This is a genomic window from Paenibacillus sp. GCM10027628, from assembly GCF_042676385.1.
GTDB lineage: Bacteria > Bacillota > Bacilli > Paenibacillales > NBRC-103111 > Paenibacillus_E.
Map to the genome: position 1 here is coordinate 1 of NZ_JBHTHA010000051.1, position 57671 is coordinate 57671.

The following is a 57671-nucleotide window of genomic DNA, read 5'->3' on the forward strand; positions in this document are numbered from 1 at the left end:
TTCTTTTATTCAACCGTTCGGCTTCCGAAGCGACAAAGAGTAATATACCAAAATCAAAAACAGAATGCAAGCTTTTTTTGATAGTTTTTAATAATGAGATAAACCTTTATCGAAGTCATTCGAAGATGAGCGACCGCGTTAATAGGTAAGTTTATTCGCCAATCAGAAAGTATTCACTACTCTTAGCGCTTTAGTGAACTTATACTTTGCTGATGTGGTAAATAAAAACCCCTTCTAAAAGAAGGAGTTTGGCTTCTTACCTATATTTAAATCACACCGAGTACATCCTGGATAAATAGACTTCTCTCAATAGCAAGATTAACAATAGTTCCATTAACACTGACCCAAGGACGAGTAGGGTGAGCTCGATCCGAGAATACGATCTCTCCGATTCGGTTATCACTTAGCTTTACAAGAGTCCCATTACTAATCTGTGTGGACTTGTTAATGAACACTTGAACGAGGGTAGGATCAACTTTACCGAATGACTCTGTAAACAATTGCTCAAGCACTAAATAAGGGGACATTCCTGTCCGGTAGAAACGGTCGTTTGTCATGGCATGATAGATGTCGGCAATGGCCACAATTTTTGCATACAAATGTATCTTATCGCCTTTCACACCGAGCGGGTAACCGGAGCCATCTTCACGTTCATGATGCTGAAGGGCACTTAGTTTCACTCCCTCATTAATGGCCGTGATATTTTTCAATATTTGATATCCGATTAAAGTGTGTTGTTTAACTTCGTCCATTTCTGAAGCTGTTAACGGCTTCTTTTTCTCCAAGATCGTATAATCGACCTTAGCTGTACCAATGTCATGTAGAAGACCAGCTAGAGCGATCTGCATCAAATCTTTTTGAGGGAGGCCGTGCCATCTAGCTAATGAATAGGAGGTCAAACTTACCATGATGCTTTTGTGATAGATGTAATCTTGGAGAATTGTATTTTTGGGTATAAAAGTGAGTACTTTATAAGTATCAATATGTTGAATGAGTGCTTCCAGTCTTGTCCGAATGTCTAAGATTGGGATTGTCTGCCCTCCATTAGCCAGACGAAAAATCCGTTTAAGTAGGGTTAACATGTTCTGGTATTCGACATAAAAGGGAAGAGGGGCCGCGTTTTCAACTGGCTTCGGCTCTTCGACAGCAGCCTCGGGCTCTGAACCGGCTCTGGATTCTATAAAAACGGATGTAATCAAAAAGGCTTTTAGAATTTCAATATCTTTCTCCGTTAATATTTTCCCCTTGTTAAAAAGTGTATTTCCAAGCTTCGTTAGCACATTGTCGCCAAGCTTTTCCCCATATTTCAGTTGAGTAACGGCTACTGTCGGCACAAATTTTCACTCACCTTACTTGTTCTTATACTACTTATTGTAAAGTAAAAGGGATGGGTTTGTAAGCCCCATCCCAACATTTTATCATTCGGCGCTATCGGTCTCTTCCCATTCGCCGTCTTCATCACCGTTTTCGCCTTGCTCTTCGTTCTTCTGCACGCGCGCGAGCGTACCTACTTCATCATCTTCACGAATATTGATCAATTTAACGCCTTGCGTATTCCGACCCATCATCGAGATACCGCCCATGCTGGTCCGGATAACGGTACCGGATGCCGTAATAATCATCAGATCCTCGTCTTCCTGTACCACTTTAAGTCCGACGATTGGACCGTTCTTTTCGGTCACATTCAAGGTTTTGATTCCTTTACCGCCGCGGGATTGAATCCGATATTCGGAAACAGGCGTTCGTTTACCGAAACCTTTAGATGTTACGATCAGAACGCTGTTGTCTTCATGAACAACGTCCATATCGATCACAGAGTCCTCTTCATCGAGGTGAATACCTTTCACACCGGTTGCCGATCTGCCCATCGAGCGCACATCCTGCTCGGGGAAGTGAATGGACATACCGAGCTTAGTCCCCATGATGATACCTTGATTGCCGTCTGTCAGTTTGACACCGATTAGATCATCGTCCTCACGCAGGTTGATGGCAATTAAGCCACCTTTGCGAATGTTGGAGTAATCGTCGATTGGCGTTTTCTTCACAATCCCCTGCTTCGTAGCGAAGAAGAGGTATTGTTCCGTTTCAAAACTTTCGACTGGAATCACCGCGTTGATCGTTTCACCTTGCTCGATTTGAATCAAGTTAATGATTGGCGTACCACGAGCTGTTCGGCTAAGATCCGGAATTTCGTAAGCTTTTAGACGATATACTTTTCCTTTGTTCGTAAAGAACATCAGGTAATGATGCGTATTCGTCACGAACAAATGTTCTACGAAATCATTATCCTTCGTGTCCATACCTACAACACCGCGTCCGCCGCGCTTTTGGCTGCGATACGTTGTGACAGGCAGACGTTTGATATAGCCTGTATGCGTAATAGTGATCACTACGTCTTCACGAGGGATAAGGTCTTCATCTTCGATGCTTTCCTCACCAATCGTGATCTCAGAACGTCGATCATCTCCAAATTTCTCTTTGATTTCTTTCAGTTCTTCGCTAATGATTGCGAGAATTAATTGCTCATCAGCCAAGATTGCTTTGTATTCGGCGATTTTCTTCATCAGTTCCGCATACTCGGCTTCGATCTTCTCACGCTCTAAACCCGTCAAACGCTGTAAGCGCATGTCGAGAATGGCTTGGGCTTGATCAAGACTGAGGTTGAAGGTACTCATGAGTCCTTCTCTAGCCTCGTCTGTCGTCTGTGATGCGCGAATCAAAGCGATGACTTGATCCAAATGATCAAGCGCGATGCGCAAGCCTTCCAAGATATGAGCGCGTGCTTCCGCTTTACGCAGATCATACTCGGTTCTACGGCGAATCACTTCTTGCTGATGCTTGAGATAGTAATGCAGCATCTCACGCAGATTAAGAACTCTTGGCTCGCCGTTCACCAATGCCAGCATAATAATACCGAAATTGGATTGCATCGCTGTTTGCTTGAACAAGTTATTAAGAACAACGTTTGGATTCACGTCACGTCGAAGCTCAATAACGATGCGCATCCCGTTGCGGTCGGATTCGTCACGGAGGTCTGTAATACCTTCGATCTTCTTCTCGCGAACGAGTTCGGCTATTTTCTCAATCAATCTAGCTTTATTAACCTGATAGGGAAGCTCATTAACAATAATTCTAGCTTTATTGTTATTTTCCTCAATCATGGTTCTGGCACGCATGGTCACAGAGCCTCTGCCTGTTGAATACGCTTGTCTAATCCCTTCACGGCCCAGAATATAGCCGGCTGTTGGGAAGTCAGGACCTTTAATGGCTTGCATCAGTTCCAGCGGCGTCACATCCGGATTATCGATAAGCATTTGAATACCGTCGATAACTTCACGCAGGTTATGCGGAGGAATGTTTGTCGCCATACCTACTGCAATACCGGAGCTTCCGTTCACCAGCAAATTCGGAAAACGGGAAGGGAGGACGACTGGCTCTTGCTCTTCACCATCATAGTTAGGCGCATAATCAATCGTCTCTTTATTGATATCACGAAGGAGTTCCATCGCAATTTTGGATAGACGAGCTTCTGTATAACGCATTGCCGCAGCCATATCACCATCAATGGATCCAAAGTTACCATGTCCATCTACGAGCATATAACGTAATGAGAAATCCTGCGCCATCCGGACCATCGTCTCATAAACGGCGCTATCTCCGTGCGGATGGTATTTACCTATAACTTCGCCGACGATTCTTGCCGACTTCTTGTAGGGTTTATCCGGTGACATGCCCAGCTCGGACATCGCAAACAAGATACGTCGATGAACCGGCTTCAGACCGTCTCTTACATCGGGCAGTGCGCGACTGACGATGATACTCATCGCATAATCCAAGAAGGATGTGCGCATTTCCGTACCAATATCAATCTCTTTGACTTGCGAATGTAATTCTTCGCTCATGGTTGTTCCTCCTGAAAGCTTGCATCGTAGGCAACGCCTAAAACGTCGAATTTAGAAATCCAAGTTTTTCACGTATTTCGCATGTTCTTCGATAAAATCTCTTCGCGGTTCCACGTTGTCGCCCATTAACGCATCAAATATGGAATCCGCTTCAATCGCGTCCTCAATCGTTACTTGCAATAACGTACGGCTTTCCGGATCCATTGTGGTTTCCCATAACTGCTCCGGATTCATTTCGCCCAAACCTTTGTAACGTTGTACGTTAACTTTAGCGCTATCGCCAAATTCTTGCATGATGGCTTCTCTTTGTTTTTCGTTATAGGCATAACGAACCGTTTTATTTCTCTCTAGCTTGAAAAGCGGCGGTTGGGCAATATAGACATAGCCAACTTCGATCAACTTTTTCATGTATCGGTAGAAGAAGGTAAGGAGCAGCGTACGAATATGGGCACCGTCGACGTCCGCATCGGTCATGATGATAATTTTATGATAACGCGCTTTCGCAATATCAAAATCATCACTAATCCCCGTACCAAAAGCCGTAATCATGGCGCGAATCTCCGTATTGGACAAAATACGATCCAATCTCGCTTTCTCCACGTTCAAAATTTTACCACGAAGGGGAAGAATGGCCTGGAAATGGCGATCCCGTCCTTGCTTCGCCGATCCGCCGGCAGAGTCACCCTCGACGATATAAATTTCACTGATGGAAGCATCCTTAGAGGAACAGTCAGCCAATTTACCTGGTAAGGAGCTTACTTCCAGAGCACTCTTACGGCGTGTAAGCTCTCTGGCTTTGCGCGCAGCTTCCCGTGCTCTAGCCGCTTGAACCCCTTTTTCAATAATTTTTTTGGCAACTGCAGGGTTCTCATCCATAAATTCCTGAAGCTTTTCGGCAAATAATGATTCAACGATACCGCGAACTTCACTGTTGCCGAGTTTTGTCTTCGTTTGACCTTCGAATTGCGGTTCCGGAATTTTCACGGAAATGATCGCTGCAAGTCCTTCACGTACATCATCGCCGGAAAGATTGGAATCGCTCTCTTTGATGGAGTTGGACTTACGTGCATACTCATTCAAGATCCGCGTCAACGCACTTTTAAAGCCGGACTCATGGGTACCGCCTTCATGTGTGTTGATATTGTTCGCAAACGAATAGATGTTCTCCGTATAACTATCGTTATATTGCAAGGCGATTTCGATCGATATATTGTCCTTCGAACCTTCGACATAGATTGGCGTCTGATTGACAGCTTCACGATTGCGGTTCAAATATTCCACAAATGAAATAATACCGCCCTCATACATGAAGGTGTTTGATGTATCTGTTCGCTCATCAATAAGATTGATTTCAATGCCTTTATTCAAGAAAGCAAGCTCCCGAATCCTCGCTTGAAGAATGTCGTAATCATATTCCGTCGTTTCTTTGAAAATTTCCGGATCCGGCTGAAACGTAACCGTCGTCCCGGTTTCCTCGGTCTCGCCGATGACTTTCACATCATACTGCGGCGTTCCGCGGCTGTACTCTTGTTGGTAAATTTTACCACCAAGCTTAACCTGAACGGTTACATGTTCGGATAGCGCATTCACAACAGAGATACCTACTCCGTGCAAACCTCCTGATACTTTATATCCGGATTCTTCGCCGCCAAACTTACCGCCTGCGTGAAGAACAGTAAGGACGACTTCAAGTGTAGATCTTTGCAGTTTCGCGTTCATCCCCACTGGAATACCCCGTCCGTTATCAATGACGGTGATGCTGTTGTTTTTGTGAATGATGACGTCGATCTTCGTACAAAATCCGGCCAATGCCTCGTCAATACTGTTATCGACGACCTCCCACACGAGATGATGAAGACCGCGGGAGCTGGTCGAACCAATATACATACCTGGCCGTTTACGAACAGCCTCTAATCCTTCCAGTACCTGAATCTGACTTTCATCATACGAATTTTGATTCACAGACATGTTATGCTTCACCTGCTTTTTTATAGTCAAAACCGGTTAGTTCGTTAACAATTGATGCGCTCTTTTCTTCAGCGTCGCAGAAGAGATCGGGGAATAATACACCTTGTTCTGAGTAACAACGAGCGACTTGCACTCTTCTTCTCCGATTTGCTCTATCTTTTTATCTTTTGTAGCTTGCTGTATAAACTGTTTCGATATTTTGGAAGATTTCTCAATCGAGATATCAAAAATAGCAATCAGTTCGGAAGCCCTAATAATTTTCTCGCCGCCCAAATGGATAAACATGATCATCAGCTCCTACCGCTTACATTTCCTTTCAAAACATGGAACACGGAAGCATGATCCAGCTGGTCCAAATGGACGCTCTCTAGACCTGTAGTTGTAATAAAGGTTTGCACTTTTTGTTGAAACGTACGAATCAGTTGCGTCTGCCTGTATTCATCGAGTTCAGAAAGTACATCGTCCAGGAGCAGGAGAGGATACTCCCCAACTTCTTCTTGAATCAGCTCTATCTCTGCGAGCTTCAGCGATAGCGCCGTCGTCCGCTGCTGTCCTTGCGAACCAAACGTTTGCACTTCTTTCTCGTTGATGTAAAAGAGAAGATCGTCGCGATGAGGACCAACCAAAGTAACGCCTCTTCGAAATTCTTGATCCTTAACCTGTGTTAACTTTATCATAAATTTCTCTAATAAAACAGATTCATCTTCAAACTGCTCTACGTCAAAGGAGGGAGCATAGCGAATCCGGAGCTCCTCACTATCGTTTGTGATCCCTCTATGGATCGTTTCCGCCCATTGTTGGAGTTTCTTAATAAAGTTTTGACGTTTTTTCATAATTTTAACACCATACAGGGCTAATTGTTCGTTCCAAATGTCCAGCATAGCGTCCGGGGAAGCTTTTCCCGGGAACGATTGCTTTAAATAATTGTTCCGCTGCAGCAATATTTTTTGATATTGGGACAAATCATAGAGATAGGAGGGCTGAACCTGGCCGATCTCCATATCAAGAAACCGTCTTCTGATTCCTGGCGTTCCTTTGACAATTTCGAGATCTTCCGGAGCAAACATAACCACGTTTAGTGCACCGATAAAATTGCTTAGTTTCTTTTGCTCAAGGCCATTGATTTTCGCCTTTTTCCCTTTGGTGGAGATTGCGAGATCCAGCTTGCAGTTCCCGTAACGTTTATTAATCTCTGCATGGAGCTGCGTCTGCTCACCGTCCCAGCCGATCAATTCCTTGTCCTGATGCGTTCGATGCGACTTGGTCATAGCAAGTACGTAGATCGATTCCAGCAAATTCGTTTTGCCTTGCGCATTGGGCCCCACAAAGATGTTCACATTACTGTCCGTCGTCAACTCAATCTGCTCGTAATTCCTATAGTGACTGAGCGCTAGCTTCGTTAAAAACATGGGCCATCCTCCTGGGGGCTTGATCCTGTCAGGAGCTTACCACTTCAAATTGTCCGAAACCCTCTACGCTTACCACATCGCGCGGTACCAGTTTCCGTCCTCTGCGGTTTTCAGCTTGCCCGTTGACTTCAATTTTCTCTTCTTTCACAAAAAATTTAGCTTGTCCACCTGTGGATATACAGTCCGCCAGCTTTAAAAACTGCCCTAGCGTAATGTATTCGGTGTTGATCGCGATTTGCTTCATCGTCGTTAACTCCTATACGTTTTTCGCCAGAAAACTGGCTTCTTAAAAATATTAGTTGGTCGTACGGTAAGGCAGAATGAGTTGAATAATGTTGGAAGTATCTTCCGGTTTCATGATGATCGGCTGCATAGCACCCGTAAATCCGATGTGGATAAAGTCAGAATCCAGCACTTTAAGAGCGTCGAGCATATATTTGGAGTTAAAAGAAATCCGCAGCAGCTCGCCTTTAATACTTTGCAAATTGATTTGCTCTGTGACTTTTCCTAACTCTGAAGAGCTGGAGGAAATTTCAATTGTTTGATCCTCGCGCATAATCATTTTGACAATGTTCGTTTTGTCTTCTCTGGATAGGAGGTAGGCGCGGTCGATCGCTTCCGCAAGCTCTTTGGTCGGAACGACCATTTCCGTTTGATAGGACTGCGGAATAAGCTTCGACGTATCCGGATAAGTCCCGTCCAAGATACGGGAATAGAAAAGAATCGAATGAATTTTGAATAAAACCTGGTTGTCCGAAATAACTATATCAATAAGGGAATTTTGATCCGGCAAAATTTTGCTCAGTTCGTTTAGTGTGCGGCCGGCAATAACGATATTTTGCAAGTTTTGGGCTGCATCGTTATCGATGGTTATCTCTCTGCTAGCCAGCCGATGGCGATCACAGCCAATAAATTTCAGCTTATTTCCTGAAATGCTCCACAGAACGCCTGTCAAAATGGGCGTCGATTCATTCGTGGAAACGGCATACGAAGTCTGTTTGATCATCGTTTTAAGCAGATCGCTTGGAATACGAATCATTTTGTTTTCTTCGATTTCAGGGAGTAGCGGGTATTCATCTGGATCTAGGCCCATGATTTGAATTTCGGAAGATCCTGAACGTATCATCGTTTGAAAATGCTGTCCGACTTCAATCTCAATATTTTGAGAAGGAAGTTTTCGAATGATTTCTACAAAGAATTTAGCAGGAAGAACAACGCTGCCCGCTTGGATAAGATCGATAATTTTAATGTTTCCATTTTCGGTAGGTGTAAAACTTTGAATGGAAATATCGGTGTCGCTGGCTGTGAGCGTTACACCGCTTAACGTAGCATCTATTTTGATCCCGGTGAGAATAGGTATGGTTGTACGACTGGATATCGCTTTAGAAACGTGACCAATGGATTCGATCAAATGGTCCTTAAGAATGGTTAATTTCATGATTTCACTCCTGCAGTTCTTTTTTAAGGGTGCGTTAGCATATTCATTTTATAATACCATTTTTTATTAGTAATAGCAGTAGGGGCGCTGGATATGTGGATATGTGGATGAAACCTTCAAAAATCAAGCCTATCCACATGTGAATAGATTGTGCATAGGCTTATCATTATTAAGAAGTTATCAAGATGGGTTTTTGATGCGTTCCGTCAGGTTATGAATAATCTTATATAGGTCCTGATCGTTTTTTAACGACTCGGTTATTTTCTCATGAGCGTGAATGACCGTCGTATGGTCGCGTCCGCCGAAATTTTCACCAATCTTGGGCAGTGAGAAGTCGGTAAGTTCACGCGCCAGGTACATCGCGACTTGTCTTGGGAATGCAACGGCTTTCGTGCGTTTTCGCGCTTTGAAATCTTCTAGCTTTAATCCATAAAATTCACCCACGCGCTGCTGGATATCTTGAATCGTAATCACTCTAGGCCTGCTTGAAGGAATAATGTCTTTTAGTGCTTCAGCCGTTAAATGAACGCTAATATCTTGGTTGATAAGCGACGAATAAGCGACGACACGGATGAGTGCGCCTTCTAATTCACGGATGTTGGTATCGATTTGGTTGGCTATGTAAATCATAGCTTCATTCGGGATTTCGAGATTCTCGGCTTTCGCTTTTTTGCGTAAAATGGCGATTCTCGTCTCCAGATCCGGCGGCTGGATATCGGTAATTAACCCCCATTCAAACCTTGAGCGCAAACGATCCTCCAACGTAGGAATTTCTTTAGGAGGGCGGTCACTGGAAATAATAATTTGTTTGCCCTCTTCATGGAGTGCGTTAAATGTATGGAAAAATTCCTCCTGCGTACCTTCTTTACCAGCGAGGAACTGAATATCGTCAATTAAAAGTACATCAATCGTTCTATATTTATTTCGAAATCCCTCACCGCGGTTATCACGAACCGCATTAATGAATTCATTCGTGAATTTCTCGGACGAAATATATAAAACACGCGCCTCCGGGTTGTGCTCCAGCACATAATGACCGATCGCATGCATTAAATGGGTTTTGCCTAATCCGACTCCTCCATAGAGAAATAGGGGATTATAAGCTTTAGCTGGTGCTTCCGCAACCGCAAGTGATGCGGCGTGAGCAAACCTGTTGCCTGAACCGATGACAAACGTGTCGAAGGTATACCTTGCGTTCATCATATTTGTGAAATTTTCTTCACCTGCAACGATCGCCGGGCCTTTTGGCGGGATGACCGGTTGCGCAGCGGCAGCTGATTGGGATTTTTGTTCTTCGGTTTCAATCGTGAACTTTACTTCGACATGTTTGCCGGTAAAGTCATAGATCGTGCCTTCAATAAGCTTGGTGTAGCGACTTTCAAGCCACTCCCTAGCGAAATTGTTGGGCGCACAAATAACGACCGTAGAATCATTAAATACCGTCGCTTTGGTTGATTTCAGCCATGTATCGAAGCTGGGTTTGCTGAGTTTGGTTTGAATGATCGTTAAAACTTGCTGCCATAAGTCAGTAGAATGGCCATCCACAATAATTCACTCCTTTGAAATTTGAACATGTGGCGTAAGGCCAGCAAAGAAAGCTCTGTCTAATTAACACGGCTTTTGTCGATTTATCCACATTATTAAGGATCGGTTGAAATGACTTATTCTTAAAGAGGGAAAATTGTTCACAATGTTATCCACAGGTTGTTGATAAATCGGAGGATAGTTGGGGTATATCCACAACAGAAACATTATCATCTTATCAAAAGATGGCTTGTTAATCAACGAATTGTTTGATTTTATCCACAATCTCCATAAGTTGTGCATATGTTTTATTCACACCACAAGATATTGTTGATATTTTGTTAATTTTCGACAAGGTTCTCTTTTTTAGTGGTGAAAATTATTCACAGGTTGTTCTTTTGCAAATTCATTTCCAGAAATGCTTAGTTCCCCTGTACACTCGGATAGGTTGACTTTCGGGCGCGAAAATGCTTTAATGGTTAAAGAAATTTAGTAGGATGGATATCCTCATGCAGGGAGGTGCTATAGATGGGTCCGACGTTTAACCCGAATACGAGAAAGCGTAAGAAAAATCATGGTTTCCGTAAAAGAATGAGCACGAAGAACGGCCGTAAAGTGCTGAGCGCTCGTCGTCTTAAAGGAAGAAAAGTTCTTAGCGCATAAAGAGAGGCTCCGAAAGGGGCTTTTTTTTGTGCATATGGAAGCGGAAGTTTGAACCTTGATCTTTCTGTTAATGATATTAGGATGAACCCGTTCATTATATATACTTGGATGTAATCTGTCTGGAGCGTACATATTTGTGGAAAAAACTTATAGATTGGCCAAGAGGGAAGACTTCAATAAAATATACCGGTATGGAAAATCGATGGCGAATCATCAATTTGTTCTTTATTATTTGGCGCAGCCCAAATTAGAGCAATTTCGGCTTGGCATATCGGTCAGTAAAAAAGTTGGCAATGCAGTTGTTAGGAATCGGCTTCGCCGGATGATCAAGGAAATTGTTAGACTGAATAAAGACCATATGACCCTTCACTACGACTACATATTGATTGCAAGAAAACCTGCCGTAGATATGGATTATGCACAGATGGAGAAAAGCATTTTCCACGTTATTCGCAAAGCTTCTTTATATAAAAGAAGCGAGCCGGTAAAAAAGTAACGGATTATTTCCTTGCTGGGTAAAGTTGTGGTATAGTTTATGTTGGAAAAGATATTTAGGAGGACCTCATTTTGACTCGTCGACTCTATTTGCTCGCATCAGTATCTGCGCTGATTCTTTTGCTTTCCGGTTGTAGTACTGCAAAAAGCGCTACGGCGCCGATTGATCCGAATACCGCCGGTTTTTTTGTTAAATATTTTGTGTACCCGCTTTCGCAAACGCTTGACTGGTTCGCTGATCATTTATGGGGCCAATACGGGCTATCCATTCTGGTTGTTACGCTAATCATTCGTTTAATCATCTTGCCGCTTACGCTTAAGCAGTATAAGAGCTCCAAGCGCATGCAAGATTTGCAGCCAGAGATGAAGAAGCTCAAAGAAAAGTATAAAGATGATGCGAAAAAGCAACAGGAAGAGACGATGAAGCTTTTCCAACAAAATGGCGTTAATCCGCTCGCTGGTTGTTTCCCGATCATTGTACAAATGCCGATCTTGATTGCGCTTTATCAAGCGATTATGCGTAATGATCACATTCGTGAGCATACATTCTTATGGATGAATCTTGGTCAGCCGGATCACCTGTATATTCTTCCGCTGATTGCCGCGGCAACGACATTTATTCAACAGAAATTCATGTCTTCTCAAATGAATCAGCAAATGAAGAGCTTGCTGTTTATTTTCCCGGTTATGATTTTCGTGATGTCGATGAATTTTGCATCTGCACTGCCGCTGTATTGGATATACGGTAACATCTTTACGATCGTTCAGTCTTACTTTATTTATGGTTCTCCTGGATCTCAAGGTTCTAAAGGATCTCAAAATAATAAGGGTGGCCTGTCTAAATGAAAAAAATCGTGGTGACTGGAAAAACCATTGAGGACGCAGTAAAATCAGGGCTCTTTCAATGGCAGGTATCTGAGGATCGTGTTAAGATTCATATCTTGGAGCAGCCTTCTAGGGGGCTGTTCGGTTTCATTGGTTCGAAAGCAGCAAAAGTCGAGCTTGAATTGATCCCGGATGCGCTTGAGGAAGCGATACTTTTTTTACAAGATATTTTCAAGACGATGCAAATTTCCATCACCATAGATCAACATAAAGATCGCGAAGGCACCATCTTGAATTTAAGCGGATCGGAATTAGGGATGCTTATTGGAAAAAGAGGACAAACGCTGGATGCGCTGCAGTATTTGGTTAATATTGTAGCGAATCGCTACGCGACTTCTCATTTTCGCGTTATTTTAGATGCGGAGAATTTTCGGGAACGGCGGAGAAAGACGTTGGAGGAATTGGCTATTCGCTTAGCCAATCGGGTCCTTAAGTCGAAAAAAGAAGTCATTCTTGAACCGATGAATTCCCAGGAACGCAAAATTATTCATGCCGAGCTTCAAGGTCATCCAGTCGTAAAAACTTACAGTAAAGGCGAAGAACCGAACCGCAGAGTGGTTATCGCTTTAAAATAACGTCAAGCCGCAATGACTTGGTACATGTCATTGCTTTTTCTTTAAACCAACCTCTAACCGCGGTCGCTCATCATTGAATGGCCTCGATAGAGGTTTTCTCATTCATGAATGACTATGTTAGGGACTTCTCAGTATGAGGTACATTCGAGGTGTTATAACGATGTTAAAAGATACGATTGCCGCTATTTCGACTCCGCTTGGTGAAGGTGGAATAGCGGTTATACGGGTGAGTGGGGATGAAGCTGTTCCGCTCGTGGAGCGTGTTTTCCGCTCCAAAACAAAATTATCTGAGGCGCCGACACACACGGTGCATTACGGTTATATTGTTGAGCCTACTTCTTCCGAGAGGTTAGAGGAGGTACTCGTTACAGTTATGAAAGCCCCGCGATCCTTTACGATGGAGGATGTTGTGGAGGTCAGCTGCCATGGCGGTATTGTTTCGGTTAAAAAAGTGCTTGATTTGCTGCTGCAGCAAGGGATTCGGCTTGCAGAACCGGGCGAGTTCACGAAACGTGCATTTTTAAATGGTCGGATTGATTTGACGCAGGCTGAAGCTGTTATCGATCTGATCCGTGCGAAGTCGGATCGTGCTTTTAAGGTTGCACTTAAGCAGGTTGAAGGGAACTTGTCGAAGCAGATCAAATTGCTTCGTCATCAACTTGTTGAATTGATGGCGCACGTGGAAGTAAATATCGACTATCCGGAGCATGATGTCGAAGAGATGACGAATGCGTTCATCAAGACGAAATGTGAAACGGTGATGGGTGAGATTAACCGCTTGCTGCATACGGCGCAGCAAGGAAAGATACTGCGCGAGGGAATCGAAACTGCCATTGTGGGGAAACCCAATGTCGGCAAATCCTCGCTGCTCAATGAATTGGCACAGGAGAACCGTGCGATTGTGACGGATATTCCGGGAACGACGAGGGATGTGATCGAGGAGTTCGTCAATGTTGGCGGGATCCCGCTGAAGCTGCTGGATACAGCGGGTATACGCGAAACTACCGATATTGTGGAACAAATCGGGGTGGAGCGCTCGAAGACCGCTTTGGCTGAAGCGGATCTGATTCTGCTTGTACTGAACAACAGTGAGGAACTACAACTGGATGAACTCGCGCTGATGCAGCAGCTTGCTGATAAGCAGACTATTGTAATTTTAAATAAAATCGATTTGAAGCGAAAGCTCGACATTGATCAAGTTTATCATTACTTCACGAAAGAACGCGTTGTAGAATTATCTTTGCTTGAGAATAAAGGTATTGAAGATTTGGAAAAAGCGATTGCGGCTATCTTCTTTGAGGGCAAACTAGAGGCAAGCGATTTGACGTATGTAAGTAATGTTCGGCATATCTCGCTGCTCAAGCAAGCTAAGAAATCTCTTGAAGATGCTTTGGAAGCGAACGAGCAATATGTGCCTATCGATATGATACAGATTGATATCCGAGCTGCTTGGGAGCAGTTAGGTGAAATTATAGGCGACTCGGTTGGCGAGTCTTTGATCGATCAGATTTTCACTCAATTTTGCTTAGGGAAATGAAAACGAGTTTTCATAAAAGAGGGAGGAACGAATCAAAATGGGATATCATGCTGGTGATTATGATGTTATCGTCATCGGTGCTGGGCATGCCGGATGTGAAGCGGCTCTGGCTTCCGCACGGATGGGATGTCAAACACTACTGCTAACCATCAATCTGGATATGGTTGCATTCATGCCTTGTAATCCATCTATTGGTGGTCCTGCAAAGGGCCACGTTGTTCGAGAGATCGATGCACTTGGCGGCGAAATGGGCCGTAACATTGATAAAACATACATTCAAATGAGAATGTTGAATACAGGGAAGGGACCTGCGGTGCATGCACTCCGTGCACAAGCCGATAAGTTTCTGTATCAGCATAAAATGAAGGAAACCATCGAAGCTACGGATAATTTGACCCTTCGCCAAGGTATGGCTGAAGAATTGATTGTTGAAAATGGCATCTGCAAGGGTGTCATTACAAAAACCGGAGCCGAGTATTACGCGAAGGCTGTTGTACTAACAACTGGCACTTATTTACGCGGAAAAGTCATTATGGGTGAGTTGATGTACGAAAGCGGTCCTAACAATCAACAGCCTTCTGTCAAATTGTCCGAATCGCTGCGGAAGCTTGGTTTTGATTTGGTTCGATTCAAAACCGGAACACCGCCGCGGGTTCATAAGGATACGATTGATTTTGATAAAACCGAGATTCAGCCCGGGGATAGTGATCCAAAGTTTTTCTCATACGAAACGAAAACCGGTGTACCGGACCAATTGCCTTGCTGGTTGACATATACTTCTGAAGAAACACACGACATTATCAACGCGAATCTTCACCGTGCACCTATGTTTTCCGGTGCGATTGAAGGTACAGGTCCGAGATATTGCCCATCTATTGAAGATAAAATTGTTCGTTTTGCTGATAAGCCCAAACATCAAATTTTCTTAGAGCCTGAAGGACGAAACACTTCTGAATATTATGTTCAGGGTCTTTCTACAAGCATGCCTGAGGATGTCCAACTGGGCATTCTTCGTTCGATTCCAGGTTTAGAAAAAGTTGAAATGATGCGTACCGGTTATGCAATTGAGTATGATGCCGTTGTTCCTACGCAGTTGAAACCGTCTTTGGAGACGAAACTGGTAAGTGGTTTATTCACAGCAGGGCAAATTAACGGTACATCCGGGTACGAAGAAGCGGCTGGCCAGGGGATTATGGCTGGCATTAACGCGGCTCGTAAAGTGCAGGAGAAAGAAGCAGTTATTCTGGATCGTTCCGAGGGCTACATTGGTGTACTCATTGATGATCTTGTAACCAAAGGCACGAGTGAGCCTTATCGTCTTTTAACATCGCGGGCTGAATACAGACTTTTACTTCGCCATGATAATGCGGATCTTCGCTTGACGCCGATTGGTCATGATATTGGTTTGATTTCGAAGGAACGTTACGAGGCATTCCTGAATAAAAAAGATCTAGTTGAACAAGAGATCGAACGTTTGAAAATGACGAAGGTTCGACCAGAGCCTGAAATTCAAGAATTATTAGAAAGCCTGGGCAGTGTGAAGTTGAATAATGCTGTCGATCTTTTGTCGTTATTACGTCGCCCGGAAGTAGAGTATAGGCACATAGAACAAATGTCGATTTCTCCATTGGAGCTTAATGAAGAGATGAAAGAACAAGTAGAGATTCAAGTGAAGTATGCCGGCTACATTGAGAAACAACTAGCGCAAGTCGATCGTTTGCGTAAAATGGAAAAGAAAAAGATTCCGGACGATATCAATTATAGCGATATTCATGGAATCGCAACGGAAGCTAAGCAAAAGCTTGCAAAAATTCGCCCAGTATCAATTGGGCAGGCTTCCCGTATTTCAGGTGTGACGCCAGCCGACATTTCAATTTTACTTGTGTATTTGGAACATTATAACCGTGTTACAGCGGCTAGAGGATAAACTAAAACTATGGATGCTATTCAACAACAATTTGTTCAACTTTTGCAGGAACATGATCTTACTCTAACTCCACAACAGCTCGATCAATTCGAGCAATATTACAAGACGCTTGTAGAGTGGAACGAGAAAATGAATCTTACCGCAATTACAGAGAGAGAGCAAGTATATATGAAGCACTTCTATGATTCTCTCTCTCTTTCATTTTATTATCCGATGGGACAAGTATCTTCAATTGCTGATATAGGTTCAGGCGCGGGATTCCCGAGCATTCCACTAAAAATAGCATTCCCGAACATTCAGGTGACAATTGTTGATTCATTGAATAAACGGATCTTATTCCTACGTGAATTGGTTTCTCTCTTAGGTTTGAAGGATACGGAGTGTGTGCATGGAAGGGCTGAGGATATTTCCCGAATGCCAGCTTATCGGGACCAATTTGATTTAGTGACCGCACGTGCCGTTGCACGACTTAGTGTGCTTAATGAGTTTTGCCTTCCTTTTGTTAAAAAGGGTGGTACTTTTATGGCGATGAAGGGCTCTGAAATCGAAGAGGAAATGACGGAAGCTTCCTATAGCTTGTCTGAATTAAAAGGGAAGATCGTTAAGGTAGATCGTATGCAGCTTCCTGTTGAAGAATCTGTTCGTCATTTTGTGCGAATCGAGAAGACGGCTACAACCCCTGGCAAGTACCCGCGCAAAGCCGGTATACCATTGAAAAGTCCGTTGGTGAAGCTGTAAAGATGTTCCACGTGGAACATTAATTAAGCCCGAACGATATCTATTATTAAAACGTTCATATTTACACAGCAGGAACTTCTTCTTTTATGGAGAATTATTTATAGTATGAGTTTTCTCGTCATCCTTTGCCAGTGTGGCTTTTTGTGTTCATATTGGTAGTTAAACTACGGGAAGAGTTGGTGGTAAGTTTTCCTATGAAAGAACAAATCTCTAAATTATTCGGTCTATCAGATCGCACAGCAACTACAACGACTGACGAGGTAAAGAATATACCAGTTGATAGTATTCTACCTAGTCCTTATCAACCAAGAACTTTGTTTGATGATGATCGTATTGAAGAGCTTTGTCAGACGATTCGTACACATGGTGTGATTCAACCCGTTGTAGTAAGAGTGAAAAATAATACATTCGAATTAATTGCCGGAGAACGTAGACTTCGAGCTGTCAAAAAGCTTGGGCTGGATACAATCCCTGCGATTGTTCGCGACTTCAATGATTCTCAGGCAGCTTCGATCGCATTGATCGAGAATTTGCAAAGAGAAGGGCTTACTGCGATTGAGGAGGCTGCAGCCTATCAACAATTGATAGAGATGCATGATCTAACTCAAGAAAGTCTCGCACAGCGTCTTGGTAAGAGCCAATCTACGATAGCAAATAAGATTCGTCTTCTTCATTTAAGTGAACCTGTTAAGCTTGCTTTAATGGAACGCAAGATTACGGAGCGTCACGCAAGAGCGTTGCTTTCCTTGGATCAAGAAGAACTTCAAGTAAAAGTACTTGAAGAAGTCATCGCAAAAGAATTGAATGTAAAACAAACAGAAGCTAAAATTAATTTTCTAAAAGAAGCTGCTAAGATAAAGAAATCTAAGCGTGTCTCTTTTACGAAAGACGTTCGGTTAGCTTTGAATACGATTCGACAATCGGTTGAAATGGTTACGAGTTCAGGGCTGAATATTAATACATCCGAGCAGGATCACGAAGATCACTACGAAATTATTATTAAAATTCCTAAAAGATAGGCAGTTTTGCTACCTTAAACGGCGCAAGCCGTTTTTTTGTTTCTTTTCATTTAAGTCTAGTAAATATTGATAAGGTAACTAGTTGGAAGATATGGTAAGATAGTAGTATTCTTTGTTTTCGCATCTGGAACATAAGTGATTGAGGTGAACAGGTTTTGTCTAAAATTATAGCAATAACGAATCAGAAGGGTGGCGTCGGTAAAACGACAACTTCTGTAAACCTGGGAGCATCTCTGGCCTCTTTAGGAAAGAGAGTGCTGTTAGTAGACATCGATCCACAAGGCAATACGACGAGTGGAATTGGTGTTAATAAGGCGGATGTGGTTAATTGTATTTATGATGTGCTTATTAATGATGTTCATCCAAAAGATGCAACAGTAGATACAAATGTAGAAAATCTCAAAATCATCCCAGCGACCATTCAACTTGCCGGTGCTGAGATTGAGCTTGTACCTACAATCTCCAGAGAAGTACGTTTGAAAAAATCGCTTCAATTAGTTAAACATATGTATGACTATATCCTTATTGATTGCCCGCCATCATTGGGGCTTTTAACGATTAATTCCTTAACGGCTTCTGATTCTGTCATTATTCCTATTCAGTGTGAATACTATGCGCTTGAGGGACTTAGTCAACTGTTGAATACAGTTCGATTAGTTCAAAAGCATCTTAATACAGGTCTTCAAATTGAAGGTGTTCTACTTACGATGTTCGATGCAAGAACGAATTTGGGCATCCAGGTTATTGAAGAAGTCAAAAAGTATTTTCAAACCAAGGTATATCAAACGATAATTCCGCGGAATGTACGTTTAAGTGAGGCACCAAGTCATGGGCAGTCCATTATCACTTATGATCCTAGATCTAAAGGAGCAGAAGTATATCTGGAGCTCGCGAAGGAAGTGATCTCTGTATGACAAAGGGCATGGGAAAAGGTTTAGGTAAAGGTCTGGATGCACTAATTACATCCTTACATATTGATGAATCGGATAAAGTTATTCATATACCTCTTGCTCAGCTGAGAGCGAATCCTTATCAACCTCGGAAGAATTTTAATGAGGACAGCATTAAAGAACTTTCGGATTCGATCAAAGAACATGGGGTTATTCAGCCGATCATTGTTCGCAAAGTGCTTAAGGGTTTCGAAATCATTGCAGGTGAACGTCGATATCGTGCTTCACAATTGTGCGGGTTACCAACGATACCTGCCGTTGAACGGAACTTTTCGGATCAGCAGGTCATGGAAATCGCGCTTATTGAAAACGTGCAACGCGAGGATCTCAATGCACTCGAGATTGCTGTAGCCTATCAAGCGATTATTGATCAGTTTTCGCTAACCCAAGAAGAACTTTCTGTTAAAGTTGGGAAGAGTCGATCACACATTGCAAACTTCTTAAGATTGCTTCAACTGCCTGAATCGATCAAACAATATGTTTCACGTGGAACATTATCGATGGGACATGCAAGAGCCATTGTTGGTGTGAAAGACGATAAGATAAAGAAAGAGTTGGCAGAGGCGACCATAAGTAAGCAGTGGAGCGTTCGCGAACTTGAAGAAGCTGTTAAGAGGTTAGAAGAACAACCAGGCCAAGAAAAAGAAAAAGGTAAGCAAAAAGAAAAAAACAGGGATCCGTATATTCATCAAGCTGAGGATCAACTAAGAGATATTTACCGAACGACAGTGAAAATCAAGCATCAACAGGATAAAGGGAAGATTGAACTTTTATACTACTCTAAAGATGATTTAAATCGACTGTTAGAACTTCTTCAAGGAAAAATCTCTTAATAATTAGATAGCATACCGATGGTTTTCTTTCGATGAGAAGGATCAAACTAAGGTATGCTATATTTATGAGGTGAGAACGAATGAGTGGAATTTTGTATTTTGACCAAGCGGCATCATCATGGCCTAAGCCACCGACAGTGATGGATGCGATGTTGAAATGTATGGAAGACTATGCGGCAAATCCAGGAAGAGGCAGTCATCAGATGGCCGTACAAGCTAGCAGAGTGTTATTTGATACTCGGAAACATGCAGCTAGGTTGTTTGGTATCAAAAACCCGAATGATATCTCATTTGCTTTGAATACGACGCACGCTTTAAATCAAGCGATTAAAGGTTTTGTGCGTGAAGGCGATCATGTTATCTGCACGAATATTGAGCATAATTCAGTACGCAGACCGCTTGAATATTTAAAAACAACTTTCAAAGTCGAACTTACATATTTAAGTCATGATGCAGAAGGGCATATGGACCTCAGTGAGCTAGAGAGAGCTTTTCAATCCAATACTACGTTAGTTGTTGTTAATCATAGCTCGAATCTATTAGGAACTATTATGCCAGTCGGAGAGATAGGAGATATGTGTCGCAAGAGAGGTGTGAGGATGCTTGTAGACGCCGCTCAAAGCGCCGGAATCCTGCCGATAGATATAAGTGATATGTCGATTGACATGTTAGCCTTTCCGGGTCATAAGGGGCTTCTGGGGCCTCAGGGAACCGGGGGGTTATACGTAAATCCGGATATCGAATTGGAACCATTACTTCATGGTGGAACAGGCAGTCAGTCAGAAGCGATTCATCAACCTACCGTAAGGCCTGATCGATTTGAAGCCGGAACACAGAACACGGTGGGCATTGCTGGTCTTAATGAGGGCATTAAATACGTGCTTGCAGAAACGGTAGAAAAGATCCATGAGAAAGAGTGGCGCCAAACGCAAATATTAATGGAAGGGCTACTGGGAATTGAAGGAGTGACAGTACTAGGGCCTGGACTTGGGCAAAATAAAACAGGAATCGTTTCCTTTAATATTGATCATGTGGATTCCTCTGAAGTCGCGTTTATCCTGGATCAATCGTTTCAAATTGCTGTGCGAGCCGGCTATCATTGTACGCCATTAGCACATGAAACGGCTGGAACGTTGGCAACGGGGGCTGTTCGTGCAAGTATAGGATATTTTACGAAAGATGACGAAGTGGAAGCTCTTATTAACGCTGTTAAAGAGATCCGCTCACAGTATGTATAATTAGAAAGAGGGATAGTTCATGGGGGAACTGGTTGGATTGGATGCAGGCATTCTTGAATTGGCTTGTTTGCTTCTTATAGTTGTTTTATTCATTCTGTTGATCGTTCTATGGTCTAAGTTATCAAAGTTGCGAAAGCAGTATGTTCAAATGATGAATGGATCACAAGCCGAAAATATTGAACAATTGATTATTGATATTCAGCAAAAAATGAATCAGCAAGAGGCCGAGTCCAGAGCGACTTCAGCCAGAGTTGATGAAATACGCGAAACGATGAAAACGATGAAATCTAGAGTCGGCATTCACCGTTACAATGCTTTTGCAGAGGGTGGAAGTGATATGAGTTTCACCATTGCGATTCTGGATGAGCAGCAAGACGGTGTTATTATGACGGGCATTCACAGCCGCGAACAAACTTATTTATACGCAAAACCGGTTCAAAAAGCTCAATCCACTTATACATTGAGTCCTGAAGAAAAAGAAACGATTATTCAAACTTCAAAGCAGCGGTAGCATTAGGCGAATAAGGTTGGACACGTCGTAATGCGGTATGAATGGCATCGCCGATAACACCTGCCATATTCATAACTAAGCTTAGGCGTGTATTTTGCAAAACGAAATATTCCATAAATCCGCCAACATTGACGATACCGGTCACATGAATGTCGCCAACTGGAGGAAGGTCCTTGTTCACCCCGGCTCCAGGTTTCAATGGCCCATCTGCAACTTGGATACAGCCTACGCTAGAAACTTGGCCTAAACAAGCATCAACTGCTACGATAAAAGGATTTTGAAATTGTTTATGGATTCTTTCCACAGTCTCGGCTAAATTCATCGCATGTACCGGATCGTCTAAGGTGCCAAAAAGATGTAGACTACGCAAGCTGGCTTTATTTAAATGAGAGCCAACGAGAGGTCCAAGGGAGTCTCCGGTCGAACGATCCGTCCCTACGCAGATGATCACGATAGGTTGATAGGTTGGTAGTTTGCTAAAAATTGCGTGTAAATGTTTAGAGAGAAGAGCAGGCGTATCGGCATCGGTATGCTGGATTTTTAGAGGCTCTAGCGCTTTATCTTTCGATGAATCAAAACCAATCTGGAATTTCATCATATCCCTCCAAGTGCTGCGTCTTTTTTTACCACATTAGAAAGTATTAAAGTTCAGAAACAGAAAACACCTTTTTAATTGGCAATAAAACCTACCTCATAAACGCGGTCGCTCATCAGCGAATGACTTCGATAGAGGTTTTATTACTAGTATATGGAGAGATAGGGACATTTATACGTAGTGAGAGGAGGATTTTCCATGAATTCTTCTATTATGTTGCTTGCATTCGATTCTACTCAACAGGCATTGAGAGCAGAAATGTTGCTAGAATATGCGGATATCGAAATTGATATTAGGCCAACTCCAAAAGATGTGACGGCAGGCTGCGCGTTATCTATCGAATTTCCTGGAGAGAATCTATCGCAAGTTCAAGAGATCATTAAGTCTGAAAAAGTAGAGATACGTGGCATTTATTTTAAATCAGACGATAAATATGTTACCATGGAATGAAATTAGGAGGGCCAAAGGATGACCTATGCATCGGAAGTCGTTCAATGGATCAGAGAACATTTTAGCAAACCTGAAATGCTAGCTTCAATATTTTGGATCGCCGTAAAAATCTTGATTATCTATGTAGCAGCTAGAATGTGTATAAAAATTGCAGATAAAATAATTGCTCAGATGATGAGTGCGAGAGAGAAGTCACCTCTGAAATTTGATGTGAGAAGAACCAACACTATTGGTAAACTGATACATAATTTGATTTCATACTCTGTAAATTTGATTTGCATTTTATTAATTCTCGGACAGGTTGGGGTTAATTTAGGTCCGCTATTGGCGGGTGCAGGGGTTCTCGGGTTAGCGATTGGCTTTGGGGCCCAAAGCTTGGTAAAGGATGTCATAACGGGATTCTTCATTATATTTGAAGATCAGTTCGGGGTGGGAGATGTCATTCAAATTGATCAATTCAAAGGAACCGTTGAGGAAATCGGAATCCGAGTTACACGCATCAAAAGCTGGACGGGTGAAGTTCATATCATCCCGAACGGGAACATTAAGCAAGTCACGAACTTCTCGACCTATAATTCCCTGGCCGTCGTAGACGTGGCAATTTCTTATGAATCAGACCTTGATCGAGCTACAGAGGTGTTAAAAGAAACAGTAAGAAGTGTCCATGAGCGGACGGCCAATATTGTGAAGGAACCCGAGGTGCTCGGAGTGCAATTAATCGGCAATTCCGAATTGAAAATGCGGATTATCGCTGAGTGCAAGCCGAATACGCAAGGGGAAGTTGCGCGGCTGATGAACGCCGAGATTAAAAAGCAGTTGGATGCCAGCGGCATCGAGATTCCATATCCGAAGGTGGTCACATTCGTAAAATCGGAGAAAGCGGGGGCGGAGTAAGATGGAGAAGAAACAGTATCAACTTGGCGATATTGTACAAATGAAGAAGCCCCATCCATGCGGTACCAATGAAATGGAAATCATTCGGATGGGCATGGATATTCGAATTAAATGCGTAGGGTGCAAACATAGCGTCTTGGTTCCACGAACTAAATTCGAAAGTAAGCTAAAAAAGGTGCTAAGATCGAACGCAGAGAAGGAAGAAGGACCATCGTAAAATTAATAGAGAATAGGACTTGCGAGAGCCTGACTTTTTTGATACAATAAGTCCTGTTCTCACTTTTGTGGAAAGGTACCCAAGAGGCCCAAGGGGGCTGACTCGAAATCAGCTAGGCGTCGCGAGGCGTGCGTGGGTTCGAATCCCACTCTTTCCGTATAAGTTTTAAGTAGTGACTCTAGGGCAGAGTCACTTTTTTTATTTTCAGTAAAACCTTCCTACTGTGTTGTTTCAACAAAGGGGAAGGTTTTTATTGTTTTTGCCTAAAACAATTGAGCTGACATCCATTAAAATCAGGAGTCAGCTCAAACAATGACTTATCTCTTTTTGCCGGATTTACCGGATTTACCGGATTTACCGGATTTGCCGGATTTACGGGATTTGCCGGATTTACCGGATTTACCGGATTTACCGGATTTACCGGATTTACCGGATTTGCCGGATTTGCCGGATTTGCCGGATTTACGGGATTTACCGGATTTACCGGATTTGCCGGATTTACCGGATTTACCGGATTTGCCGGATTTATCGGACTTACCGGATTTGCCGGATTTGCCGGATTTGTTGGATTTGCCGGATTTGCCGGATTTACCGGATTTACCGGACTTACCGGATTTGCCGGATTTGCCGGATTTACCGGATTTACCTGGTCCAGGTGGTTTAGGCGGGCGGGGCTTACCGGATTTACCGGATTTATTCGACTTGCCGGACTTACCGGACTTACCGGATTTATTCGACTTGCCGGACTTACCGCCCTTACCGCCAGATTTTCCCGCAATTACTAGCAGGTCTTCTTTCGAGTCACGCTGCATAAATTGTGTGAGCCCAGCTTCTTCTGCTTGTTTAAACAACTCCTTGATATCATCGGCTGTTGCAATAGGCATTAAATCTCCTCCTCTGTTTCTAGATTTTAAGGAAATATCGTAGTAGAAATGATTTGGAGAGCTGAAAAATCTCTCTACCTCAATGTATTCTTGAGTTAATAAAACGTTAATGACAAACTAGAAAACCGTTATTTACCTAGTGACGCGTTATTATGCTTTAGCATAGTTTGATAATAGGCATTAAAACCAAAAGGATGTGAGGATGATGACTGCCCAGGTGCAAGGCGGGCTGCCTTCACTACATGTAAGCATTTTACCCAGGTACCTTAAAGAAATGAAGAAAGATATTTGGGTCGACGATCCCCAGCCTGCCAAACTCGAAATAGATGATGAACAGCATACGATTAAATTCTCATTCCGCGGGAACTACACACGAAAACTCGAAAAAAAATCATACCAAGTGCTTTTCCGAAAACCAAGCCATAAATTCGGAGCAAAAGAACTTCATTTAAATGCGGAATATCTCGATCCTTCTATGATACGAAATAAGTTATCATTAGATTTCTTTAATAGATTGGGGGTTCTTACACCCGACGCCAATCATGTCCGGCTTTTTATAAATAAGAAATATAAAGGTGTCTACTTGCAGTTAGAATCGGTCGATCAATACTTTTTGAAAAGTAGAGGCCTGCCTAACGGTCCGATTTATTATGCAATCAATGACGACGCTAATTTTTCGCTTCTCACAGAAGAAAAGAATATAAAAAAATCACTGGAAACCGGCTATCAGCAGAAAATTGGATGTAAAGAAGACGATGGTTTCCTCCGGGAACTCATCTATAAAATAAATTCCATTCCCCGCCAAAATTTCCGGGAAGAGATTGTTAAGTATGTAGACGTCACAACATATATTCATTGGCTGATTGGTGTCCTTTGTACACAGAATTATGACGGTTTTACGCACAATTACGCATTATACAGAAATAGTGAAACGGGACTATTCGCGATGATCCCATGGGATTATGACGGGACTTGGGGAAGAGACTATAGAGCGAAGCCAATGAATTACAATTACGTACCCATTCATGGTTTTAATACGTTAACCGCAAGAATTTTAGATGTAGCGGAATTTCGCCAATATTATCAACAAAAACTTGGTGAGATCTTGGAGTCCGAATTTACGGTCAATTATTTGGCGCCCATTATTAATAGACTTTATGAAAGCTTGAGACCGCATGTCATAGAGGATCCGTATAAGGCAAAAGCGATTTCTGATTTTGACCGAGAACCGGAATATATCATTGAATTTATACGGAAACGCAATCGATACTTGCTTGAAAATTTATCCGAACTCGATGGATAATTTTATACAGTGAAATTAAGAGTCTTTCTACGGTTAAGCGTAGGGACTCTTTTTCATTTGAGCGGTGTGAGGGAATAAAAGGCAGAGGAGGGACGCACAATAATCTGTAACCTTGAGAAGTCTTGAGAAATTAGAGGAGCACAGCTCTGCGAAAACGTTAGAGGAGGTTATTGAACATGAGGTACTGGCTAATGATCGTACTAATAATAGCTGTGGTCGCTTCTGGTTGCGCCAAGAAGGGTGGGACGAGTACGACAAGCCCTGCCGCCACTGCGACCGTACAGCCCTCACCAGGAGCTGCAGCCACGCCAGGAGGCACGCCGACAGGAGGCGCTACAGGTGGCGGAGGGGTGGCAACTGCCACGCCTAGCGGTGGTGGCAATCCCGCTAAGGAAGAACCGCTGCCAAGCATGACCAAAGAGCAAGTGGAGCAGATAAGCATGACCAGCACTTATGCAGATATGGTGAAGCTGACTGGCTCCAAGGGTAAGCAAGTGAAAGAAGAAAACGGGAAGAAAACGTATGAATTTGCGATCTCCAACCAACCTGGATATTACGTAGACATTGTATATTTTGACGATGGAAAGATATCAGAAAAAAGAGTGTTTCAGAAGTAAAGAAAACGCCGCAGATCTGCGAGTATAAGCAGGTGCTGTGGCGTTTTGCATTAGAGGGCTGACGAAGAAATAACCCCTGAACAGTTGTTCAGGGGCTAACTAGACACCAGTGAGGCTCGTCTATTAATACTTGCTTTTCCTGCGATAGCCGGCGGAAAAACGGTCAATAACATACCCAACTAACGCCCACGTGGCAATGGTTAGAACGTAGATGACGAACATTTTAAGCATCGAGACTTCGTAGATGTTGGTAAAGATCGATGCGAACCATGCGGGTATACTTAATGCATAGAAGAGCATGTAAAAGGCATCATGATCATGATACAAATAATGGATCAAGCACAATGCCGCACCAATGAAGGTAAACAGCCAAGTAAACGTCGTTCTCATGGCGTTATTCTCCTTGCTTCGCAGATTACTGCTTCATATCCTTACGCTTCCATTTGCGATTATGGTTGCTGGTTTCCGGGAAGGCATCACCCTTCTTTAAAACGACTCTCTTGGGATTGCTGATACCCATGTGGAAGGCGTTCTCGCCAATCTCAATATACTCCCCGTCGTTCGGTGCATGATCTCCGGGATTGTAATGTGTCCACTCGCCCATTGTGATCACCTCTCTTCATGATTATCGCTCGTCTTTAGAGTACCCAAGTGAAGGGGACACATGTACTTCTCATATTGCCAGCTTCATCCTTTTATATCCTTATCGCAGAGCTTGTAATATGGTGACGAATTTGCTATAGTATTTAGGTGCGAGTTTTGAATAAGAATCCTCGCTCCTTGCTCCTGCAGCTTTTACAAGCTTGAATAGGGGCCGCTTAGTCCAAAAGGAGGTGAAATACATGCGCAAATATGAACTGATGTACATCATTCGTACGGATATTGAACAAGAAGTTGTTCAATCTACTGTAGAAAAGTTCCAAGGCATCATCACGAACGGTGGGGGAGAAATCTCCAAGCATGACCTGATGGGTAAACGCCGTCTTGCGTATGAGATCAATAAGTTCCGTGATGGTCACTATGTGTTGGTACACTTTAACGCAGAGCCAGCTGTCGTAACTGAACTTGATCGCGTAATGAAGATTTCGGACGAAGTTATTCGTCACTTAATCGTAAACGACGTAGCTTAGTACATGCCAGTATTTTCGTCAGGGAGGGATTTACCATGTTGAACCGTGTCATTCTTATCGGCAGGTTGACCAGAGATCCAGAGCTTCGCTATACTCCAGCCGGAGTAGCTGTAACCCAATTTACACTGGCTGTAGACCGTCCGTTTACGAACTCTCAGTCGAGAGAGCGTGAGGCCGACTTTATCAATATCGTGACGTGGAGGCAGCTTGCCGAGACGTGTGCGAACTATTTGCGTAAAGGTCGTCTAACTGCAGTGGAAGGCCGCATTCAGGTTCGGAACTACGACAACAATGAAGGTAAGAAAGTATATGTTACTGAAATCGTTGCCGATAATGTACGCTTCCTTGAATCCAATAATAGCGGCAATCGTGAAGAGGGTGCTGGATCATCAAACGCAAACGCTAGCTACGGCGGCGGAGGCGGGGGCAATCGGTACGGTGGATCACGCGAGCAGCAAGATCCTTTCGTCGATGACGGAAAACCGATCGACATTTCAGATGATGACTTGCCATTCTAAAGTAGAAAGGACTGAAGACGAATGAGTTTCAAAAGAAACGATGGTGGTGAAGACCGCGGCGACCGTAAATTTGCTCCTCGTGGCAAAGGCGGTAAAGGCAAACGTCGGAAGGTTTGTTACTTCACTGTAAACAAAATCAAGCACATTGATTATAAAGATATCGAGACACTCAAGAAGTTCATCTCCGAGCGTGGAAAAATTCTTCCTCGCCGTGTAACTGGTACTTCCGCGAAGTATCAACGCGCTTTGACGATCGCGATCAAACGTGCTCGTACAATCGCTTTGCTTCCTTACACAACGGAATAAGAGTGGTATCATGAGAAGGGCGTATGGATAGTTATCCATGCGTTCTTCTTTTTTTGTTGGAGCAACGGTAACAAACGTATTATACTGAAAGTTAGAAGTCAGGCTAGGCTTGAAAAAATAACAGTGCGGTTCCTCCGCGCTGTTTTTCATAGGGAGCGATGAGGATGAAAGTAGAGAAAGCCAATGTGGATCATTACATATGGGGAGCGGGTTGTGACGGATGGTTCCTCGAACAAGACGCAGAGCGTACGATTATCCAGGAACGGATGCCGGCAGGTACAAGCGAGACGAAGCATGTGCATCAGAAGGCAAAGCAGTTCTTTTTCATGCTCAGCGGGGAAGCGATTATGTGGATCGATGGGCAGGAGATTAGACTTCAAAAGCATGAAGGTTGCACTATAAATCCCGGCACGCCCCATCAAATTCGAAACGATTCACATGTGGATAACGAGTTTTTGTTGATATCCACACCCTCAACCAGAGGAGATCGGACGGAGCTGTAGAGGCTTTCTTTTCTTACCCGCTTTTGTGGTATAATTGAATGCATAGCCTTTTTTGGGGTTGGGGGAGATGACAGTTGCCAAATAGGGAAAAGGAAGTTGACCTTGCGCGGCGGGCCAAAGTGATTGAATGGCTGAAGACGGAAGTCGTGGACCACGTTGCTCATTTACTGAAAGGGATCTGGGAAGGAAGCCAAGTGAAAATTGTGGATGGATTAGCTAGCCTAATCTCCTGTGGATATATACTGGGCAGAAGGTTGGGGATATCGTACCACAGTTTGGATGAAGCCATTGTGGATAAAATGAAGAAGCACCGCCAAGACGGCCATCAACTGGAAGATTGGTATGGCGACATCTCATCCTTGGAAGAACATTTACGTAAGAGGTGATCCCGGTTGGGGAATCGAAGTTGGCAAGGCATCTTATGGAGTGTAGTAATGATCGTTTTACTGCTGTCCTTAATGACTCCTTTTATTATTTTTACGGTTAGTTTTCTCATGATTCCCGTACTCCTATTGTACGTGAAATCCAGCACGAAACGATTTGCGCTCTTGTATGTGCTAAGCTTGCTGATTGTCTATTTGCTCACCGGTTTGCATGGCATGTTCCTCTTATCGGTATCTTTATTTTTCCTGCCTCCTGTCTTGGTGATGGGGAATTTATATAAACGCAAAGCGGCTGCCCGTACGGTACTTACAGCAGGAACTGTAACTTTATTGGCGGAATCGTTATTAAGCCTCGTTATCGGCTATACGCTTGGTTTCGATCCGATTGCTAAATTCAAGCTGTTTATGACCGATTACGTGACAACGATGCCAACCGCTTTAAGAGAATTACTGCCCAAGGATCAGGATTGGTACGTAAATCTAATGGTGCAAGTCATACCGCTCTACTTGATCTTCTTCGCATTGTTTTATGCGTTTGTATCCCACGGCATTAGCCGCTGGTTGCTGAACAAAACGGGAGAAGGAATCCCAGGGCTTCGTCCGATGAGGGAAAGAATGCTTCCTCGATCGTTTGTCTGGATCTATTTGCTTGCTTTCATTATCGATTTGTTTGTAGACCCGGCGTCCAATTCATTAATTGCAACGCTGCTGATGAATTTATTGCCATTGTTGGTGCTGGCCTTCGCGATACAAGCGATATGCTTTTTATTTTTCGTTGTCCACGCCAACAAGTGGAAACCGATTCTGCCGATTATTGCGATTGTGTTAGTTTGCTTTATGCCTCCATTTTTGTTCGTATACAGCTTATTAGGGGTATTTGATGTTGCGTTTCCAATCCGAGAACGGTTTAAGAAAAATTTATAGGATTAGGAGCTAGTACGAATGCCGAAGTTCCTTTTAAAGCGGTGGCATGGCCAACACATCGTATGGATTTTCGCTCTGTTGCTTCTGTTGACAGCAATTATTTTTATGTATCAGTGGATACTGGGTCTAGTGGCATTAGTGATTTGCGGTGTGCTGGCCTATTTTACACTGCAAGCGGAGACCGCATTTCGCAGAGAGCTGAATGCATATGTCGGAACAATTACACACCGTGTGAAAAAAGCGGGCAATGAAGTGATGAGCGGCCTCCCGATCGGAATCATTTTATATAATGAAGAGAAGCGTATCGAATGGCACAACCCGTTTGTGGCAAAAATGCTCGATCAGGAGTCGGTCATCGGAGAGTCGATTTATGAATTTTTCCCTGACCTCAAAGGTAAAAAGGATAAGAATGAGAAGGTCGAGCTGTCCATTGGAAAGCTAATCTATCAGGTATGGATACGCCCTGAGGAGCGACTGCTCTATCTCCGCGAAATCACCGAACAAGCAATATTGGCGAAAAAATACGAGGATGAGAAAACGGCGATCGGCATCGTGATGATGGATAACCTCGATGAAGCCACTCAAGGGATGGATGATCAGACTCGTAGCATCATGCTGGCCAAAGTGACAGGAGAGATCACAGAGTGGGCGCAAAAACATCGCCTTTACCTGCGTAGGACATCGTCGGACCGGTTCCTCATCTTGATGGACCAAAAAGGACTGCGCGAGCTGGAACAGACCCGGTTTGAGATTTTGGACGACGTCCGCGATCTCACAATTGAGAACAAGCTGCCGATGACGCTGAGTATCGGGATTGCCTCGGGTGCTGAAGAGCTGACGGAGCTTGGCCAAATGGCGCAAATGGGGCTGGATATGTCGCTTGGACGCGGCGGCGACCAGGTTACGGTGAAAGTCGGGCAACGGCTATCTTTCTATGGCGGTCGTACGAATGCTGTAGAGAAACGGACACGTGTGAGGGCGAGAGTGATCTCCCATGCACTGCGCGATCTAATGAAGGATAGTGACAAAGTCGTCATCATGGGGCATCGTTTTCCGGACATGGACTCGGTTGGAGCGGCGATCGGTGTTTTGAAAGCGGTCCAGGTGATTGGTAAAGAGGGCTACATCGTGCTGGAAGGCATTAACCCATCCATTCAAAAGTTGATGGAGACGATTTCAGCCGACGAACGCCTTTACCGGTGGTTCATTACACCGGAGCAAGCCATGCAAATCACGACTCAGCGTACGCTGGCAGTCGTTGTGGATACGCACAAGGCATCGATGGTGGCGGAGCCGAAATTGCTGCAGTTGACCCACCGGGTTGTGGTCGTCGACCATCATCGCCGCAGCGAGGAGTTTATACACGATGCTACACTCGTTTACATGGAGCCTTACGCTTCTTCCACATGCGAGCTGGTAACTGAACTGCTTCAGTACATTAATGACAAGCTCACGATGGAAGTTTTGGAGGCTACGGTTTTGCTCGCGGGGATCGTTGTTGATACGAAGAGCTTCAGTCTGCGGACAGGAGCCAGAACGTTCGAGGCAGCTTCGTATTTGCGCAGGAATGGTGCAGATTCCAGCTTAATTCAGCGTTTGCTGAAGGAAGATCTCGATGCTTATATCGAGAAAGCAGAGATTATCAAGCATACAGAAACGCTATATGAGCATATCGCATTGGCAGTTGCTGAGCCGAATCGCAAATATTCTCAGTTGATGATTGCGCAAGTAGCTGATACATTGTTGAATATGACGAATATTATGGCTTCCTTTGTCATCGGTGAGCGGGCGGATGGACTCATTGGCATCAGCGCTAGGTCGCTGGGGCAAATGAACGTCCAACTCGTGATGGAGCGACTGGGTGGCGGTGGCCATCTGACCAATGCCGCCACTCAGATCGAGGGCACCTTAGAGGAAGCAACGAGACGGCTAAAGCAAGTGCTTGCGGAGATGCAAGAAGAGGAGGGACTTTTCGAATGAAAGTCGTATTGTTGAAAGACGTTAAAGGCCAGGGGAAAAAAGGCGAAATTAAAGAGGTATCCGAAGGATACGCACAAAATTTTCTATTTGCACAAGGGTTAGCAGCACCTGCAACGCAAGGAACGGTGAAGACGCTGGATAACCAGAAAAAAGCGGAGCAGCGCCGCAAGGATCAGGAAAAAGCGGACGCACAGGAGCTCGGCGCAAAGCTGAACGAACTAACGGTAACGATTAAGGCTAAAGCCGGTGAGGGCGGACGTTTGTTCGGAGCGATTACAAGCAAGCAGATTGCGGAAGTGCTGGAGAAGCAGAAGATTGTTATCGACAAACGTAAAATCGTGCTAGAAGATCCAATTCGGACGCTAGGCGTTACGAAAGTTCCAGTGAAGCTGCACAGTGAAGTGACAGCGAGCCTTAGCGTGCAAGTGACGGAAGAGAAGTAATACATTAAATAAAATTGAAATGAGTATTAAAAAGTCCGCTTTCACAAAGTGGTCTTTTTAAATAACCTCTAAGAAAGGCGGGTACCTTGAAATGAGCGGGGATAACATGTTTGTGGATCGCGTACCCCCACAGAATATAGAAGCCGAGCAAGCTGTGCTCGGCGCTATTTTGCTTCAAGGCGAGGCGTTGATTACCGCCATGGAGCGGGTAACGAGCGATGATTTCTACCGCGGTGCGCATCAGCGCATCTTCGAGGCGATCGTCGAGCTGGCCGAAGAGCAGGAGCCTGTCGATCTGATTACGCTGACGGCGCGTCTATCGGACAAGCAGCAGCTGGAGGAAATCGGCGGCGTAACGTACCTCTCGCAGCTTGCTAATGCCGTTCCGACGGCGGCAAACGTCGACTATTACGCGGCGATCGTCGAGGAGAAGTCGATGCTGCGCCGACTCATTCGCACGGCCACCCAGATCGTTTCGGATGGCTACGCCAATTCCGAAGATGTGGGAGCCATGCTCAGCGAGGCGGAGGCGCGCATCCTCGAGATCTCGCAGCGCCGTACCTCGAGCGGCTTCGTCTCCATTCGCGATGTGCTCATGGAGGTATTCGAGCGAGTCGAGCATCTCTACTCGCATAAAGGCGGGTCCACGGGAATCCCTTCGGGCTTCGTGGACCTCGACAAGATGACGTCCGGCTTTCAGCGCTCGGACCTTATTATCCTGGCCGCTCGGCCTTCGGTCGGTAAGACCGCCTTCGCGCTGAACGTGGCGCAGAATGTCGGCGTCCGGGCGAAGGAAACCGTCGCCATCTTCTCGCTCGAGATGGGCGCGGCCCAGCTCGTCACGCGTATGATTTGCGCCGAAGCCAATGTCGACGCGAACCGCATGCGGACGGGCTTCCTTGAAGGCGACGACTGGGAGAAGCTGACGATGGCGATCGGCGCGTTGTCAGAGGCGAACATCTTCATCGATGATACGCCATCGATTACGGTTGCCGACATCCGCGCGAAGTGCCGTCGTCTGCAGCAGGAGAAGGGGCTCGGCATGATCCTCATCGACTACTTGCAACTGATTGCCGGACGCGGCAAAGGCGATAACCGGCAGCAGGAGGTCTCTGAGATCTCCCGTACGCTGAAGCAGATCGCGCGTGAGCTGAATGTACCGGTTATCGCGCTCTCGCAGCTTAGCCGGGGCGTGGAGCAGCGTCAGGATAAGCGTCCGATGATGTCCGACCTTCGGGAATCCGGTTCGATCGAGCAAGATGCCGACATCGTAGCGTTCCTCTACAGGGACGATTACTACGATAAGGAATCGGAGAAGAAGAACATTATTGAGATCATCATCGCTAAACAGCGTAACGGTCCGGTAGGGACTGTGGAGCTGGCATTCTTAAAACAATTCAATAAATTCGTGAATATGGATCGAAGTCATCAGGAAGTGGCAGCCGGGCAGTACTAACGGCTGCCATTTTTATATGCCATTGGAATTAGTCCAACAGAATCAATGAGAATCATGTTGGACTAAAGGTCTGATTGGAAATTCTCCAATAAAAACCATTAAAAAGTTATGAGAATTTATTTTGGAGGCAAAACTATTGGATGGAATCCAGTAGCAAGCACGATTCCAGGCAATGTCGTATTTAGCTGCTGGATAAAATTCAAGCCAAAGATTGAGGCGTTCCGAACATTTTAACTTATGGGGCAGTGAACCCTCTGCCAATTTATTATTATGAGCAAATTCCGAACAATTATACAAGCACCTCTTTAATCGTTCGTTTTTCATTGACTTTGCTTAGGGGGACTGCTACACTAGAGACGGTGGAAAAACCTTGATCGAACGCTTGCAAAAACAAGGCTGGTTCGAGTAGAGGTCGTTTTTCATGCCGAAAGGTAGGATCCTCGAGCTTCTCAATCAAGGGTCGCTTCAAGACACCTACGTGTTCCTTTGCGGTGAGTAAGCCCTCTAACCGGGTTAGTGCAGGATAACGGCACGCCTTTAGAGGAAATTGCATCGCCAGAGGGAAAGTTTTACGGACTCCATGCTTTAGCGCTTTAACGAAGTCCAACTTTCCTTTGTGGCACAAAAGCCATAGCGGCTCATTATGGGTGACTCGTCACCGTACGGAGGTTAGTGCACATGTCAACGGTTGTTGTTGTCGGTACGCAATGGGGAGATGAAGGTAAAGGTAAAATCACGGATTTCTTGGCTGAGTCCGCAGAGGTTGTTGCTCGTTATCAAGGCGGGAACAACGCAGGCCATACGATCATAATCAGCGGCAAGAAGTACAAGCTGACGATGATTCCTTCCGGTATTTTTTATAAAGATAAAGCATGTGTGATCGGGAATGGGATGGTAATTAATCCGGCTGCACTTATTGAAGAAATCAATTACATTCATGATAATGGTTTTACGACGACAAATCTGCATATCAGTAATCGCGCGCATGTCATCATGCCGTATCATCTGGTGCTTGACGGACTGGAAGAAGATCGTAAGGGCGACAGCAAAATCGGAACGACCCGCAAAGGAATCGGCCCTTGCTATATGGATAAAGCAGCTCGTAACGGTATTCGCATCGCCGACTTGATGGACGCCGAAGAGTTCGAGCTGAAGCTTAGACGCATCGTTGCAGAGAAAAACGTTCTGATCGAACAAGTGTACGGATCCAAAGGCCTCGATGTCGAACCGATTCTCAAAGAATACCTCGGTTTTGCAGAAGTTCTTCGTCCCTATGTGACGGATACTTCGGTCGTTCTGAATGAATATATCGATGAAGGCCGCCGCGTCCTGTTTGAAGGCGCACAAGGCGTAATGCTAGATATAGACCAAGGTACGTATCCATATGTAACTTCGTCGAACCCAACAGCGGGTGGCGTATGTATCGGTTCCGGCGTAGGCCCAACGAAGATCCACAACATTATCGGTGTAGCTAAAGCTTACACGACTCGTGTTGGCGACGGTCCGTTCCCAACGGAGCTGAACAATGAAACCGGCGACTGGATTCGTGAAAAAGGCTTCGAATACGGTACCGTCACAGGGCGTCCTCGCCGTGTCGGCTGGTTCGACAGCGTTGTTGTGCGTCATGCAAGACGCGTCAGCGGAATCACTGGCCTGTCTCTGAACTCTATCGACGTTCTGACAGGACTAGAAACGGTCAAAATTTGCACAGGTTATATGTATCGCGGCGAGCTGATCGAACACTACCCAGCAAGCCTGAAGGCGATCTCCGAGTGCGAGGCAGTCTATGAAGAACTGCCAGGCTGGACCGAAGATGTATCCGAAGCACGTTCCTTGAGCGATCTGCCGGAGAATGCCAGACACTACATCGAACGTGTATCCCAACTGACAGGCATTCCGATTGCGATCTTCTCCGTTGGTCGTAACCGGGAACAAACGAACCTAGTACGCCCAATCTACGCATAATTCCACTTTTGACCACAACAGACTGCCAATCTATATAGCGCTTAAGCTTATAGAATGGCAGTCTGTTTGGCGAATAAACCTACCTATAAACGCGGTCGTGCATCTTCGATATACTGCGATAAAGGTTTATTCATAACGAAGTTATTCAGGGTGCATAATCGGCATCGAATCTTGAATGAAATCCGGGAAGTCCGGTACTCACGTAGCAAATCACTACGCTCCGTTCCTCCTTCTCCGAATTTCATCCAACCTTCTCGGTTCTGAAAGTGGAATAAATATAGAAATCCTCTAGGCTGTCCATCAGCTTAGAGGATTTCTTTTTTCTGTAAAGGGATTTAATGGTGATGAATTCGTCAATACTGGGAAGGAGGTAGTTGATAATGCGGCAGGAGTGATGTTGGGAATGAAAGTCTTGCAATGGTTAACTAAAATTGTGATCGGAACCGTCCTTATTACATCGATTACTATATTCACGACGTGGTATGTGGTGAACATGTACGTTGAAGATATATTTCGACAATTTAACATCCCGGCACTAGGTAAAAAGGTTCAATTTTCCGAATTTGCTGCAAGATTGGCGGGAGAGCTGAATATAGTTAAGCCAAGAGACGGGGGGAAACAAGCGCCGACGACGAAGAACGACTCTTCAACCCCGTCCTCACAACCTGGGGCAAGTCCTAGCCCATCCGGCAACCTTTCGTCGAACGCTCAAAATTCGAGCAATGGGTCTCAAAACGGAGCGGGTGCAACGGGTTCCGACATAGCTGTTGGCGCTCACGGCGACTCAAAAGATGACGCTGTCGCTGTCATGGGGCGAGTCCACAGCGATGCGGATGCCCAAAAGAAGGATCTCGTTCTTTCCACCGAGGATTTCGCCAAGAAGAAGGAAGCTCTCTCCAGCGATGACAAAATGAAAATATTTTCGCTAGTGGTGGCGAAGCTCCCGCAAAACGAAGTACAGCATTTGTCGGCCATTCTGGAGGACGGGATCACGACGGAAGAGGTGAAGGAGGTCGATCAAACGCTAAAAAAATATTTGAACGAACAGGAATACAAACAACTCATGGACATTATCAGCAAATATTAGAATGCATGTTCATCATGGAGCAGGCCGCCGAATTTCGTAATGGTATCTTCCGCTTGGCGGTAGCGTGATTTTTGGACACTAACCGTAAGCTCATAGGAAGGGGTTGCGGCAGAGCTATCCAAGCTTTGAACAAGTTCACTCGATTGATAGTCCACTATAAATGCGCCATGATGGTCATATTGAATATTTAGCACACCCTGCTGTTTGAGTTGCTCTGCCGCTAGCTTCAGGTTGTCCACGTTATCAAAAGTAGCCGTTAGATTTTTTTCCATTTGGGATTTTCTCCTTTGCGTATTTCGCCAGAAAAACTGACATAGGAAGCATAGGCCGAGTTTTTCGCAAGAAAAGCTGACATCGGATACGTATGCTTGAAGTTTTCGATAGAAAACGGAACTAGTCAGCACTAGCTTTCGCCATATTTTTACCTTGAAGTTCAAAGTAAGGGGTTTCTTAACATGAATTTCGAGCGTTTGGCGTCGGTTTTTAGGCGTTTGACACGAATCTATCACATGCCTGACCGGGTTAAAGTTGAAATTGTCAGAGAGAGTGTGGTAAATTTAACAAAAGGAAGATATCCTCTCATGGATATTATGTCTAAATAAGGTTGATTTATGTATCTGTGGATGCAAAACCGTCTAAAGGGAGAAGATCATGACAGGTTTCAGGGGAATGCGCTTTGTCATGGATCTCATCGAGAGATTCAAGGCTAAGCGAGAAAGCTTGACCGGAAATGAATCAGACAAGCAGCAACAGGAAACGACGACAACAACGACGCTGGCGGTAATGAAACGACATAAATGGCCTCTTATTCTGGGAGCGGGCGCAATCGCTCTGACAGGGGCAATCACCATTGCTGGACATCAATATGTAGAAGCAGGCATGGTCAATGTGTACCATGTGATGCTGAATGATCAAGAAATCGGAATCGTAAGCGACAGCAAGATTATCGATGAATATAAACAGAGCAGACCGCTAGAAGTACAGAAGAATTATCCAGATGTCCATGTGGTGCTTGAAACATCCAGCGTTACCTATAGAGCTGAGAAGGCTTACAATAAAAAGACGGATGACGCAGCCGTTATCGCTTCATTGAACTCGCTTTTAATACCAAAGCCGACCGGTGTTGAACTCAAGGTGGACGGCAAGGTCGTTGCGATTGTGAAGGATCAAGAGACGGCAGATCGGATTCTCGAGCAGGTGAAGGCACCCTTTACACCAAAAGGCAAGGAATCCGCTAAGGTAGCTGTTCTTTCCGCAAGCGCCGGCGATGATATCAGCACAGCGCCATCCGAGCTCGATAAGGTCGAGTTTATCCAGCAAGTTGATAAGGTTGAAGTACCTATCGATCCGAAGGATTTAGCCAAACCGGACGACGTCGTCAAAAAGCTGCAAACCGGTGATGTACAGCCAGCTAAATATACGGTTGTTGAAGGAGACTGCGTCTCTTGCATCGCCAAGAAACTGGGCATTTCCAAACAGTTTATTTATGACAAGAATCCAGGCATTCAAGATGATAAGCTGAAGATCGGCAATCAGCTGGATGTGACCGTACTGCAACCGACACTCTCCGTCAAAACGACGGAAAAGGTTGTCCAAAATCAAGAGATTCAATATGATACCGAGTACGTGAAAGACGATTCTATGCGGGTTGGTGTCGTTCAACCGATTTCGCCGGGCAAGAACGGTTTGAAAAAGGTGACGATTCAGGTTACAAAGGTCAACGGTTTAATGACTGAAGAGAAAGTCGTTAATGAAGACATTATCGATCAACCTGTAACCGCTAAGGTGAAAAAGGGTACGAAAGTCATTCAAGGCGAAGGTACTGGCAAGTTTGCATGGCCGGTAGTCTCACCAAGTATTACGAGTACATTCGGTATGCGTTGGGGCAAGCTGCACAAAGGCATTGATATTACGGGCAACAAGAACATTATGGCGGCCGATAACGGTAAAATCAGCGAAACCGGTTATAAATCAGATTACGGCAATTATATTATTATCAATCATCTGAATGGTTACGAAACGTTATACGGACATTTGAGCAAGATCACCATCTCTCAAGGTGCGATTGTAGAAAAAGGCGACAAAATTGGCATTATGGGGAGTACAGGCGACTCTACAGGCGTGCATTTGCATTTCGAAGTCCATAGCGGTGGAGAGCTGCAAAATCCTTTAAAATATTTGAATCGCTAGTTAACTGAAGAGGCGAGGTCGAACCGGAAAGTACGGGGGGCCTTGTCTCTTTTTGCTTGGAATTATGGTAAAATAGATGAAAGTATGTAAATGGATGGACGACATTTATGAAGTAGGCGGTGGTAGGTTTGTTTGGCAAAATTCTTGTGGTAGATGACGAACAACCGATTGCAGATATTTTGAAATTCAATTTGGAAAAAGAGGGCTATCAAGTCATCTGCGCATATGATGGCGGCAGTGCGGTCGAGCTTGCTTTTTCGGAGCAACCGGATTTGATTTTGCTTGATCTGATGCTGCCTGTGAAGGATGGCATGGACGTGTGCCGGGAAGTTCGATCGAAGCTGAATACTCCTATCATTATGCTGACAGCTAAAGATACAGAACTGGATAAAGTGCTTGGCCTAGAAATGGGTGCAGATGACTATGTGACCAAGCCTTTTGGCACAAGGGAGCTGCTAGCCCGGGTGAAGGCGCACCTGCGCAGACAGACGAAAGCTCAAGCTGCACCTCCTGAACTTGATACGCAGCGCAATGGGATGCGGATTCATGGGCTGTTTATCGATAACGACATGTACATGGTGTATAAAGACGGGGCTCCGCTCGATCTGACGCATAGAGAATTTGAATTGATTCAATATTTGGCTAAAAACTCGGGTAAAGTGATGACGCGCGAACACCTTCTTCAGGCGGTATGGGGCTTCGAATATTTCGGCGATGTGCGAACAGTGGATGTGACGATTCGGCGTTTGCGTGAGAAGCTGGAAACCGATCCGAGTCGTCCGGAGTACATTATGACGCGCCGAGGTCTCGGCTATATGATGCGGAGTCCGAAAGTCGGTGGCTTCTAAGCATGAAAGGCATCCGCTTCTTTCAATCGATTCAGTCGAAGCTGATTATCATCTACGTGTTGCTCATTCTTATTGCTATGCAGCTCATTGGTGTTTATTTTTACAAAACGGTGGAGACGTATTTCAAGAACGACTTTCTCGCATCCCGTAACAGCCAGGCGACGCTGCTCGCCGGGTTCGTGGGGTCTTATTTGACAGGCGACCAAGATAGCAAGAATGCGGAAGGCAAGAAAACTTACGCTGATTTAAACGAGTTTGTCAGCAATTTATTTTCCATTAATAACGCGGAAATACAGATTATCGATGCCAACGGGAATGTCATCAGCACGTCGGTGCCCGGTCATTTGAAGCAGCGTAACACGCAGCCTGAAGTCATTCGGGCCTTACAAGGGATTAAGGATAATCAGCGCATTTTTACGGATGAGGACGGCTACCGCAAGTTGGTTATTGCGAAGCCGGTAGGCAGCGGTGTCCGTGTGCTTGGTGCGGTATATATCATTGCGTCGATGGAAGATGTGTATAAAACGATCAGTTCGATCAACCGCATCTTAATCTCCGGCACGTTGATAGCACTGGGGTTAACCGCGATTCTCGGTGTGATTCTGTCGAGTACGATTACGAATCCGATTAAAGAGATTACGAGGCAGGCTACGGCGGTTGCGGAGGGCAATTTTGACCAGCAAGTCCGTGTGCAAGGAACCGATGAGATCGGTCAGCTGGGACATACGTTCAACTTCATGATGAACCGGCTGAAGGAAGCGCTCTCGCTTAACGAAGAGGAGAAGGAGAAGCTCGCCTCGATCTTGACCAATATGAATGACGGTGTCATCGCGACGGATGATAGGGGACAAGTCATCGTGCTTAACCGGCGGGCGAAACAGATTCTCCAGACGGAAGAAGAGGCGACGCTTGGACGGGAAATCTCGGATGTGCTCGGGATTCCGATGGAAACGATTCGCGAGTTTATCAGTGGGCAGGTGAACACAACGCTGCTTGATATTGAGCTCCCCGATGAGGAGGAGCAGCTCTCGGTCCGGATTACGTTCACGCCGATTCACCGCCGGGGAGAGGGGCAGCACGGGATCATTGTAGTGCTCCAGGACGTCACCGAACAGGAGAAGCTGGAACAGGCGAGGCGCGAGTTCGTAGCGAATGTGTCGCATGAGCTGCGGACGCCGCTGACGACGATCAAGAGCTATCTGGAGGCGCTAGACGACGGCGCCATCGAGGAGCCGCAGCTCGCGTCGCGCTTCATCGGCGTTACGCGCAGCGAGACGGAGCGGATGATCCGTCTGGTGACGGATCTCTTGCATCTGTCGAGGCTAGATTCGAAGCAATCGATGATGAGTAAATCGTCGACACTCGTAAGCGAGATGCTGGAAGAGGTGGCGGACCGTTTCTCGTTTCAGCTGCGCCAGCGGAAGATTCGCATCAGCATTCAGGTAGATCCAGACGTGAACCGGTTGCTGCTGGACCGGGACAAGATCGATCAAGTGCTCGACAATCTCGTTTCGAATGCGATCAAATATACCGGTGATGAAGGGGCCATCCGCCTAAGCGCGAGAAAAATCGACAAAGAGATGCTGGAAATTTCGGTGCAGGACAATGGAATCGGGATTCCCAAGAAGGATCTGACCCGCATCTTTGATCGATTCTATCGTGTGGACAAAGCACGCTCTCGAAATATGGGCGGAACGGGGTTGGGACTTTCAATTGCCCGGGAAATAGTAAAAGCGCACGGAGGAACAATAGCTCTGGATTCAGAGCTTGGACAAGGAACTCGCGTTACATTTACGCTGCCGATGGGGCAAGAGGAGGATGAGTCGGTATGATAGAAAGCCTGAAATCGATCGTTCTCGTCGTCTTAATCGGAGTCAGCTTGTATCAGAGCTTCTTGCTCTCCTCGTATAACCCGCCGAAAGGCGAGCCTATCCAGCAAAGCAATTACGTCCAGACAGAAACGCCAGGCAAGCAATCGGAGCTGCAGGACATGCTTTTTCCTGACCAAATTATTGTGCATCTGGGCAACCAGCAGCACTCTGTTTTGTATCCAAGCAATTATTACTACACGCGCCTCTTAGATAATATTAAGCAACGCAGTTTTGATGGATTCCGGAAAACCACGATGTATTTGGCCAATGTGAACTGGGAGGACGTTCGAACGAAGCAGCAAGGGGTCGAGATGCGTTTTCGGGAAGGCATTCCGTTCAGTGTCATGCAGCAATTGCTTCGAATTGAAGGTGAAATTCCCGCCGAGAATGATAAAATTACGCGCATATGGATTTTTTCAAAAGGCAATAACGAGGATGTGCGTGCGTTCTTTTTTACAGACTCCCCAAGCGTGGGGTACGAAGTCGTGCGGGCTGATTTTACGAGTAAAGACGTGGAGAATTTCGCCGCCTACGGCGATTTGACCAACCTCTACAAAACGACGAATAATGGCGATTATTATTTGCCGATTAAACCGCTTCGAGTACCCAGCTACTCGTTCAACTACAGCCTGTTAACGGCCGATCAATTGAAGCAGAGTCTGTTTGTTGACCCTGGCATTACGAGGAACTTGAAGGAACGGGATGGCTCGGAGATTTATACGGACAGTAAACGCGGATTCCAGATCAATCGGGATCAGCGGTGGATTACGTATTCGGATCCTATCGCTCCGGTTGAGAGCAAGATCGATGTGCGGGAAGATCTGCTCGCAGGGATTAAGTTCATCAATCAGCACATTGGTTGGGACGGGAAATATGTCGTAGCCCGCACGCCGCAGAAACAGTCTTATGACAACCATACGTTTACGTTCCGTGAATATTATGAATCGCTTCCGATTATTACGAATCAGTTGGAAGGCTTCGGTTCTATGAAGCTGCAAGTTCAAAAAGGCCTCGTATCCGGCTTTGAGCGCTCGATGATCATTCCGGACCTCAAGACAGGACAGCGACGGGATGCTGAGCTGATCTCTGGCGACGTACTGGAAGAAAGGCTGCAGTCTTATCAACGCCGGACGAGTATTCTTTCTATTTTCCCGGCTTACAGGCCGATTCTATCGGAAAAGACGCTTGTGCTGGCGCCGACATGGGCGCTGGAGCTGCGGGATGGCACATTTGATTTTATGGAATGAACATGATGATGAGCGAAGGCAGGTGAAGCCATGAACTGGGGTCGGGCTAAAACGATTTTAATCCTCTCATTTTTGATGTTAAACATGATTCTCGGCTTCCAGTTATGGTCCGCCAATCGGTCCAATCAGACGGAAATCGCTTCCGATACTTCGGGGACGGTAGAAGAGCTGAATCGGGTCCTCCGCAGCAAAAATATTCGCTTAACGGAAGATCTGCCAACCGATTTGCCTAAGCTGAAGGTCATCACAGTCAAGTTCGATGAGAGCATGAAACCAAGCGAGAAGAAGACGCTGAAAACGCCGATTACAATGGCTACACTCCTAGGCAAAGGCGCTAGCAAAGAAGTGCAAGCACGGTCGGAAATTCCGCATTTTGAGCTGTATCAATTCGACTCGGTTACGAGTAAGAACGGGGTTTATCTATTCAATCAAGTATTTGGGAAATTGCCGCTGTTTGATGTGAAAGTGGAACTGAATGAGCAGAATGGAGAAATTACCAGTTACCGACAAGCGTACGTTGAAGTAGAATCAGGAGTAGAACAAACCGAGCAAAAGCTCATCCCCGCTCAATTGGCTGTTCGCAGCTTAGTGGATAATTATTTGAGCGAAGGTTCGATTATTACGGAAGTACGTCTTGGTTATCATGGGCAAAATTACAATTCGCAAACACAGCCGATGTTCCCGCACTGGCGGGTAACGATCGATAATGGGGATATCTATTATCTGCAGGCATTTAACGGGGCGGTAGAGCCTCCTCAGAAAGGTTCGGAGCTTTCGCCGTTTGCTACGCCGGAGGTTGATGGCAAGAAAGACACGGCCTCAGACAAAGGCAAGGATAATAAAGACGCCAAATAGAGCAGGCAGCCTAGAAGGACGAACAAGGCTTGTGATAGAGGAGCAGGAATATGGGAGTAAGATTTACGGTACTGTCGAGCGGTTCGACGGGAAATGCGACGGTCGTGGACAACGGTGAGGTCAGGCTGCTCGTGGATGTGGGTTTCAGCGCGAAGAAGATGGAGCAGTTAATGAAGGAGCGGGAGCTCGCGGCCAGCAGTATAGATGCGATTCTGGTTACGCATGAGCACTCCGATCATATCAAAGGGCTGGGTGCTTTTGCCCGCAAATATGATCTCCCGATTTATGCAAATGAGAAGACATGGGAAGAGCTGAACCGGCAAATCGGCGAGATTGCAGAAGGTAATAAACGCGTGATGGAGACCGGGTCTGCGGAGGAGTTTGGCACGATGAAGGTCGAATCCTTCGGGATTTCCCATGACGCGGCGGAGCCGGTCGGGTACTGCTTTTATGAAGGTGAACAGAAGCTAAGCGTCGTCACGGATTTGGGCTATATGAGCTCGAAGGTAAAGGAGAAGATTACCGATTCCGACGCCATGGTGCTGGAGACGAATCATGATGTAGAGATGCTTCGCATGGGCCATTATCCATGGAGCATTAAGCGTCGGATTCTCGGGGATAAGGGCCATTTATCCAATGAAGCCGCAGGGGAAGCGCTCTGTGACGTGTTGACCAGCAAGACGAAGTCCGTCTATATGGCGCATCTCAGCCGTGATCATAATTTAATGGATTTGGCCAGGCTGACCGTGAATAATATACTACAGGAGCGAGCCCCTGAGGCCAAGCAGCTGCGCCTTATGGATACATATTTTGACCGACCTACGAAATGGGATGTGCTGGATTCGGAGTGAGTGCGGCGTCCAGTTCCTTGGACTTCTGTTGGAGTTCTTGCGCGGTAATGACGCCTTTATCGACAAGGAGCTGGATGAGAGATGAGAGAATGAGGGATTGGTGATAATGGCTTTCCTTCAGGTCTGCCAGCTTGCCGATCATATTAATTTCATCGAAATGGGAATGAATCCGGTTCATTGTGCACGCTCCTTAGATTTTTGCGGAGCAATACTGGTTTCGTAAGCATCCGCTTGGGATCTGGATTAAGTTTCGGTTAAGTCTAGTATTTCTTTAAGAGATTTGGTTTACTATTATTGTAGGCAAGTGATGATCGAAACATTCCTAAATTTTATCAAATGATGAAAAAGCGTCACCGTCAGCGAGGGGGGATCCGGTATGAGTTTGTTTGATGATGATTTTTATTCGACCAAAACGTCAAGGGAACGGCAGCAAAAGCAGCCTGTTTGGCGGCCTAAAGGGTCGTTCCAATTTGCAAGCTTTACGGATCGAAAACGAAATGTAGCTATAATCGCTGGACTTGGCGGTGCGCTGCTGATGTTGATCTTCATGTGGGTCATCGGCCTGACCACGCGTGACGTAAGTAAAACCGCGATTGCTGTTCCGGCTTCGGTGAAAGCTGAGGCGCATCCGATGAATAATGACACGGTCGTCACTGCGACGGAGAAAATTAAGCCGGCTGTAGTGAGCGTCATCTCCTCCAAGAAGGATGATAAGGGGCAGGAGACCGGGATAGGCATCGGATCGGGCGTCATTTTCGGCCGAAATGGCGATAAGGTGCGCATCGTCACGAATAGCCATGTCGTGGAGAACGGGAATCAATACGAAATCGTAAATTTCCAGGGTGAGCATCGTAAAGCGACTTTGGTCGGACGTGACCGGGTGACCGATTTAGCGGTATTGGAAGCGGATGGGAAAGATGTTAAAGTGATTGCGGAATTCGGCGATTCCGAACAGCTGCGGGCTGGCGAGACGGCGATTGCCGTCGGTAATCCGTTAGGGCTTGGTTTCTCCCCTACGGTTACACAGGGGATTATTTCGTCACCGAAGCGCACGATTCCGGTTGCGCTTTCGCGCGATGGCGGCGATTATGACTGGGAGATGGATGTCATCCAGACCGATGCCGCCATCAATCAAGGGAACAGCGGCGGGCCGCTCGTTAACATCGAAGGCAAGGTGGTAGGGATCAACTCGATGAAGATTGCCGACACGGGCGTGGAAGGATTGGGTTTTGCCATACCGATCAATAGTGTGAAGCCGGTCATCGAGAGCCTGATTACGGATCATAAGGTAAAACGCCCGTTGATGGGGGTTTCTACGCAGGAACTGCAAGCTTTTACGGGAACGGATGTATTAAAGCTCCCTGCAGATGTGAAAACTGGAGTTATCGTCTTCGACGTTTCCGGTCCTGCCAAGGATGCGGGGCTAAAGGCGCAGGACGTCATTGTACAGCTGGATGATCGCAAGATCGACAGCACGATTTCGCTTCGCAAGTATTTGTACAACGAAAAGCGAATCGGCGATAAAGTCAGCGTGATTTACTACCGCGGCGGGAAAAAATTGAGCGCAACAGTTACCCTTGCGGAAGCGAGCGATAAATAAGCGTGTGAGCAACGACGCGAATGGTCGAATGAGAGACATTTGTGAGTGACCGGAAGCTGGATGGTCGAATGAGAGACAGATGTGAGTGAACGGTTGAATGAATGAGAGATATGTATGAGTGAACAGAAACCGGATGGTCGAATGAGAGACAGATGTGAGTGAATGACACGTGGATGAGAGAGGTACTTGCATGTATGTAGTTTGTAAAGATCATGTCGAAATCGCAATCGATGAGTTCGTTGATGAATACGAGGAAGCACCGGACATTGTGGATTTGCAGAAGACCCACTTTGCCAATTGGGAGCCACCGACACATTGCGAGCACTGCATGGCGTCAGCGCGATTTCTAGTTGTATGAGGGAGGCGGAGGCCTTCCTTTTTTGTTTTGCTAGGGGTTGTGGAGCGGGAGAATGAGTAGGAAGACGTATACGAAAACAGCTAGAGAGACAAGCATAGCTGCTGTTATAGACAGAACCACAGATACAACGACAGGTACAACGACAGGTACAACGACAGGTACAACGACAGGTACAACCATAGCCGATTGAGATGTAAAATGTACATGTTTTATTGACGGATAGCTGCTAGGACGCAATCAACCTGCAAAACCTACAAGTGAATAGCATGAAATAGCCCTGAATTAGGGCAAATGGGGCAAATTACATGTAAGAAATGCAGGTTGTGGGCTTAAAATGGCGATTTTCGGCGCAGCAACATGTAGAAAATGCAGGTAGCAGAGTGCGGCCGGGGTTCATTGGTTCGCTATAAAGAAAAGGGGATCGGTCGTGCATATACAGATACTTACCGTAGGGAAGTTGAAAGAACGCTATCTCGTCGACGGGATTGCGGAGTACGTGAAGCGCCTTGGGCCTTATGCCAAGGTGCAGATCTTAGAGGTGCCGGATGAGAAGGCACCGGAAAACATGAGCCCTGCTGAGGAGCAGCAGGTGCGCGTGAAGGAGGGCGAGCGGCTGTTGGCCAAGCTCGCCCCGGATACATACGTCGTGGCGCTGGCCATCGACGGCGAGATGTGGACGAGCGAGCAGCTGGCGAGCTCGCTCGATAAGCTGGCCACCTACGGGCGCAGCCAGGTGGCCTTTGTCATTGGCGGCTCGCTCGGGCTGTCGGGCGAGCTGCTGCGCCGTGCGGATATGCGGCTGTCTTTTGGCCGCATGACGCTGCCGCACCAGCTGATGAGGCTGGTGCTGGTGGAGCAGATTTATCGCGCGATGCGGATAAATCGGGGGGAACCATACCATAAGTAGGGCGAAATTTTTGGCCTTTACCGTTCAAGGGGAGCGGAAAGGATTATGTTACACTAACTGGCAGTTTAATTACGAAGACGAACAGCAGGGCACTCCACGAAGTAGAATGCCTGCCACAAAAGTGTTTTTGACTACATATAACATATTAGTACAAAATGATTAGCTTAGTTTTTGCAAACCTTTGAACCATACGGCTTTAATGGATAGGGTATCCGAGATATTGGTTGTCGGATCGCCATCGACCAGTATTAGGTCAGCGCGCGCACCCTCGGCAATACGGCCACGATCATGAAGACCGAACCGACGGGCCGGTTTCGAGGTAGCCGACTGAAGCGCTTCTATCGGAGTGAACCCGGCCGTAACCAGCAATTGCAATTCATGATGTACGCTGGCTCCATGAGCGAGGCCGCCAAGATTCGGAACGGGAACGGGGGCGACATCCGTCCCGACCAGAATATCCACTCCAGCATGGTGAAGATCCATCACATTTTTAAAGCTATTTTCCATTTTTCCTTGCGGGAAAGTATTGAAGCTAGAGTTCAAAATATCGATCCATTCCGGACTTAATTTGGAATAAACACGCGGGTCATTCGCCAACTCCGATGCCGGGTTCCCAAGAATGGACGAGTTCAACACCAAGCACGGTGTAACAAACGCGCCAGAATCGACGATGGATTGCACTAACTCCGACGTATACTCGGGCCTGTCGATAAACAGGTGGCCCAATCCGTCCACTCCAAGATCGATGGCGGTCTGCGAAGAATGAGCGGTCAAGACGTGGGCGATGACGACTTTATCGAACTTATGGGCTTCTTCCACGGCTGCTTGTAGAATCTCGTCGCTTAAAACAGGCAGGCCAGGGGCACCCATGACCGTTCCTTCTTCAATCATGATTTTTATATAGTCGGCGCCATTCTCCACCTGGGTATGCACATGTTTGATCGCTTCTTCCACCGTCGTTACTTGCGGCACTTCTTCGTGATCGTGGGCGTAAGCGGCTAGCATAGCTTCCCGGTCTTCCCTCGATAACTTCTCCAATTCTTTTAATACAAATTCTGGGGTTTCATCCCCATCTGGCAGCAATTCATCCGGATGACCGCCCGGAGCGGTGATCGCCGTTCCTGCAGAACGGACATCGGCGAGGTCATCCACATTTTTCAATTGGATCGCGCGTCCTCTTTCCGTAAAATCACCGTTCATTTCGAGTTCTGTCGTCACGCCGAAATTTAATGCATCTCGTAATCCACCGATGGAAGTGTGGACATGCGCATCAATCAAGCCGGGCAATAAGGTCGCATTCTCAGCATTGATGATAGTTGCATTCGCCGGAATGTCGCCGCCCACCGCAATAATGGTTCCCCCTTTGATGACAACACTCCTTGACTCGATCACTTTTTCTCCATCGAAAATACGCGCATTCGTAATTGCAGTCACTTTTTCTAACGGAGAGTATTGAGTTACATTCTTCATTTCTTATTCCTCCTTAGCGAGATATTGTACACTTAGGAGTATAAAAGTTAGAATTCTAACTGTCAATAAACTAATTTTTGTTTGACGAGTATGCTAGTTTTCTGTATAGTCTATTTACCGACAGTTAGCTTTCTAATAATTTGAGGAGGTGCGATCATGAAGCCCCGTAAGGATACGCCTTATCTGGATTTGTTTCAGATTATCGGCCTTAAGTTAAAGAAAAGAGCGGACGAAAGCATAAAAGAGTTGGGTTTAAACGCTCAACAAGGAAAAATAATCGACTATATCTACGAAAACCAAGATAAAAATATTATTCAAAAGGATCTTGCCAATCAGTTTCACGTGCGAGGAGCCAGTATTACAAGCATGCTTCAGGGCCTTGAGAAAAGAGGATTTATCGAGCGTAAGATCCCTGCCAATAATGAACGGCAAAAAAATATATATGTTTTGCCCAAAGCCGTTGAATTGATTGAAGACTTTAATGACTCCTTCCAAAGCGTAGAGGACGAAATCGTCCAAGCCCTTACCGAAGAGGAGAAGCGAATCTTAAAGGAAATGCTGATCAAAATTAATGAACGCTTATAATTGAGGTTGGAATCTTAAAAGCTTAATAGTGACTACGACGATTGATTAAAGCTAACGGGATAAGTCAGGATCGGGGAGTGCCCTTATCCTGCCTTTTTGCGTGTTATATGTTTTCTACTGTACTAAATTATCCAATTCCGACTGCAATTTGGTCCGCAGAATATACAGCATGATGGCACCAACAAGGAACGCGACGGCATCCGCAATGACGAGCGACCAGACCACTCCGTGGAAGCCGTTCATTCGATTGGCGATATACAACACAGGAATCAGAGTAATTCCTTGAACAACGGACATTATAAACGCGGCGGTTCCTTGCGCTGTTGCTTGGAAGATCCCCGTAAACAACGTGGTCACTCCTGTAATGAACAAGGATAAGAACGTCACATGCAGAATGTAGCTGCCATTGAGACGATTGGCCGACCGGCTGGGGATTCAGGCTCCCTCTCTGGACTGGTACTTCAAGAGCAAGCAAGACCTATACCAGCGTCTGGCCAACCAGGTTTCAAAAATTATTCTTTCCGCCTTCTGGACTCCCTGAGCGAGACGGATGCGGGACTGTTTCGGAGGATGTACAAGAGCGGGATTTTCGAGTTGATGGGGACCGACGGGGCGTTTGAGTTCGGCTTGAAGCTGATTCTGTTGGGGATTGAGCAGGTGATTAAGGAGCAGGAGAAGTAGAATGTAAAAACCGCTCACCCGGTTATCGGGTTGGCGGTTTCGATGGGACTTACCGGTTATCCTAAATCAAGGGGTTTGAGAAAATTGTCGTGAAAGCTAGAATTCTGTAACATGAGTATCCTTTATAGTTAAGAGAGTATTCCTTTCGTACTAGACTAATGGTATAATTTGTTAGGAAAATATGGGTAATTAGTACCAATTTATCTTTTGTAAATTATTATTTAGGTGGTGTGTAGATGCGTAAATTGATTTTAGGAGTGGGGTTGTTTTTTGCAATAGCATTCGTCTGGGCGTCGGGTGTTTATGCAGGAGCAAGTATTGAGAAAATTGAAGCTTATCTCAATCACGAAATTATGTTTAAGATCGACGGCAAGGTCTGGATCCCCAAAGATCAAGATGGAAAAGCTTTGTCTCCTATTGTTTATGATGGGGCGTCTTATTTGCCGGTGAGAGCTATGGCGGAAGCGACAGGAGTTGCTATTGACTGGGATCAGGCGACGAAAACGATTCTGCTTAATACTAAGAGAGACTCCAGCGGCGAACCGTACAAAGATGCCAAATCATATAATGGAAATGGCACTTCAATACCTAATACGGACTCACAATCAGGTACTTCGACTGCCCCAACTAGCGTATTTAAGTATGGAACAAGCGATAAACCTTATTCAGATCCACTATTTAGCATGAAAATAAAGCAAGGTAAATATGTCAGGTGGATAGACGATTCTGATGGTAAGCATTTAATGTCCATGATCGTTGCAAATAATACGTACTCTGAAGATAGTCATCTTGAATTTGATACGAATGGAATTTATTACAGCCAGATGGATTTTAATTTCAATTGTCCCTCATGCTCGGCCGCAAACCCTGTCGAGGTGCGCGTCCTCACACAGGACGGGGTTGAAGCTGCAAAATTTACTTTTACAAATACTGAAAAAGATTACAAAATGCAAGGGATGACGATTGGTCTTAATGGTCCTGTTTCAAAGGTTATCATTTGGGTACGCTCAGTCTCCGGTGCTCCTATCGAATTTCGTATCTTGCCGACAGCCAAATTGGATTATTATCCAAATTAATTTAGTGAATACGAAGGCCATCCCGCAAGGGATGGCCTTATAACTTGCCGTTACAGACAGCGAGCTGAACCGTATCACAAGTAAGGTGGAACTTAGGCTCCCTTTTCAAAACCACTCCTGGCCTGAACTGTTCTTCGTGCGGCGGTAAAGGCTTGGGAGGCTAAATAAAACACGATGGAATACCCAAATTGCCACCATCCCAAGAGAAAACCCTTGAATAATATCTATCTTGTAACTCATCAGAATCCGATATAATGAAGAGAGGATGATCACAGCTAGATTAGAGGTGCCGAACCATGATTTTGAGTACCAAACTTCATATTCCGCCAACGAGGCGCGATGGACTGATGGAGCGAGTGGCGATCACGGAGATTTTAAATAAAGGGTTAAAGAGCAAGCTGACAGCCGTAACGGCTCCCGGGGGGTATGGCAAGACAACTGCCTTGAGTCAGTGGCTGCAGCAGTCCGGCATACCTGCTGTATGGGTTTCCCTCGATCCGCAGGATAATGACCTGATCCAGTTTTGGAGCTGCGTGATTGCTGCTGTCAGCAGTAGGCATCCTCATTTTGCCGAAGCGGTGAGCCCACATCTCTCCTCTCTTAAATTGGGAGCCTTTCAGCCTTTCATCACGGCCATGATCCAGGAGCTTAACCCGTACTCGGATCAATTGGTCATTGTTTTTGACGATTATCATGCGATTGATCTTGCTTCCATTCACGCATCGGTGGCTTATTTTCTCGCGTATCTGCCCGCTCATATCCACCTCTATATAACAAGCCGTGCAGAAATGCCTTTCCCGGCAGCAAGGCTGCAAACGACCGGTCAGATGGTGAAAATCACGATTCAAGATTTGCGTTTTCAGGTCGAGGAAGGGACTCGCTATTTTCAGGACTGCATGAGATTATCACTCTCGGAAGATGAAATAGCGAATCTGGTCAGCCGCACGGAGGGATGGATCAGCGGACTGCATCTGGCGGCCATTTCGCTGCAAAGAAGCAGCAGCTATTCCGAGTTTATCCGCGCTTTTAGCGGGGAAAACCGCAGTATATCCGACTATTTGTTTCAGGAGGTTTTCAGTCTCCAGTCCGAAGAGATGCAGTCTTTCCTCATGCAAACTTCGATCTTGGACAGGATGAACGGCCCCTTGTGCGAGGCTGTTACAGGACAGGCCGACAGTCAGGTGCTACTGGAAACACTGGAGCATCAAAATTTGTTCATCGTCCCCTTGGATGAGCGGCGGGAATGGTATCGCTACCATCATTTGTTTTCTGAGTTTCTGCAGAGGCTCTTTCGGCAGAAGTATGCGGCAGCGTCGAAGCCTTACCATGTCAAAGCGGCCCATTGGCTGGAAGAGAACGGATTTATGAAAGAAGCGGTTGAGCAATTGCTGATGAATGGGGATCCTGCTGAAACAAGCTCCTTCATCGAGAAGCACTTGCGGGACTTTCATATTAAGAGAGGGTTCGATCAATTGCCTTGGAGCGCGGATACGCGTGCCTGGGATTCACGCGCGCTGCGTACGTTGCCGGAGTCCTGTTTTGAGGGGAAGCCGGGCCTCCAGTTTCTTTATATCAAAGTGCTGGTGGAAGCGGGTGAATTTGAGGCCGCGGATTCCCGGCTTCGTCTCATGGAGGATAAACTCTCGGAACCGGAGTGGAAACCTTATGCAGGAACGGTGCTATATTTTTCAGCGGGCGTTTCCGTTTACAGGAAGGACTTTCGACGGGCGAATGAATATTTCGAGCTGTTCGACCGGCAGATGCCAGAGGGCGCTCATTTCCAGTTGATGGAGGCGAACTCGTATTCGTTCACTTTTGATACGTTTTTGACCTTTTTCGGCGATCTGCACGAAGCAGAGCGGTTCTTGCATAAATGGATCAAGGTATGGGAGGACAGGGAGAACTACCCGTTTGTCGGCTATTTATACAATTCATACAGTTGGCTGTCCTATGAATGGAACCGCTTGGAAGAGGCAGAGATTTATGCGGATAGGGTACTGAGGTCTAAATGCATGCAGCCCTATGCCCTTATTTCGGTAATCGCTTATATCGTTGCTGCGCAGATTTGTCAGGCGAACGGAGATTCGGCTAAAGCGTTCGATTTGCTGGAGCAGGCGAAATCCAAGATTCATTCGGCGGATAAAAGTCTTTTTATGAGGAAAATAGAGGCGGAGCAGGCGTACTTGTCGCTGATGAACGGATCTTTCGATCGGAGCTGGCTGCGATCATGCGGAATGCAATATACCGATACGATCCTACCCGGCTCGATTAGGGAATATCAGCACTTGGCCAGGGCGCTAATGGAGTGCGGAAGGTTTGACGAAGCTTTACCTCTGCTCGAGCAACTGTATCGGCTTGCCGATGAGCAAGACCGGCTCTGGGATAAGGTCAAACTGACCGTCCTGCAAAGTATAGTCCTCTATCGAAAGGGCGATACGGCGAATGCTGCGATTAAACTGGAAAACGCGCTCCAATTGGCGGAACCGGGTAAATTCATACGCAGTTTCTTGGATGAGGGAAAAGCGATGGCCGAGCTGCTGCATGAATATGTCCGGCAAAGGCAGTGGCACTCTAACCGGAGATCTGCAGTTGTACCCTTGAACTATGTCGAAGATTTGCTTCGCTTGATGAAGGAGCATACGAATAAGCAAGAGGTACCGAGGTCTCTGTTGACCAATCAGGAGCTAACGATCTTGCGGATGATTGACATGGGGCTGTCGAATAAACAAATTGCCGAACAGCTCCAAATCACAGCCGAAACGGTAAAGAGCCATTTGAAAAACATTTACAGAAAACTGGATGTAAACAACAGAGTACAGGCGCTGAAGCAAGGAAAAGAGCTGAAATTGTTGTAGCGAGAGTTATATCGCGATAGAAGGGTAACGACATTACACAATAGATACGAATGTGAGAGGTATCGGGGAAGGTCTGCTTCGTTGGCTGGTGCATTAAGGCTATTAAATTGAGAAGATGTCTCTTGATCGATCAAGAGTTCATCTTCTTTTTTTGTGCGCGAAAAAGGTTCAATAGATATACTTTGATAATCATGTTTATAATGGATCGTTTTGGTCAAACCTGCAAAATGACATGAATGTAACTTAAGTATGCACAATGATGGAGGTACCCATGACGCAGTCTTGGATCAGGTCAGGCCGAAGTTTATTTATTGTATTCTCCATTATCTTCTGGGTGAAGTTCGCCCTGCTGCGATACTTTCTTTTTGGGGAAGTCGATTTGAAGTGGTGGCTTGTGGATTTATCCAGTCTCCTTGTCTTTAGCGGAGTCATAGAGATTTGTTTCTCTCATCGTGCCAAGCGGTTGGCGTATTGGGTATTCAATGCAATTTTGTCGCTGATCTGTTTTGCGGCTACTCTTTATTTTGAACATTTCGGGTCGGTCATCACGTATACATCTGTTTTGGAAATAAAACAGCTTATGCAAATTTCCTCGAGCATTAAAGCAACGATTCATCCGTTGGACTACTTATTTTTCGCCGATTTCGTAATCGGCTTCGTTATTTGGCTGGCGACGCGGCGGCGCGGCTCCATCCTGGTCGATGAACGGCCAATGCGGCGGTTTGTGCTAGCTATGTTGACACTGGTCTGTATCGGGGTGTCTGCGTGGTTCGTCAAAACAGACAAGGGCATTACGAATGAGCTCGTTCGGGCCGAGCAGCTTGGCCTTGTGAATTACGAGGTTACCGTCGCTGTTAACGGAATAAGCGAAAAAAACAAAATGAATTTCTCGAATTTGACACAAGCCCTAACGGTTATCAATCAGGTAGAAGCCGGCTATGGATATAATCAGGTGGCGGATCCCGCCCAAAAGCCGAACTATTTTGCATCGCAGCAAGGCATGAATGTCGTTGTTGTGCAGTTGGAGGCGTTTCAAAACTTTTTGATTCATCTTTCCTATCAAGGCAAGGAGTTGACGCCTGTACTTAATAAGTTGGCGGAGGAAAGCTTCTACTTTCCTCATATTTATCAACAGATCGGCCAAGGCAATACATCCGACGCCGAATTTATGTCCAATACGTCCATTTATCCGACAGGCACAATTCCGATGTCAACCGGCTATGGCGACCGGCAGCTTCCTAGTCTGCCAAAGTTGTTGGAGGGTAAGGGATATGAAGCGGACACGTTTCATGTAAACGAAATTCACTTCTGGGATCGGATTAAATTGTATCCTGCGATCGGGTTTACTCATTATTTTGACAAGCCCTACTATTCCAATGATAATTTCAATTCGTTCGGGGCTTCCGACGAAGAACTGTTCCGTGTAGGCAATGACAAGCTTACCGCGCTGTACAATCAAAAAAAGCCCTTCTATGCGCAGTTTATTACGGTATCTAGTCATTTTCCATTCACAGTTCCCGTCACTTTTGAAAAAATGACAATACCGCCTGCATTGCAGGGACAGGAGATCGGCAATTATTTAGAAGCGACCAATTATGCCGATTACGCGCTGGGGACGTTCATCGACAAGCTAAAAGCTTCCGGCATGTGGGATAAAACCCTTTTTGTCGCTTACGGCGACCATTTCGGCTTGCAGCCGGAGGATATTAAGCCTGATACGCTAAGCAGCGAGCTGGGGTTCACCTATCATGAGAGGGTCACACGATTTAACATCCCTTTGTTTATCCATATGCCGGGCCAAACGAAAGGGCAAGTGGTCAATCAAGTAGGCGGGCAGCTGGATATTATGCCGACCATCGCCAACCTGCTGGGTATATCGTTGCAGGATGAGGGATTCGTCCACTTTGGCCAAGATTTATTGAATATCCAGAAAAATGCGTTTGGCATGAGATACTATTTGCCTACCGGCTCGTTTTTCAATGACCATATTTTGTTTGTTCCCGGCAAAGGGTTCGATGACGGAACGGCGGTTTCCCTGGAGACGCTTCAACCTGTTGCTGATTTCACAGCGTACAGAAGCGATTATGACTATGTCATGACTTTGATGAAATTGTCAGATCAATATGTGAATCTGCTGCCGAAGCGTTAATCGAATATTTTCCATAATTGGATTCAATCGCGAGCTAGGAGGAAGAAATGCGCCGCTGTATAATGAAATCATTATAGGGATCAAGTTTCGGGTGAGGGAAGGAAGCGCGATGGACAGAAGGACTTTTTTGAAATGGATGGCAGGCGCTCTTACCCTTTCATTGTTTGGAGAATTTGGCGTTGCGGCGCAGCGGCATTGGAGCGGGATGAATAAAAATTCCACACCTGCTGAATTCGTCCATCAACCATCTGCTTCACATATCTCCGATGATGAAGTGCTTATGTCGATGTATATTTTCAGTGATCTGCATATTTCTCGAGACCCACAAACGCCTCGGAAAATGAAACAAGCCTTGGATGATTTAACCTCGCGTGAAAATCCGGTTGATGCGCTGATTATTACAGGGGATTTGACCGATACCGGGACGGTAAGTGATTACAGTCTGTTGTCGAGCATTTTAGGCAAATACAAGCTCCCTCCTATTGGAGCAAATATGGGGAATCACGAATATTATACGATTTGGATAGACGCTCATGGTAATTGGAAAAAATCGGCGATGCCAAATGGCAAAACGAATGAGATTTCCCGTCAGCTGTTTTTAGACTTCATGAAGTATAAGAAGCCGTATAACGAAATGACGATCCAAGGTTATACAGTGCTTCTTTTGTCTCAAGAAACCTATGTTCTAGAGCATCCGGAGGTCGGAGAAGGCGCTTGGTACTCGGATGAACAGATGGATTGGCTTGAGAAACGTTTGTCCGTTGTCTCCAAAGGCGGGAAGCCTGTTTTTGTGATGATCCATCAACCGCTTCCGCCGGTCGGCGAGGATGGCGGGAGTCATTTTTTAATACGGGCAAAACG

Annotated in this window: 58 protein-coding genes, 1 tRNA gene and 2 pseudogenes (1 of these 61 running past the window's edge); 45 read left to right on the top strand and 16 right to left on the bottom strand. The window is 45.6% G+C overall.

Annotation, left to right across the window (positions count from 1 at the left end):
- Positions 1–266: 266 nt before the first annotated feature.
- The 8 genes from ACFQZT_RS30840 to dnaA all read right to left on the bottom strand — a co-directional run bounded on the left by ACFQZT_RS30840 (position 267) and on the right by dnaA (position 10262).
- On the bottom strand, positions 267–1334 hold the full coding sequence (locus ACFQZT_RS30840) for a cyclic di-GMP phosphodiesterase (protein ID WP_379306539.1): 1068 nt from the start codon (positions 1332–1334) through the stop codon (positions 267–269).
- Positions 1335–1418: 84 nt separating this feature from the next.
- Entirely contained in the window at positions 1419–3902 is a 2484-nt protein-coding gene (gene gyrA, locus ACFQZT_RS30845) for a DNA gyrase subunit A (RefSeq protein WP_379306541.1), read from the bottom strand.
- A gap of 51 nt (positions 3903–3953) precedes the next feature.
- Positions 3954–5870, bottom strand: coding sequence for a DNA topoisomerase (ATP-hydrolyzing) subunit B (gene gyrB, locus ACFQZT_RS30850; RefSeq protein WP_379306543.1), 1917 nt, complete (start codon positions 5868–5870; stop codon positions 3954–3956).
- Positions 5871–5906: 36 nt separating this feature from the next.
- Positions 5907–6155: an extracellular matrix regulator RemB gene (gene remB, locus ACFQZT_RS30855; protein ID WP_379306545.1), complete on the bottom strand. Its 249-nt coding sequence runs from the start codon at positions 6153–6155 to the stop codon at positions 5907–5909.
- A gap of 5 nt (positions 6156–6160) precedes the next feature.
- Complete coding sequence (recF, locus tag ACFQZT_RS30860) at positions 6161–7279, bottom strand: DNA replication/repair protein RecF (RefSeq protein WP_379306547.1); 1119 nt, start codon at positions 7277–7279, stop codon at positions 6161–6163.
- 28 nt (positions 7280–7307) lie between these two features.
- Positions 7308–7523: a S4 domain-containing protein YaaA gene (gene yaaA, locus ACFQZT_RS30865; RefSeq protein ID WP_188176030.1), complete on the bottom strand. Its 216-nt coding sequence runs from the start codon at positions 7521–7523 to the stop codon at positions 7308–7310.
- 51 nt (positions 7524–7574) lie between these two features.
- Positions 7575–8717: a DNA polymerase III subunit beta gene (gene dnaN / locus ACFQZT_RS30870; RefSeq protein WP_379306549.1), complete on the bottom strand. Its 1143-nt coding sequence runs from the start codon at positions 8715–8717 to the stop codon at positions 7575–7577.
- Between the two features lie 180 nt (positions 8718–8897).
- On the bottom strand, positions 8898–10262 hold the full coding sequence (dnaA, locus tag ACFQZT_RS30875) for a chromosomal replication initiator protein DnaA (protein ID WP_379306551.1): 1365 nt from the start codon (positions 10260–10262) through the stop codon (positions 8898–8900).
- Positions 10263–10769: 507 nt separating this feature from the next.
- Here dnaA and rpmH point away from each other — a divergent pair.
- From rpmH to ACFQZT_RS30935, 12 genes are all read left to right on the top strand, one after another.
- Entirely contained in the window at positions 10770–10904 is a 135-nt protein-coding gene (rpmH, locus tag ACFQZT_RS30880; protein WP_163947939.1) for a 50S ribosomal protein L34, read from the top strand.
- A 136-nt stretch (positions 10905–11040) separates the two neighbouring features.
- Positions 11041–11400 (top strand): ribonuclease P protein component, encoded by a 360-nt coding sequence (gene rnpA, locus ACFQZT_RS30885; RefSeq protein WP_379306554.1) that lies wholly within the window; start codon positions 11041–11043, stop codon positions 11398–11400.
- Positions 11401–11471: 71 nt separating this feature from the next.
- Positions 11472–12245 (top strand): membrane protein insertase YidC, encoded by a 774-nt coding sequence (gene yidC / locus ACFQZT_RS30890; protein ID WP_379306556.1) that lies wholly within the window; start codon positions 11472–11474, stop codon positions 12243–12245.
- On the top strand, positions 12242–12859 hold the full coding sequence (gene jag / locus ACFQZT_RS30895) for an RNA-binding cell elongation regulator Jag/EloR (protein ID WP_379306558.1): 618 nt from the start codon (positions 12242–12244) through the stop codon (positions 12857–12859). The genes yidC and jag overlap by 4 nt, the downstream gene beginning before the upstream one ends.
- A 160-nt stretch (positions 12860–13019) precedes the next feature.
- Entirely contained in the window at positions 13020–14396 is a 1377-nt protein-coding gene (mnmE, locus tag ACFQZT_RS30900) for a tRNA uridine-5-carboxymethylaminomethyl(34) synthesis GTPase MnmE (protein ID WP_379306560.1), read from the top strand.
- Between the two features lie 37 nt (positions 14397–14433).
- Positions 14434–16323: a tRNA uridine-5-carboxymethylaminomethyl(34) synthesis enzyme MnmG gene (mnmG, locus tag ACFQZT_RS30905; RefSeq protein ID WP_379306562.1), complete on the top strand. Its 1890-nt coding sequence runs from the start codon at positions 14434–14436 to the stop codon at positions 16321–16323.
- A 9-nt stretch (positions 16324–16332) separates the two neighbouring features.
- Entirely contained in the window at positions 16333–17061 is a 729-nt protein-coding gene (rsmG, locus tag ACFQZT_RS30910; RefSeq protein WP_379306564.1) for a 16S rRNA (guanine(527)-N(7))-methyltransferase RsmG, read from the top strand.
- A 194-nt stretch (positions 17062–17255) separates the two neighbouring features.
- Complete coding sequence (gene noc / locus ACFQZT_RS30915; RefSeq protein WP_379306566.1) at positions 17256–18080, top strand: nucleoid occlusion protein; 825 nt, start codon at positions 17256–17258, stop codon at positions 18078–18080.
- 155 nt (positions 18081–18235) lie between these two features.
- A complete protein-coding gene (locus tag ACFQZT_RS30920; RefSeq protein ID WP_188176021.1) occupies positions 18236–18994 on the top strand; it encodes a ParA family protein in 759 nt (252 codons plus the stop codon).
- Between the two features lie 8 nt (positions 18995–19002).
- Entirely contained in the window at positions 19003–19863 is an 861-nt protein-coding gene (locus ACFQZT_RS30925) for a ParB/RepB/Spo0J family partition protein (RefSeq protein ID WP_379306693.1), read from the top strand.
- Between the two features lie 80 nt (positions 19864–19943).
- The gene (locus tag ACFQZT_RS30930; RefSeq protein ID WP_379306569.1) at positions 19944–21101 is read left to right on the top strand and encodes an aminotransferase class V-fold PLP-dependent enzyme; all 1158 of its coding nucleotides are present in this window, start codon (positions 19944–19946) and stop codon (positions 21099–21101) included.
- A gap of 19 nt (positions 21102–21120) precedes the next feature.
- Complete coding sequence (locus tag ACFQZT_RS30935; protein WP_379306571.1) at positions 21121–21612, top strand: DUF4446 family protein; 492 nt, start codon at positions 21121–21123, stop codon at positions 21610–21612.
- On the opposite strand, the gene yyaC is transcribed toward ACFQZT_RS30935, so the two are convergent.
- The gene (gene yyaC / locus ACFQZT_RS30940) at positions 21587–22207 is read right to left on the bottom strand and encodes a spore protease YyaC (RefSeq protein WP_379306695.1); all 621 of its coding nucleotides are present in this window, start codon (positions 22205–22207) and stop codon (positions 21587–21589) included. The two genes, ACFQZT_RS30935 and yyaC, sit on opposite strands and share 26 nt — an antisense overlap.
- Before the next feature lie 198 nt (positions 22208–22405).
- Between yyaC and ACFQZT_RS30945 the strand changes: the two genes are divergently transcribed.
- The 4 genes from ACFQZT_RS30945 to ACFQZT_RS30960 all read left to right on the top strand — a co-directional run bounded on the left by ACFQZT_RS30945 (position 22406) and on the right by ACFQZT_RS30960 (position 23925).
- The gene (locus ACFQZT_RS30945) at positions 22406–22657 is read left to right on the top strand and encodes a putative Se/S carrier protein (protein ID WP_379306573.1); all 252 of its coding nucleotides are present in this window, start codon (positions 22406–22408) and stop codon (positions 22655–22657) included.
- Between the two features lie 18 nt (positions 22658–22675).
- The gene (locus tag ACFQZT_RS30950) at positions 22676–23551 is read left to right on the top strand and encodes a mechanosensitive ion channel family protein (protein WP_379306575.1); all 876 of its coding nucleotides are present in this window, start codon (positions 22676–22678) and stop codon (positions 23549–23551) included.
- Position 23552: 1 nt separating this feature from the next.
- On the top strand, positions 23553–23768 hold the full coding sequence (locus tag ACFQZT_RS30955) for a DUF951 domain-containing protein (RefSeq protein ID WP_379306576.1): 216 nt from the start codon (positions 23553–23555) through the stop codon (positions 23766–23768).
- Positions 23769–23837: 69 nt separating this feature from the next.
- Positions 23838–23925, top strand: a tRNA-Ser gene (locus tag ACFQZT_RS30960).
- A 160-nt stretch (positions 23926–24085) separates the two neighbouring features.
- On the opposite strand, the gene ACFQZT_RS30965 is transcribed toward ACFQZT_RS30960, so the two are convergent.
- The gene (locus ACFQZT_RS30965; protein ID WP_379306578.1) at positions 24086–24652 is read right to left on the bottom strand and encodes a hypothetical protein; all 567 of its coding nucleotides are present in this window, start codon (positions 24650–24652) and stop codon (positions 24086–24088) included.
- 274 nt (positions 24653–24926) lie between these two features.
- Between ACFQZT_RS30965 and ACFQZT_RS30970 the strand changes: the two genes are divergently transcribed.
- Positions 24927–25955: a CotH kinase family protein gene (locus ACFQZT_RS30970; protein WP_379306580.1), complete on the top strand. Its 1029-nt coding sequence runs from the start codon at positions 24927–24929 to the stop codon at positions 25953–25955.
- A 176-nt stretch (positions 25956–26131) separates the two neighbouring features.
- On the top strand, positions 26132–26572 hold the full coding sequence (locus ACFQZT_RS30975; protein WP_379306581.1) for a hypothetical protein: 441 nt from the start codon (positions 26132–26134) through the stop codon (positions 26570–26572).
- 123 nt (positions 26573–26695) lie between these two features.
- On the opposite strand, the gene ACFQZT_RS30980 is transcribed toward ACFQZT_RS30975, so the two are convergent.
- A complete protein-coding gene (locus ACFQZT_RS30980; protein WP_379306583.1) occupies positions 26696–26962 on the bottom strand; it encodes a hypothetical protein in 267 nt (88 codons plus the stop codon).
- Between the two features lie 25 nt (positions 26963–26987).
- The gene (locus ACFQZT_RS30985; protein WP_379306585.1) at positions 26988–27176 is read right to left on the bottom strand and encodes a YjzC family protein; all 189 of its coding nucleotides are present in this window, start codon (positions 27174–27176) and stop codon (positions 26988–26990) included.
- A 238-nt stretch (positions 27177–27414) separates the two neighbouring features.
- On the opposite strand from ACFQZT_RS30985, the gene rpsF reads away from it, so the two are divergent.
- The 11 genes from rpsF (at position 27415) to ACFQZT_RS31040 (ending at position 37267) form a co-directional block, all read left to right on the top strand.
- On the top strand, positions 27415–27702 hold the full coding sequence (gene rpsF / locus ACFQZT_RS30990) for a 30S ribosomal protein S6 (protein ID WP_379306587.1): 288 nt from the start codon (positions 27415–27417) through the stop codon (positions 27700–27702).
- Between the two features lie 35 nt (positions 27703–27737).
- Complete coding sequence (ssb, locus tag ACFQZT_RS30995; protein WP_379306589.1) at positions 27738–28220, top strand: single-stranded DNA-binding protein; 483 nt, start codon at positions 27738–27740, stop codon at positions 28218–28220.
- A 21-nt stretch (positions 28221–28241) separates the two neighbouring features.
- Positions 28242–28526 carry a 30S ribosomal protein S18 gene (gene rpsR, locus ACFQZT_RS31000; RefSeq protein ID WP_188176009.1) on the top strand — a complete coding sequence of 95 codons (285 nt, stop codon included), beginning with the start codon at positions 28242–28244 and terminating at the stop codon, positions 28524–28526.
- Positions 28527–28690: 164 nt separating this feature from the next.
- Positions 28691–29029 (top strand): cupin domain-containing protein, encoded by a 339-nt coding sequence (locus tag ACFQZT_RS31005; RefSeq protein WP_379306591.1) that lies wholly within the window; start codon positions 28691–28693, stop codon positions 29027–29029.
- Between the two features lie 74 nt (positions 29030–29103).
- Entirely contained in the window at positions 29104–29415 is a 312-nt protein-coding gene (locus ACFQZT_RS31010) for a MazG-like family protein (RefSeq protein WP_379306593.1), read from the top strand.
- A 6-nt stretch (positions 29416–29421) separates the two neighbouring features.
- Positions 29422–30336, top strand: a complete 915-nt coding sequence (locus ACFQZT_RS31015; RefSeq protein ID WP_379306595.1) for a DUF2232 domain-containing protein — start codon at positions 29422–29424, stop codon at positions 30334–30336.
- A gap of 18 nt (positions 30337–30354) precedes the next feature.
- Complete coding sequence (locus ACFQZT_RS31020) at positions 30355–32316, top strand: DHH family phosphoesterase (RefSeq protein ID WP_379306597.1); 1962 nt, start codon at positions 30355–30357, stop codon at positions 32314–32316.
- Positions 32313–32759, top strand: a complete 447-nt coding sequence (gene rplI, locus ACFQZT_RS31025; RefSeq protein ID WP_379306599.1) for a 50S ribosomal protein L9 — start codon at positions 32313–32315, stop codon at positions 32757–32759. The genes ACFQZT_RS31020 and rplI overlap by 4 nt, the downstream gene beginning before the upstream one ends.
- Before the next feature lie 91 nt (positions 32760–32850).
- Positions 32851–34215, top strand: coding sequence for a replicative DNA helicase (gene dnaB, locus ACFQZT_RS31030; protein WP_379306601.1), 1365 nt, complete (start codon positions 32851–32853; stop codon positions 34213–34215).
- Between the two features lie 678 nt (positions 34216–34893).
- Positions 34894–36180, top strand: coding sequence for an adenylosuccinate synthase (locus ACFQZT_RS31035; protein WP_379306604.1), 1287 nt, complete (start codon positions 34894–34896; stop codon positions 36178–36180).
- 403 nt (positions 36181–36583) lie between these two features.
- Entirely contained in the window at positions 36584–37267 is a 684-nt protein-coding gene (locus ACFQZT_RS31040) for a hypothetical protein (protein ID WP_379306606.1), read from the top strand.
- Here ACFQZT_RS31040 and ACFQZT_RS31045 read toward each other — a convergent pair.
- Complete coding sequence (locus tag ACFQZT_RS31045; protein WP_379306608.1) at positions 37264–37539, bottom strand: hypothetical protein; 276 nt, start codon at positions 37537–37539, stop codon at positions 37264–37266. The two genes, ACFQZT_RS31040 and ACFQZT_RS31045, sit on opposite strands and share 4 nt — an antisense overlap.
- A gap of 379 nt (positions 37540–37918) precedes the next feature.
- On the opposite strand from ACFQZT_RS31045, the gene ACFQZT_RS31050 reads away from it, so the two are divergent.
- The 6 genes from ACFQZT_RS31050 (at position 37919) to ACFQZT_RS31075 (ending at position 45129) form a co-directional block, all read left to right on the top strand.
- On the top strand, positions 37919–39457 hold the full coding sequence (locus ACFQZT_RS31050) for a peptidoglycan DD-metalloendopeptidase family protein (protein WP_379306610.1): 1539 nt from the start codon (positions 37919–37921) through the stop codon (positions 39455–39457).
- A 128-nt stretch (positions 39458–39585) separates the two neighbouring features.
- On the top strand, positions 39586–40305 hold the full coding sequence (gene yycF, locus ACFQZT_RS31055) for a response regulator YycF (protein WP_379306612.1): 720 nt from the start codon (positions 39586–39588) through the stop codon (positions 40303–40305).
- 2 nt (positions 40306–40307) lie between these two features.
- Positions 40308–42137, top strand: a complete 1830-nt coding sequence (gene walK / locus ACFQZT_RS31060; protein ID WP_379306614.1) for a cell wall metabolism sensor histidine kinase WalK — start codon at positions 40308–40310, stop codon at positions 42135–42137.
- On the top strand, positions 42134–43423 hold the full coding sequence (locus ACFQZT_RS31065) for a YycH family regulatory protein (RefSeq protein WP_379306616.1): 1290 nt from the start codon (positions 42134–42136) through the stop codon (positions 43421–43423). Before walK ends, ACFQZT_RS31065 begins: the two co-directional genes overlap by 4 nt.
- Before the next feature lie 30 nt (positions 43424–43453).
- Positions 43454–44278 carry a two-component system regulatory protein YycI gene (yycI, locus tag ACFQZT_RS31070; protein WP_379306618.1) on the top strand — a complete coding sequence of 275 codons (825 nt, stop codon included), beginning with the start codon at positions 43454–43456 and terminating at the stop codon, positions 44276–44278.
- A 50-nt stretch (positions 44279–44328) separates the two neighbouring features.
- The gene (locus ACFQZT_RS31075; RefSeq protein WP_379306620.1) at positions 44329–45129 is read left to right on the top strand and encodes an MBL fold metallo-hydrolase; all 801 of its coding nucleotides are present in this window, start codon (positions 44329–44331) and stop codon (positions 45127–45129) included.
- On the opposite strand, the gene ACFQZT_RS31080 is transcribed toward ACFQZT_RS31075, so the two are convergent.
- Positions 45098–45307 carry a hypothetical protein gene (locus tag ACFQZT_RS31080; RefSeq protein WP_379306622.1) on the bottom strand — a complete coding sequence of 70 codons (210 nt, stop codon included), beginning with the start codon at positions 45305–45307 and terminating at the stop codon, positions 45098–45100. The two genes, ACFQZT_RS31075 and ACFQZT_RS31080, sit on opposite strands and share 32 nt — an antisense overlap.
- A gap of 198 nt (positions 45308–45505) precedes the next feature.
- Here ACFQZT_RS31080 and ACFQZT_RS31085 point away from each other — a divergent pair, with 198 nt between their 5' ends.
- From ACFQZT_RS31085 to rlmH, 4 genes are all read left to right on the top strand, one after another.
- The gene (locus ACFQZT_RS31085) at positions 45506–46729 is read left to right on the top strand and encodes a S1C family serine protease (RefSeq protein WP_379306624.1); all 1224 of its coding nucleotides are present in this window, start codon (positions 45506–45508) and stop codon (positions 46727–46729) included.
- 190 nt (positions 46730–46919) lie between these two features.
- Entirely contained in the window at positions 46920–47087 is a 168-nt protein-coding gene (locus tag ACFQZT_RS31090; protein WP_379306625.1) for a CxxH/CxxC protein, read from the top strand.
- Positions 47088–47139: 52 nt separating this feature from the next.
- A complete protein-coding gene (locus ACFQZT_RS31095; RefSeq protein ID WP_379306627.1) occupies positions 47140–47277 on the top strand; it encodes a hypothetical protein in 138 nt (45 codons plus the stop codon).
- Positions 47278–47514: 237 nt separating this feature from the next.
- Complete coding sequence (rlmH, locus tag ACFQZT_RS31100; protein ID WP_379306629.1) at positions 47515–47994, top strand: 23S rRNA (pseudouridine(1915)-N(3))-methyltransferase RlmH; 480 nt, start codon at positions 47515–47517, stop codon at positions 47992–47994.
- Between the two features lie 159 nt (positions 47995–48153).
- Here the strand turns inward: rlmH and ACFQZT_RS31105 are convergent, their stop codons facing one another.
- Positions 48154–49464 (bottom strand): amidohydrolase family protein, encoded by a 1311-nt coding sequence (locus ACFQZT_RS31105; protein ID WP_379306631.1) that lies wholly within the window; start codon positions 49462–49464, stop codon positions 48154–48156.
- Between the two features lie 156 nt (positions 49465–49620).
- Here ACFQZT_RS31105 and ACFQZT_RS31110 point away from each other — a divergent pair, with 156 nt between their 5' ends.
- A complete protein-coding gene (locus tag ACFQZT_RS31110) occupies positions 49621–50049 on the top strand; it encodes a MarR family winged helix-turn-helix transcriptional regulator (RefSeq protein ID WP_379306633.1) in 429 nt (142 codons plus the stop codon).
- Positions 50050–50163: 114 nt separating this feature from the next.
- Here the strand turns inward: ACFQZT_RS31110 and ACFQZT_RS31115 are convergent.
- A pseudogene (locus ACFQZT_RS31115) lies at positions 50164–50454 on the bottom strand (MATE family efflux transporter); the annotation flags it as partial.
- Between the two features lies 1 nt (position 50455).
- Here ACFQZT_RS31115 and ACFQZT_RS31120 point away from each other — a divergent pair.
- The 5 genes and pseudogenes from ACFQZT_RS31120 to ACFQZT_RS31140 form a co-directional block, all read left to right on the top strand.
- Positions 50456–50730 (top strand): annotated as a pseudogene (locus ACFQZT_RS31120) (hypothetical protein); the annotation flags it as partial.
- Between the two features lie 236 nt (positions 50731–50966).
- Positions 50967–51806, top strand: coding sequence for a stalk domain-containing protein (locus tag ACFQZT_RS31125; RefSeq protein WP_379306635.1), 840 nt, complete (start codon positions 50967–50969; stop codon positions 51804–51806).
- A 296-nt stretch (positions 51807–52102) separates the two neighbouring features.
- On the top strand, positions 52103–54661 hold the full coding sequence (locus ACFQZT_RS31130) for a winged helix-turn-helix domain-containing protein (RefSeq protein ID WP_379306637.1): 2559 nt from the start codon (positions 52103–52105) through the stop codon (positions 54659–54661).
- Positions 54662–54932: 271 nt separating this feature from the next.
- Positions 54933–56810, top strand: coding sequence for an LTA synthase family protein (locus ACFQZT_RS31135; RefSeq protein ID WP_379306639.1), 1878 nt, complete (start codon positions 54933–54935; stop codon positions 56808–56810).
- A gap of 109 nt (positions 56811–56919) precedes the next feature.
- On the top strand, positions 56920–57671 hold the 5' portion of the coding sequence (locus ACFQZT_RS31140) for a metallophosphoesterase family protein (protein ID WP_379306641.1). Its footprint extends 292 nt past the window's final position; only the first 752 of its 1044 coding nucleotides appear in the window; it begins with the start codon at positions 56920–56922; its stop codon lies off the right edge, out of view.

Excerpts from the sequence above, each read along its gene's own strand:
- gyrA (WP_379306541.1), bottom strand. The coding sequence starts at position 3,902 with ATGAGCGAAGAATTACATTCGCAAGTCAAAGAGATTGATATTGGTACG.
- gyrB (WP_379306543.1), bottom strand. The coding sequence starts at position 5,870 with ATGTCTGTGAATCAAAATTCGTATGATGAAAGTCAGATTCAGGTACTG.
- remB (WP_379306545.1), bottom strand. The coding sequence starts at position 6,155 with ATGTTTATCCATTTGGGCGGCGAGAAAATTATTAGGGCTTCCGAACTG.
- recF (WP_379306547.1), bottom strand. The coding sequence starts at position 7,279 with ATGTTTTTAACGAAGCTAGCGCTCAGTCACTATAGGAATTACGAGCAG.
- yaaA (WP_188176030.1), bottom strand. The coding sequence starts at position 7,523 with ATGAAGCAAATCGCGATCAACACCGAATACATTACGCTAGGGCAGTTT.
- dnaN (WP_379306549.1), bottom strand. The coding sequence starts at position 8,717 with ATGAAATTAACCATTCTTAAGGACCATTTGATCGAATCCATTGGTCAC.
- rpmH (WP_163947939.1), top strand. The coding sequence starts at position 10,770 with ATGGGTCCGACGTTTAACCCGAATACGAGAAAGCGTAAGAAAAATCAT.
- jag (WP_379306558.1), top strand. The coding sequence starts at position 12,242 with ATGAAAAAAATCGTGGTGACTGGAAAAACCATTGAGGACGCAGTAAAA.
- mnmE (WP_379306560.1), top strand. The coding sequence starts at position 13,020 with ATGTTAAAAGATACGATTGCCGCTATTTCGACTCCGCTTGGTGAAGGT.
- mnmG (WP_379306562.1), top strand. The coding sequence starts at position 14,434 with ATGGGATATCATGCTGGTGATTATGATGTTATCGTCATCGGTGCTGGG.
- rsmG (WP_379306564.1), top strand. The coding sequence starts at position 16,333 with ATGGATGCTATTCAACAACAATTTGTTCAACTTTTGCAGGAACATGAT.
- noc (WP_379306566.1), top strand. The coding sequence starts at position 17,256 with ATGAAAGAACAAATCTCTAAATTATTCGGTCTATCAGATCGCACAGCA.
- ACFQZT_RS30925 (WP_379306693.1), top strand. The coding sequence starts at position 19,003 with ATGGGAAAAGGTTTAGGTAAAGGTCTGGATGCACTAATTACATCCTTA.
- ACFQZT_RS30930 (WP_379306569.1), top strand. The coding sequence starts at position 19,944 with ATGAGTGGAATTTTGTATTTTGACCAAGCGGCATCATCATGGCCTAAG.
- ACFQZT_RS30935 (WP_379306571.1), top strand. The coding sequence starts at position 21,121 with ATGGGGGAACTGGTTGGATTGGATGCAGGCATTCTTGAATTGGCTTGT.
- yyaC (WP_379306695.1), bottom strand. The coding sequence starts at position 22,207 with ATGAAATTCCAGATTGGTTTTGATTCATCGAAAGATAAAGCGCTAGAG.
- ACFQZT_RS30945 (WP_379306573.1), top strand. The coding sequence starts at position 22,406 with ATGAATTCTTCTATTATGTTGCTTGCATTCGATTCTACTCAACAGGCA.
- ACFQZT_RS30950 (WP_379306575.1), top strand. The coding sequence starts at position 22,676 with ATGACCTATGCATCGGAAGTCGTTCAATGGATCAGAGAACATTTTAGC.
- ACFQZT_RS30955 (WP_379306576.1), top strand. The coding sequence starts at position 23,553 with ATGGAGAAGAAACAGTATCAACTTGGCGATATTGTACAAATGAAGAAG.
- ACFQZT_RS30965 (WP_379306578.1), bottom strand. The coding sequence starts at position 24,652 with ATGCCTATTGCAACAGCCGATGATATCAAGGAGTTGTTTAAACAAGCA.
- ACFQZT_RS30970 (WP_379306580.1), top strand. The coding sequence starts at position 24,927 with ATGAAGAAAGATATTTGGGTCGACGATCCCCAGCCTGCCAAACTCGAA.
- ACFQZT_RS30975 (WP_379306581.1), top strand. The coding sequence starts at position 26,132 with ATGAGGTACTGGCTAATGATCGTACTAATAATAGCTGTGGTCGCTTCT.
- ACFQZT_RS30980 (WP_379306583.1), bottom strand. The coding sequence starts at position 26,962 with ATGAGAACGACGTTTACTTGGCTGTTTACCTTCATTGGTGCGGCATTG.
- ACFQZT_RS30985 (WP_379306585.1), bottom strand. The coding sequence starts at position 27,176 with ATGGGCGAGTGGACACATTACAATCCCGGAGATCATGCACCGAACGAC.
- rpsF (WP_379306587.1), top strand. The coding sequence starts at position 27,415 with ATGCGCAAATATGAACTGATGTACATCATTCGTACGGATATTGAACAA.
- ssb (WP_379306589.1), top strand. The coding sequence starts at position 27,738 with ATGTTGAACCGTGTCATTCTTATCGGCAGGTTGACCAGAGATCCAGAG.
- rpsR (WP_188176009.1), top strand. The coding sequence starts at position 28,242 with ATGAGTTTCAAAAGAAACGATGGTGGTGAAGACCGCGGCGACCGTAAA.
- ACFQZT_RS31005 (WP_379306591.1), top strand. The coding sequence starts at position 28,691 with ATGAAAGTAGAGAAAGCCAATGTGGATCATTACATATGGGGAGCGGGT.
- ACFQZT_RS31020 (WP_379306597.1), top strand. The coding sequence starts at position 30,355 with ATGCCGAAGTTCCTTTTAAAGCGGTGGCATGGCCAACACATCGTATGG.
- rplI (WP_379306599.1), top strand. The coding sequence starts at position 32,313 with ATGAAAGTCGTATTGTTGAAAGACGTTAAAGGCCAGGGGAAAAAAGGC.
- dnaB (WP_379306601.1), top strand. The coding sequence starts at position 32,851 with ATGAGCGGGGATAACATGTTTGTGGATCGCGTACCCCCACAGAATATA.
- ACFQZT_RS31035 (WP_379306604.1), top strand. The coding sequence starts at position 34,894 with ATGTCAACGGTTGTTGTTGTCGGTACGCAATGGGGAGATGAAGGTAAA.
- ACFQZT_RS31040 (WP_379306606.1), top strand. The coding sequence starts at position 36,584 with ATGAAAGTCTTGCAATGGTTAACTAAAATTGTGATCGGAACCGTCCTT.
- ACFQZT_RS31045 (WP_379306608.1), bottom strand. The coding sequence starts at position 37,539 with ATGGAAAAAAATCTAACGGCTACTTTTGATAACGTGGACAACCTGAAG.
- ACFQZT_RS31050 (WP_379306610.1), top strand. The coding sequence starts at position 37,919 with ATGACAGGTTTCAGGGGAATGCGCTTTGTCATGGATCTCATCGAGAGA.
- walK (WP_379306614.1), top strand. The coding sequence starts at position 40,308 with ATGAAAGGCATCCGCTTCTTTCAATCGATTCAGTCGAAGCTGATTATC.
- ACFQZT_RS31065 (WP_379306616.1), top strand. The coding sequence starts at position 42,134 with ATGATAGAAAGCCTGAAATCGATCGTTCTCGTCGTCTTAATCGGAGTC.
- yycI (WP_379306618.1), top strand. The coding sequence starts at position 43,454 with ATGAACTGGGGTCGGGCTAAAACGATTTTAATCCTCTCATTTTTGATG.
- ACFQZT_RS31075 (WP_379306620.1), top strand. The coding sequence starts at position 44,329 with ATGGGAGTAAGATTTACGGTACTGTCGAGCGGTTCGACGGGAAATGCG.
- ACFQZT_RS31080 (WP_379306622.1), bottom strand. The coding sequence starts at position 45,307 with ATGAACCGGATTCATTCCCATTTCGATGAAATTAATATGATCGGCAAG.
- ACFQZT_RS31085 (WP_379306624.1), top strand. The coding sequence starts at position 45,506 with ATGAGTTTGTTTGATGATGATTTTTATTCGACCAAAACGTCAAGGGAA.
- ACFQZT_RS31090 (WP_379306625.1), top strand. The coding sequence starts at position 46,920 with ATGTATGTAGTTTGTAAAGATCATGTCGAAATCGCAATCGATGAGTTC.
- ACFQZT_RS31095 (WP_379306627.1), top strand. The coding sequence starts at position 47,140 with ATGAGTAGGAAGACGTATACGAAAACAGCTAGAGAGACAAGCATAGCT.
- ACFQZT_RS31105 (WP_379306631.1), bottom strand. The coding sequence starts at position 49,464 with ATGAAGAATGTAACTCAATACTCTCCGTTAGAAAAAGTGACTGCAATT.
- ACFQZT_RS31110 (WP_379306633.1), top strand. The coding sequence starts at position 49,621 with ATGAAGCCCCGTAAGGATACGCCTTATCTGGATTTGTTTCAGATTATC.
- ACFQZT_RS31125 (WP_379306635.1), top strand. The coding sequence starts at position 50,967 with ATGCGTAAATTGATTTTAGGAGTGGGGTTGTTTTTTGCAATAGCATTC.
- ACFQZT_RS31130 (WP_379306637.1), top strand. The coding sequence starts at position 52,103 with ATGATTTTGAGTACCAAACTTCATATTCCGCCAACGAGGCGCGATGGA.
- ACFQZT_RS31135 (WP_379306639.1), top strand. The coding sequence starts at position 54,933 with ATGACGCAGTCTTGGATCAGGTCAGGCCGAAGTTTATTTATTGTATTC.